This window comes from Devosia ureilytica (assembly GCF_024273195.1).
Taxonomy (GTDB): Bacteria; Pseudomonadota; Alphaproteobacteria; order Rhizobiales; family Devosiaceae; genus Devosia; species Devosia ureilytica.
The window spans coordinates 53,754-110,536 of the sequence record NZ_JAMZCU010000002.1 but is presented as its reverse complement, the minus strand read 5'-3'; the positions used below and the strand labels follow the sequence as shown (position 1 = coordinate 110,536).

Annotated in this window: 52 protein-coding genes and 1 pseudogene (2 of these 53 cut by a window edge); 34 read left to right on the top strand and 19 right to left on the bottom strand. The window is 63.1% G+C overall.

The window, feature by feature from the left end:
* The 8 genes from NIM87_RS04435 to NIM87_RS04400 all read right to left on the bottom strand — a co-directional run.
* Positions 1–236 carry the 5' end (the start) of a cupin domain-containing protein gene (locus NIM87_RS04435; RefSeq protein ID WP_254673431.1) on the bottom strand. Its footprint begins 328 nt before the window's first position, so 236 of the gene's 564 nt are visible here — the first part of the coding sequence; the start codon lies at positions 234–236; the stop codon falls past the left edge of the window.
* Positions 237–259: 23 nt separating this feature from the next.
* Positions 260–727 (bottom strand): heme-degrading domain-containing protein, encoded by a 468-nt coding sequence (locus NIM87_RS04430; protein WP_254673430.1) that lies wholly within the window; start codon positions 725–727, stop codon positions 260–262.
* Between the two features lie 24 nt (positions 728–751).
* Complete coding sequence (locus tag NIM87_RS04425; RefSeq protein ID WP_254673429.1) at positions 752–1,510, bottom strand: sugar phosphate isomerase/epimerase family protein; 759 nt, start codon at positions 1,508–1,510, stop codon at positions 752–754.
* Positions 1,511–1,580: 70 nt separating this feature from the next.
* Positions 1,581–2,060, bottom strand: coding sequence for a VOC family protein (locus tag NIM87_RS04420; protein ID WP_254673428.1), 480 nt, complete (start codon positions 2,058–2,060; stop codon positions 1,581–1,583).
* An 87-nt stretch (positions 2,061–2,147) separates the two neighbouring features.
* Positions 2,148–3,386: an ABC transporter substrate-binding protein gene (locus NIM87_RS04415; protein ID WP_254673427.1), complete on the bottom strand. Its 1,239-nt coding sequence runs from the start codon at positions 3,384–3,386 to the stop codon at positions 2,148–2,150.
* Positions 3,387–3,415: 29 nt separating this feature from the next.
* Positions 3,416–4,516, bottom strand: a complete 1,101-nt coding sequence (locus tag NIM87_RS04410) for an ABC transporter ATP-binding protein (protein ID WP_254673426.1) — start codon at positions 4,514–4,516, stop codon at positions 3,416–3,418.
* A gap of 5 nt (positions 4,517–4,521) precedes the next feature.
* The gene (locus NIM87_RS04405; protein ID WP_254673425.1) at positions 4,522–5,457 is read right to left on the bottom strand and encodes a carbohydrate ABC transporter permease; all 936 of its coding nucleotides are present in this window, start codon (positions 5,455–5,457) and stop codon (positions 4,522–4,524) included.
* Positions 5,454–6,344 (bottom strand): carbohydrate ABC transporter permease, encoded by an 891-nt coding sequence (locus NIM87_RS04400; protein WP_254673424.1) that lies wholly within the window; start codon positions 6,342–6,344, stop codon positions 5,454–5,456. Before NIM87_RS04400 ends, NIM87_RS04405 begins: the two co-directional genes overlap by 4 nt.
* A gap of 178 nt (positions 6,345–6,522) precedes the next feature.
* On the opposite strand from NIM87_RS04400, the gene NIM87_RS04395 reads away from it, so the two are divergent.
* The 7 genes from NIM87_RS04395 (at position 6,523) to panC (ending at position 12,712) form a co-directional block, all read left to right on the top strand.
* A complete protein-coding gene (locus tag NIM87_RS04395; protein WP_254673423.1) occupies positions 6,523–7,332 on the top strand; it encodes an aldo/keto reductase in 810 nt (269 codons plus the stop codon).
* A gap of 105 nt (positions 7,333–7,437) precedes the next feature.
* A complete protein-coding gene (locus NIM87_RS04390) occupies positions 7,438–7,878 on the top strand; it encodes a VOC family protein (protein ID WP_254673422.1) in 441 nt (146 codons plus the stop codon).
* Positions 7,879–7,942: 64 nt separating this feature from the next.
* Complete coding sequence (locus tag NIM87_RS04385; protein ID WP_254673421.1) at positions 7,943–8,962, top strand: LacI family DNA-binding transcriptional regulator; 1,020 nt, start codon at positions 7,943–7,945, stop codon at positions 8,960–8,962.
* 119 nt (positions 8,963–9,081) lie between these two features.
* A complete protein-coding gene (locus tag NIM87_RS04380) occupies positions 9,082–9,645 on the top strand; it encodes a pseudouridine synthase (RefSeq protein WP_254673420.1) in 564 nt (187 codons plus the stop codon).
* A gap of 163 nt (positions 9,646–9,808) precedes the next feature.
* Positions 9,809–10,627, top strand: a complete 819-nt coding sequence (gene panB, locus NIM87_RS04375) for a 3-methyl-2-oxobutanoate hydroxymethyltransferase (protein ID WP_254673419.1) — start codon at positions 9,809–9,811, stop codon at positions 10,625–10,627.
* A gap of 4 nt (positions 10,628–10,631) precedes the next feature.
* Positions 10,632–11,843: a bifunctional phosphopantothenoylcysteine decarboxylase/phosphopantothenate--cysteine ligase CoaBC gene (gene coaBC, locus NIM87_RS04370; RefSeq protein WP_254673418.1), complete on the top strand. Its 1,212-nt coding sequence runs from the start codon at positions 10,632–10,634 to the stop codon at positions 11,841–11,843.
* The gene (gene panC, locus NIM87_RS04365; RefSeq protein WP_254673417.1) at positions 11,840–12,712 is read left to right on the top strand and encodes a pantoate--beta-alanine ligase; all 873 of its coding nucleotides are present in this window, start codon (positions 11,840–11,842) and stop codon (positions 12,710–12,712) included. Before coaBC ends, panC begins: the two co-directional genes overlap by 4 nt.
* A gap of 148 nt (positions 12,713–12,860) precedes the next feature.
* Here the strand turns inward: panC and NIM87_RS04360 are convergent, their stop codons facing one another.
* Both NIM87_RS04360 and NIM87_RS04355 read right to left on the bottom strand, forming a co-directional pair.
* Entirely contained in the window at positions 12,861–13,262 is a 402-nt protein-coding gene (locus tag NIM87_RS04360; protein WP_254673416.1) for a YciI family protein, read from the bottom strand.
* A gap of 184 nt (positions 13,263–13,446) precedes the next feature.
* Positions 13,447–14,313 carry an EamA family transporter gene (locus tag NIM87_RS04355; RefSeq protein WP_254673415.1) on the bottom strand — a complete coding sequence of 289 codons (867 nt, stop codon included), beginning with the start codon at positions 14,311–14,313 and terminating at the stop codon, positions 13,447–13,449.
* 216 nt (positions 14,314–14,529) lie between these two features.
* On the opposite strand from NIM87_RS04355, the gene NIM87_RS04350 reads away from it, so the two are divergent.
* The 7 genes and pseudogenes from NIM87_RS04350 to NIM87_RS04320 all read left to right on the top strand — a co-directional run bounded on the left by NIM87_RS04350 (position 14,530) and on the right by NIM87_RS04320 (position 21,658).
* Entirely contained in the window at positions 14,530–14,775 is a 246-nt protein-coding gene (locus NIM87_RS04350; RefSeq protein ID WP_269467940.1) for an endonuclease domain-containing protein, read from the top strand.
* Between the two features lie 260 nt (positions 14,776–15,035).
* Positions 15,036–16,097, top strand: coding sequence for an aldo/keto reductase (locus NIM87_RS04345; protein ID WP_254673414.1), 1,062 nt, complete (start codon positions 15,036–15,038; stop codon positions 16,095–16,097).
* On the top strand, positions 16,090–16,773 hold the full coding sequence (locus NIM87_RS04340; RefSeq protein ID WP_254673413.1) for a fumarylacetoacetate hydrolase family protein: 684 nt from the start codon (positions 16,090–16,092) through the stop codon (positions 16,771–16,773). The genes NIM87_RS04345 and NIM87_RS04340 overlap by 8 nt, the downstream gene beginning before the upstream one ends.
* Positions 16,773–17,864, top strand: a complete 1,092-nt coding sequence (locus tag NIM87_RS04335; protein ID WP_254673412.1) for an ATP-dependent DNA helicase — start codon at positions 16,773–16,775, stop codon at positions 17,862–17,864. Before NIM87_RS04340 ends, NIM87_RS04335 begins: the two co-directional genes overlap by 1 nt.
* A 303-nt stretch (positions 17,865–18,167) precedes the next feature.
* Positions 18,168–19,955: pseudogene (locus tag NIM87_RS04330) on the top strand (cation:proton antiporter domain-containing protein); the annotation flags it as partial.
* Positions 19,956–20,782: 827 nt separating this feature from the next.
* Complete coding sequence (locus tag NIM87_RS04325) at positions 20,783–21,211, top strand: RrF2 family transcriptional regulator (protein ID WP_254673411.1); 429 nt, start codon at positions 20,783–20,785, stop codon at positions 21,209–21,211.
* A 261-nt stretch (positions 21,212–21,472) separates the two neighbouring features.
* Positions 21,473–21,658: a hypothetical protein gene (locus tag NIM87_RS04320; RefSeq protein WP_254673410.1), complete on the top strand. Its 186-nt coding sequence runs from the start codon at positions 21,473–21,475 to the stop codon at positions 21,656–21,658.
* Between the two features lie 29 nt (positions 21,659–21,687).
* On the opposite strand, the gene purU is transcribed toward NIM87_RS04320, so the two are convergent.
* The 5 genes from purU to NIM87_RS04295 form a co-directional block, all read right to left on the bottom strand.
* Positions 21,688–22,542, bottom strand: a complete 855-nt coding sequence (gene purU / locus NIM87_RS04315; RefSeq protein ID WP_254673409.1) for a formyltetrahydrofolate deformylase — start codon at positions 22,540–22,542, stop codon at positions 21,688–21,690.
* Positions 22,543–22,995: 453 nt separating this feature from the next.
* A complete protein-coding gene (locus NIM87_RS04310) occupies positions 22,996–23,802 on the bottom strand; it encodes an ABC transporter permease subunit (RefSeq protein ID WP_254673408.1) in 807 nt (268 codons plus the stop codon).
* Position 23,803: 1 nt separating this feature from the next.
* Entirely contained in the window at positions 23,804–24,784 is a 981-nt protein-coding gene (locus tag NIM87_RS04305) for an ABC transporter permease subunit (protein ID WP_254673407.1), read from the bottom strand.
* Positions 24,785–24,926: 142 nt separating this feature from the next.
* Positions 24,927–26,078, bottom strand: coding sequence for an ABC transporter ATP-binding protein (locus tag NIM87_RS04300; protein ID WP_254673406.1), 1,152 nt, complete (start codon positions 26,076–26,078; stop codon positions 24,927–24,929).
* A gap of 195 nt (positions 26,079–26,273) precedes the next feature.
* Positions 26,274–27,356 carry a polyamine ABC transporter substrate-binding protein gene (locus NIM87_RS04295; protein ID WP_254673405.1) on the bottom strand — a complete coding sequence of 361 codons (1,083 nt, stop codon included), beginning with the start codon at positions 27,354–27,356 and terminating at the stop codon, positions 26,274–26,276.
* Between the two features lie 252 nt (positions 27,357–27,608).
* Between NIM87_RS04295 and NIM87_RS04290 the strand changes: the two genes are divergently transcribed.
* The 3 genes from NIM87_RS04290 to NIM87_RS04280 are packed head-to-tail and all read left to right on the top strand — an operon-like array spanning position 27,609 to position 29,616.
* Positions 27,609–27,791: a hypothetical protein gene (locus tag NIM87_RS04290; RefSeq protein WP_254673404.1), complete on the top strand. Its 183-nt coding sequence runs from the start codon at positions 27,609–27,611 to the stop codon at positions 27,789–27,791.
* A gap of 8 nt (positions 27,792–27,799) precedes the next feature.
* A complete protein-coding gene (locus tag NIM87_RS04285) occupies positions 27,800–28,735 on the top strand; it encodes a pseudouridine-5'-phosphate glycosidase (RefSeq protein WP_254673403.1) in 936 nt (311 codons plus the stop codon).
* Positions 28,732–29,616, top strand: a complete 885-nt coding sequence (locus NIM87_RS04280; protein ID WP_254673402.1) for a carbohydrate kinase family protein — start codon at positions 28,732–28,734, stop codon at positions 29,614–29,616. The genes NIM87_RS04285 and NIM87_RS04280 overlap by 4 nt, the downstream gene beginning before the upstream one ends.
* A 1-nt stretch (position 29,617) precedes the next feature.
* Here the strand turns inward: NIM87_RS04280 and NIM87_RS04275 are convergent, their stop codons facing one another.
* Together NIM87_RS04275 and NIM87_RS04270 are read right to left on the bottom strand one after the other, a co-directional pair.
* Positions 29,618–30,262 (bottom strand): DUF2726 domain-containing protein, encoded by a 645-nt coding sequence (locus NIM87_RS04275; RefSeq protein ID WP_254673401.1) that lies wholly within the window; start codon positions 30,260–30,262, stop codon positions 29,618–29,620.
* Between the two features lie 370 nt (positions 30,263–30,632).
* A complete protein-coding gene (locus tag NIM87_RS04270; protein ID WP_254673400.1) occupies positions 30,633–31,442 on the bottom strand; it encodes a siderophore-interacting protein in 810 nt (269 codons plus the stop codon).
* A 111-nt stretch (positions 31,443–31,553) separates the two neighbouring features.
* Here NIM87_RS04270 and NIM87_RS04265 point away from each other — a divergent pair, with 111 nt between their 5' ends.
* The gene (locus NIM87_RS04265; RefSeq protein WP_254673399.1) at positions 31,554–32,525 is read left to right on the top strand and encodes a zinc-binding dehydrogenase; all 972 of its coding nucleotides are present in this window, start codon (positions 31,554–31,556) and stop codon (positions 32,523–32,525) included.
* Positions 32,526–32,598: 73 nt separating this feature from the next.
* Positions 32,599–33,120, top strand: coding sequence for an HPP family protein (locus NIM87_RS04260; RefSeq protein ID WP_254673398.1), 522 nt, complete (start codon positions 32,599–32,601; stop codon positions 33,118–33,120).
* Between the two features lie 22 nt (positions 33,121–33,142).
* On the opposite strand, the gene NIM87_RS04255 is transcribed toward NIM87_RS04260, so the two are convergent.
* Entirely contained in the window at positions 33,143–34,456 is a 1,314-nt protein-coding gene (locus NIM87_RS04255; protein ID WP_254673397.1) for an NAD(P)H-dependent oxidoreductase, read from the bottom strand.
* 869 nt (positions 34,457–35,325) lie between these two features.
* Here NIM87_RS04255 and NIM87_RS04250 point away from each other — a divergent pair.
* From NIM87_RS04250 to NIM87_RS04230, 5 genes are all read left to right on the top strand, one after another.
* The gene (locus NIM87_RS04250; protein WP_254673396.1) at positions 35,326–35,616 is read left to right on the top strand and encodes an STAS domain-containing protein; all 291 of its coding nucleotides are present in this window, start codon (positions 35,326–35,328) and stop codon (positions 35,614–35,616) included.
* Entirely contained in the window at positions 35,613–35,978 is a 366-nt protein-coding gene (locus NIM87_RS04245) for a response regulator (RefSeq protein ID WP_254673395.1), read from the top strand. The genes NIM87_RS04250 and NIM87_RS04245 overlap by 4 nt, the downstream gene beginning before the upstream one ends.
* A 37-nt stretch (positions 35,979–36,015) precedes the next feature.
* Positions 36,016–38,349, top strand: coding sequence for a chemotaxis protein CheA (locus NIM87_RS04240; protein ID WP_254673394.1), 2,334 nt, complete (start codon positions 36,016–36,018; stop codon positions 38,347–38,349).
* A gap of 173 nt (positions 38,350–38,522) precedes the next feature.
* The gene (locus NIM87_RS04235; protein WP_254673393.1) at positions 38,523–39,011 is read left to right on the top strand and encodes a chemotaxis protein CheW; all 489 of its coding nucleotides are present in this window, start codon (positions 38,523–38,525) and stop codon (positions 39,009–39,011) included.
* A 167-nt stretch (positions 39,012–39,178) separates the two neighbouring features.
* Positions 39,179–40,096 carry an ABC transporter substrate-binding protein gene (locus tag NIM87_RS04230; protein WP_254673392.1) on the top strand — a complete coding sequence of 306 codons (918 nt, stop codon included), beginning with the start codon at positions 39,179–39,181 and terminating at the stop codon, positions 40,094–40,096.
* 191 nt (positions 40,097–40,287) lie between these two features.
* Here the strand turns inward: NIM87_RS04230 and NIM87_RS04225 are convergent, their stop codons facing one another.
* Positions 40,288–40,641 (bottom strand): hypothetical protein, encoded by a 354-nt coding sequence (locus NIM87_RS04225; protein WP_254673391.1) that lies wholly within the window; start codon positions 40,639–40,641, stop codon positions 40,288–40,290.
* A gap of 166 nt (positions 40,642–40,807) precedes the next feature.
* On the opposite strand from NIM87_RS04225, the gene NIM87_RS04220 reads away from it, so the two are divergent.
* From NIM87_RS04220 to NIM87_RS04175, 10 genes are all read left to right on the top strand, one after another.
* Positions 40,808–41,398: a chemotaxis protein CheD gene (locus NIM87_RS04220; protein WP_254673390.1), complete on the top strand. Its 591-nt coding sequence runs from the start codon at positions 40,808–40,810 to the stop codon at positions 41,396–41,398.
* A gap of 151 nt (positions 41,399–41,549) precedes the next feature.
* Entirely contained in the window at positions 41,550–43,040 is a 1,491-nt protein-coding gene (locus NIM87_RS18560) for a methyl-accepting chemotaxis protein (protein WP_269467941.1), read from the top strand.
* Between the two features lie 126 nt (positions 43,041–43,166).
* The gene (locus tag NIM87_RS04210) at positions 43,167–44,006 is read left to right on the top strand and encodes a CheR family methyltransferase (protein ID WP_254673389.1); all 840 of its coding nucleotides are present in this window, start codon (positions 43,167–43,169) and stop codon (positions 44,004–44,006) included.
* A complete protein-coding gene (locus NIM87_RS04205; RefSeq protein ID WP_254673388.1) occupies positions 44,006–45,064 on the top strand; it encodes a protein-glutamate methylesterase/protein-glutamine glutaminase in 1,059 nt (352 codons plus the stop codon). The genes NIM87_RS04210 and NIM87_RS04205 overlap by 1 nt, the downstream gene beginning before the upstream one ends.
* A gap of 113 nt (positions 45,065–45,177) precedes the next feature.
* Positions 45,178–45,567, top strand: coding sequence for a response regulator (locus NIM87_RS04200; protein WP_254673387.1), 390 nt, complete (start codon positions 45,178–45,180; stop codon positions 45,565–45,567).
* A 260-nt stretch (positions 45,568–45,827) separates the two neighbouring features.
* Positions 45,828–48,350: a methyl-accepting chemotaxis protein gene (locus NIM87_RS04195; protein ID WP_254673386.1), complete on the top strand. Its 2,523-nt coding sequence runs from the start codon at positions 45,828–45,830 to the stop codon at positions 48,348–48,350.
* 367 nt (positions 48,351–48,717) lie between these two features.
* Positions 48,718–50,781 carry a methyl-accepting chemotaxis protein gene (locus tag NIM87_RS04190; protein ID WP_254673385.1) on the top strand — a complete coding sequence of 688 codons (2,064 nt, stop codon included), beginning with the start codon at positions 48,718–48,720 and terminating at the stop codon, positions 50,779–50,781.
* A gap of 152 nt (positions 50,782–50,933) precedes the next feature.
* Positions 50,934–53,006, top strand: a complete 2,073-nt coding sequence (locus NIM87_RS04185) for a methyl-accepting chemotaxis protein (protein ID WP_254673384.1) — start codon at positions 50,934–50,936, stop codon at positions 53,004–53,006.
* Between the two features lie 308 nt (positions 53,007–53,314).
* Entirely contained in the window at positions 53,315–55,720 is a 2,406-nt protein-coding gene (locus NIM87_RS04180) for a methyl-accepting chemotaxis protein (protein ID WP_254673383.1), read from the top strand.
* Between the two features lie 305 nt (positions 55,721–56,025).
* Positions 56,026–56,783 carry the start of a globin-coupled sensor protein gene (locus tag NIM87_RS04175; RefSeq protein WP_254673382.1) on the top strand. 838 nt of this gene lie beyond the right edge of the window, so the window shows 758 of its 1,596 coding nt (coding positions 1–758); the start codon lies at positions 56,026–56,028; its stop codon lies off the right edge, out of view.

The following is a 56,783-nucleotide window of genomic DNA, read 5'->3' as shown; positions in this document are numbered from 1 at the left end:
TCTATCCAGCCGGTGGCAACGCCCAGGCATTCATGGGTGGTGGAGTGGAAGTGGGGATAGGTGTAGACGCCAGGATAGCGCCAGTTGTTGAGCCAGCCATTGGCCCTGAAGCGTTCCAATACAGCCATTTCGCCGCCGCCTGTGATGCCATTGCGATGCACCAGCAGGGGATAGCGGCTGTTGGGCAGCATGCCATTGGGTTTGGACCAGAACAGTTCGGGTGCATTGCTGGACATTGTCGTTCCTCCTCTGTGCCGGCTCACAGGACCAGCAGTTTTTCCAAGGCCGATACAACCAGATTGTGGTCCTCGACGTCAGGGAGGCCGCTCACCGCCGCAGCGCCAACCAATCCGACGCCGTCCACAATTATGGGCACGCCACCGCCGCTGGCCGCGTAATCGGCCTCGGGCAGGCGAAACCGCCTGGCAAAATCCCAGCCATGCTGCTCGCATTGCAATCGCATGTAGAGCGAGCTTTGGTGGAAGCGCAGGGCCACGGCGCGCTTGCGCCGAACCCAATCGGGGTTATCTGGCGTGGCGCCGGGCATCAAAGCGAAGAAGACCGGCGTTTCGCCATGGGTGACTTCGATGGCGACGGGCAGTTTTCGCGCGGCGGCTTCGGCCTGCATGTGGGCGCCGAGCACCCAGGCCGCGGCATAGTCGAAACGCGGCAGATGCAGCCGCGCCTGCTGTGCCTCAAGCTCGGCCATGGTGGGCGTCATCGTCATCGGGACATTCCTTGGCGGCGCGGACTAGAGGCCCAGCGCCTTGAGATGATTGATGGACCGGCTGGCAAAAGCCTGCCAGTCGCTCGGATTGTCGTGCTCGGTGACAATGTGATCAGCGGCGGTCTTGCGGAACAGGGGCACCAGCGCCTGCCAGTCGATGATGCCATCGCCCGTGGCGGTCCAGCCATCGTCCTGTCTTGTGCCGATTGGCGCCGTGTCCTTGGTCTGAATGGCGACGATCCGGTCGGCGAAACGGTCCAGTTCGGCCGCCGGATCGGCGCCTGCGCGAACGATCCAGCCGCAGTCGATTTCGAATTTTACCGCGGGCCCACCGGCGGCAAAAATATGGTCGATGGGGCGGCTGCCATCGTCCAGAGCGATGAATTCGAAGTCGTGATTGTGCCAGGCGACTTGAAGGCCGTGCGGCGCGGCGGCTTCGGCTCCGCGGGCCAGCTTTTCTCCCAGTGCCCGCCAATAGGCGATGGTGGGTTCGCGTTCTTCGGCGGTCACATAGGGCGGGATAAGATAGGTCGCCCCAAGCGTCTGGGCGATCTCGATATAGCGTTGCGGTTCTCCCGCGAGACCTGCCAGCGGCATGTGGAAACCAAGGCACTTGAGGCCCGCATCATCGAGTTGGCGACGGAACAGGGCCGGGTCGGCCTCATAGGCAGGCAACCAGGGCTCGATCGCGTCATAGCCCATGGCCTTGAGCACCGGCAGCTGGGCGGCCAGGGGCGGAAAGTTGCGCGATGAATAGAGCTGATAGGCAATGGGGTAGGTCATGGGAGCCTGTTATGTCGTTTGCAAGCTGGTCGTCCCGACCGGCGTCGGGACGAGGTGTGCGGCACCAGCCTCAGGGCTGGGCTTCCTTGTCATTGTCGAACTCGAGTAGTTCGACCATCACGCCGAGGTCCTTGACGGTGTCGTAATAGGCGTAGCGACCATGGCTGCCATCGAACTCACCGCGCTGCAGCAAGGGATGCCCCTTGGAAGCAAGATAGGCATCGCGCTTGGTGAGGTTGCGGGTGCGGAAGGCGATATGGTGGCATCCCGGGCCCTTCTCCTCGAGCAGGTCGCGCCAGGCGCTCTTTTCCGGGCCGGGCTCCAAAAACTCGACGTCGATATTGCCGAATTTGAACATCATGATCCGGCAGCCAACATCGGCGGGCTTGCCGTGATAAATGGCTTTGGCTTCCGCGGGCTCCGCAGCGCGGCCTTCACTGGGCATCGGCTTGCCGGTGAGGTCGGAGAACCATTGTGCCGATTTCACTACATCGTCGGTGACGAAGCAGATCTGCATAACTTCGTCTTCATCAAGCAGGCGCTTGTCCATTCTGGTCGTCCATTTTGCTGGGTTGGGAGGCGGGCGACCCGATGCAAGCACCGGGCCGCCCTCCGCTGGGAGAGAGATTTTCGGCGATCAGCCGAGGATGGTTTCGTAATTGTCCTGAAGCTGGGCGATGGCGTCATCGACCGACATGGACGGGTCGCTCCAGAAGTTGAACACGACATCCCAGATGGAATTCTGCCAATCGGCATCGCTCATCGAGTGCGGGTTCTGAACCTGGTGTGCAGGGTCGGCCAGGATGTGGAGCACTTCGGCAGAGCAGGCATCGAGCGCCGATTCCGGGGCATCGAGGCGCACCGGGGTCGAACCCTTGGCCAAGGCAAATTCGGCCTGAACTTCGGGATCAACGACCACCGAGGCAAAGTCGAGCTCGGCCTGGTCCATTTCGGGCGACTGACCGCCCAGCAGGCCCCAGCTATCGACGGTGGCCACGACGGCCTTGGCGCCGGGGATCTGGATGCAACCGAAATCGGTGCCCGCGGACTTGCCTGCGGCAGTCCATTCGCCCTTCATCCAGTCACCATGGATCTGCATGAGCGCCTTGCCCGTGATCACCATATTCGTGGTCACATTCCATTCGCGGTTGGCCGAACCTTCGTCCGCCGCTTCCTGGAACTTGCGCAGGGTTTCGAGCAGGGTGCGCATTTCGGCGCTGTCGAGAACGGCAGGGTCCGGCTCCGCGCCATAGACGCCGTTGTAGAAATCAACGCCACCGGTGGCAGCGGCCAGGGCGTGGAACAGATAGCCGACCTGCCACTGCTGGCCGCCGATTGCCAATGGCACATAACCGGCGTCACTGACCTTCTGGAAATCGGCAAACATGGCATCAAGCGAGGTCCAGGATGCCGGGTCAACGCCGGCTGCCTTGGCGACTTCCATATTGTAATAGGCCATGCCGTCGATGTGCAGCGCCGTCGGGATCTTGACGATCTCGCCATCGACGGTGATCGACTTGGCAACTGCGAGCGGCAGGTGCTCGGTGATGCCCTGTTCCTCGAAGAACTCGGTGACGGGGCGGCCGAAGCCGAGGCCGGCCAGGTCGCGGAACACGCCCGGATTGGATTCCATGAACACATTCGGCGGGCTGCCGCCGGTGACCAGGTTCATCAGGTTCACATTGGAGCCGGTGTCATGGGGAATGGCAATGTCGGTCCAGGTATGGCCCTTGGCCTCAATGCCCTTCTTGATGACATTGAGTGCCGCCACTTCCGGGCCCGAGGACCAGGAGTGATAGACCACGATTTCCTCGGCATAGGCCGTGGAGCTGAGCAACAACGCTACAGCCAGTCCAGCCAGAGTTTTCTTCAGCATCGCTTGTTTCCTCCCTTACGATGGTTCGTTCACATCCGCCGCCCGGTCTGGGCGTCGAAGAGATTGGCTTTGCCGCTCAGGAAATCGACCGAAACACTGGTGCCGGGCTTGAGCCGGCTTGCAGCGTCGGGTGCGACCCGCAGGGCAAGCAATTGATTGTCGAGCTTGAGATAGACGGTGGCATCCGAGCCGGTGCGCTCGGTGTATTGCACCGGCAAGGTGAAGGTTGCGGCGGCCTTGGCCTCGCGCACGTCGGGAGCGCCGAAATGTTCGGGCCGCAGACCGACGATGACCTTTGTGCCGTTTCTCGGCGTTTCAGCGAAGTCGTAACCTTCAAGATCAAGGACAACGCCCGATGCCAGTTGGGCGGTGATCCTGTCGTTTGAAACGTTCAGGGTTGCTTCGCGCAGGTTCATTGCAGGAGAACCAATGAAGCCGGCCACAAACAGATTGGCAGGGCGTTCGTAGATCTCGTCGGGCGTTCCGAACTGCTGGATCACCCCGCCATCCATCACTGCGATCCGGGTGGCCATGGTCATGGCCTCGATCTGATCGTGGGTCACATAGACGATGGTGGATTTCAGCTCGTCATGGAGCTTCTTGATCTCGAGCCGCATTTCGGTGCGCAGTTTGGCGTCGAGATTGGACAGCGGTTCGTCGAACAGAAAGACGCCGACATTCTTGACCAGGGCGCGGCCGATGGCGACGCGCTGGCGCTGTCCGCCGGAAAGCTGCCCCGGCTTGCGGTTCAGCAGCGGCTCGATCTGCAACAGCCTTGCGGCCCAGGCGATGCGCTTTTCGATCTCGTCGCGCGGCAGCTTGCTGGCCGACAGTCCGAACTTGAGGTTTCCGTGAACCGTCTTGGTCGGATAGAGCGCATAGGACTGGAAGACCATGGCCAGGCCCCGGTCCTTGGGGTCGAGGTCGGTGACGTCGCGATCGCCGATCATGATACGGCCGTCGCTGACTTCGAGCAGGCCCGCCAGAAGGTTGAGCAGGGTCGTCTTGCCGCAACCCGAGGGCCCGAGCAGCACCAGGAAGTCGCCATCATCCACGGACAGGTTGAGGTCGTTGAGCACGGTCATCGACCCATAGCTCTTGACGATATGTTCGAAGCTGACTGTCGGCATTTGGCTTATCCCTTGATGGCGCCGGCGGTGACGCCCTGCACGAAAAGTTTGCCCACCACAAAGTAGACGACGAGCGGCGGAATGGCGGTCAGCAGGGCTGCGGCCATGTTGTGGGCGTAGTTGGTGGTGCCAGTGGAAATGGTGACCAGATTGGCGAGATTGACGGTCATGGGCTGGCCGTTGAGGCCACCAAAGGTCACCCCGATCAGGTAGTCGTTCCAGATCGAGGTGATCTGCAGGATGAGGATCACGATCAGGATATTGCCGCTCATGGGCAGGATGATCTCGAAGAAGATCTTCCAGAACGAGCCGGAGTCCATCACCGCAGCGCTCATGATCTCCTGCGGAATGTCCTTGTAATAATTGCGGAAAATCAGCGTCAGCACAGGCATTGCCAGCACGGCATGGACGATGGCGACGCCCCAGATGGTGCCGTAGACCTTCATGGACGAGGTCATCACGATCAGCGGGTACATGATGATCTGGAACGGCACGAAGGCGCAGATGAACAACAGGAACAGGAAGGCGCCGGCCCAGCGCACATTCCACAGCGCCAGCGCATAGCCGGTCACCATCGAGAGGGCGATGGACAGGATCAGCGAGGGGAACAGGATCATCACCGAGTTCCAGAACCCGACCTTGAGGCCATGGCAATTGATGCCCGAGCAGGCCTTGTTCCATGCATGGTCCCAGGCATCCAGGGTCCAGATCTGCGGCAGCGCAAAGATGGCGCCCTCACGGATCTGATCCATGGATTTGAACGAGGTCACCACCACCACGTAGAGCGGGATGCAGAAGAACAGCGCGCACATCGAGAGAAAGACGATGATGGCAATGGACTGCGGGCTGATGCCCTTCTTCTTGCGAACAAAATAGGGTGCGCGCGCCACGGGCACTTCGGTGGCGCCGGCGGCGCGCTCGGATGCGGACATCTGGCTCATCGCGGCGCTCCCTTGCGTTGCTGCCAGGCGGTCAGGGCCACCAATGGCAGGAAGACGATCAGGGTGATGATCAGCATCATCACGGCGGCAGCCGAGGCATAACCCAGGTTCGACTTGGCGGAGAGCGCGTTGATGGTGAAATAGGCCGGCACCCAGGTGCTCTGCCCCGGCCCGCCATTGGTCATGGCCACGACGACGTCATAGGCCTTGATGACGCCCAGCGAGAGCAGGATGGCGCAGGTGATGAAAGTGAATTTCATCATCGGGATGACGATTTCGAGGTAAAGCCGCCACAGCGGCACCCCGTCGAGCTTGGCCGCACTCCAGATTTCGGAATTGATGCCTTTAAGGCCAGCCAGCATCAGGGCCATGTAAAAGCCTGCGCTCTGCCAGACCGAGGCCAGGATGATGGCGTACATGGCCGTATCGGGCTGTGCGAGCCAGTTGAAATCGACCTCCCAACCGAGACCGCGCAAGAACGCCTGGGCTCCCAGGGTTGGATTGAGGATCCAGCGCCAGGCCGCGCCGGTCACGATCAATGACACCGCCAAAGGATAGAGAAAGACCGTTCGGAACAGGCTTTCGCCGCGCTTTTCCTTGTCGATCATGGCCGCGAGAATGAAGCCGAAGACAATGGCCAGGGCGCTGCCGAGACCCAGGATGATCAGATTGCGCAGCGAGATTTCCCAGCCGGCATCCTTGAACAGGCGATCATACTGGCGACCCCATTCGGACCAGTCGATGTCATATTCAGGCAAACGGCGGCTGCGTGTAAAGCTGAGGTACAGCGTCCACAGGATCGAGCCGACAAACGCCACCAGCGTCACGGCGACCGCAGGTATCAGGGCAGCCTGCGGCGATATGCGACTCCATCGCATGGTTTTCATTCTCTCCTCCCCACCGCGCTTGGCGCTTGGTGGCGCTCCCGCGGTTCCGGCCATGCGGTTTGGTTCCGCTTGCCTTTGTATTAGCGTTAATCTAAGTTCATCGCAGCCGGATCGTCAACACCCTTTTTTGGTGATCCAGAAAACCGGGGCAAATGCCCGACTACCGGAGGGAGGTTCTATGACTGTACGCACAATTCCAAAGCTCGGCTTCGGCACTTATGGCCGAACCGGGCCTGAAGGGATCAGCGCACTTCTGGCTGCGCTGGAAATTGGATATCGTCATCTCGACACCGCCCAGGACTATGGCAACGAGAGCGAGGTCGGCGCGGCGGTGGCGCGGTCCGGGCTGGCGCGGGACGATGTGTTTGTGACCACCAAGATCGCGCCGCGCCACTATGCCAAGGGAAACCTCCTGCCGTCGCTGCACGAGAGCCTGGATCGGTTGGGGCTGGAGCAGGTTGATCTGACCTTGCTGCACTGGCCCTCGCCGAACGGGGAGATTGAACTCGGCGATTATGTCGAGCAAATCGCAGAAGCCAAGCAATCCGGGCTTTCACGACTGATTGGGGTGTCCAATTTCACCATCGACCTGCTGCAGCAGACGATGGCGATTGTGGGGGAGGACGCGATTGCCACCAATCAGTTCGAGCTCAATCCGCATATGCAGAACAAGCGGTTGGCCGACTTCTGCCAGGCGAATGGCATTCTCGTCACCTGCTATCTGCCCATCGCCCATGGCACCTTGGGCGATGATCCGGTGCTTCAGCGCATAGCCGCGGCCCATGGCGCCACCATCGCCCAGGTCGCCCTCGCGTTCGAGCTGGCCAAGGGCTATGCCGCCATCCCAACCTCGAGCAAGGTTGAGCGCATCCGCGAAAACTTTGCCAGCCAATCCATCGTTCTGAGCCCGACCGACATCCGCGATATCGAAAGCGTGGATCAGGGCCGCCGCCGGATCGATCCTGCCTGGGGTCCCGATTGGGACTGAAATCGCGGTTGCAAAACCGTCAAAATTCGTATTAACGATGAGATAGGTCACTAGTTCTGTCCCAAAATGGGTGGCGCTGGAACCCCGAATTCAATGGAGGACATCATGCAGGGCATAACCGGCTTTGGACACCTGGCCATCAAGGTGAAGGACCTGGACCGTTCACTGGACTTTTGGGAAAAGCGGCTCGGCTTTCCCGAAATGCTGCGGCTCAAGAATGATGATGGCAGCACCTGGTTGGTCTATCTGCGCATTACCGACGACGTGTTTCTGGAGGTTTTTCCCGGTGCAGAAAATGATCGCGCGCCAGGTTGGAACGCGAACGGCGCCAACCACCTCTGCCTGACCATCGACGACCTGGATGCGACTGTGCAGCGCATTGAGGAAGCCGGCATCACCCTGACGTCGCAGATTGCCATGGGCCTTGACGGCAATCGACAGGCGTGGATCGAAGATCCCGATGGCAATCGCATCGAACTTATGGAAATGAACCCTGATTGCCTGCAACTCAAGGCAATCGCGCGACTGCACGCCGAAGGCCGGTAAGGCCGGAGCAAAACCTGGTGACGCCGTCTTTGAGGCCGGCGTTGCCGCAAGGTGGGTATGAACCATGGGCAGAGGCATTGTCCGGCTGAAGGATATCGCCGACAAAACCGGATTTTCGACCAATACGGTGTCGCTGGCTTTGCGCGACAGCCCGCGTATTCCTGTCGAAACCCGCCAGCTCATTCGCGAAGCAGCGAATAGCCTGAACTATCTTCCCAATTTTATCGCCAAGTCGCTGGTCAGCCGCGAGACCAAAACCATCGGGCTGGTGCTGACCGACATCACCAACCCGACCCTGACCCACACCGCCCAGGCGATCGAGCTGGCGCTGGCCGAACGCGGATATGCCACTCTTTTCGCGACCTCGAACAATAACCTGGCCGAGGAAAAGAAGGTGTTGGAGCTGGTCCGTTCGCGCCAGGTGGATGGCATCCTGATCTACCCGACGAGCCACCGGCAGATCGCCCATATTCGCGCCCTGCGCCTGGCCAATTATCCGGTGGTCATGCTGGTCGGCGACCCGGATTCAGGGCTGGATGCGGTCTGTGTTGACGAAATGCGCGGCGCCTACAAGGCCACCCGGCACCTCATCGATATCGGGCACAAACAGATCGGCCTGATCGACGGCGCCAATCCCCTGGGCAATCGCGAAAAGCGCCAGGGCTATGTAAATGCGCTGACCGAAGCGGGGATCGATTTCGATCCCGCGCTGGCGGTGGACCCGCGCGGTCATTCGGTCCTGCGCGGCTTCCTGGCCATGGACGCGCTCATGGCGGGACCCAAGCGACCCACTGCAATATTTTCCGCCAACGACTCTCTTGCCCTTGGGGCGCTGCGCTGGTGCATCAAGAACGGATATTCGGTTCCGCGCGATCTGGCCATTATCGGGTTCGACAACATCGAATTTGCGGAACACGCCGTGGTGCCGCTATCGAGTGTCAATTACCCGGTCGAGATTGTCACCGAGCTGGCCGTCGAGCGCCTGATGGCGCTCATTGGCAGCGGTGAGGAGTTGCCCCCGCCACGGGTGACGCAAATTGATCCCGAGGTCGTGGTGAGGGACAGCACCTTGGTGCGAACCTGACGGTCACTCTTGCGGCGGAGTCTGACGCACTTTACTGATGTGTCACTCTATATTGACGCCGAATGCGACGGCCCATTTGCGGCGCTGGTTTGCTTTTACCCCGAACGGCTTGGCTATCGATGGCGCGCCTGATCCTCTTTAATAAGCCATTTGGTGTGCTGTCCCAGTTTACCGGCGGGGGGCCGGGAGAGACGCTGGCGGATTTCGTCAAGGTGCCGGGGGTGTATCCCGCCGGGCGGCTCGACAAGGATAGCGAGGGCCTGTTGCTGCTGACCGATGACGGGGCGCTACAGGCGCAGATTTCATCGCCACGCTACAATAAGGAAAAGACCTATCTGGTGCAGGTGGAGGGGGAGCCCACCGAGGCGGCTTTGGCACAATTGCGCCGCGGCGTGGCGCTCAAGGATGGTCCGACACGCCCGGCCAAGGCGCAACTGATTGACCCGCCGGCGCTCTGGCCGCGTGATCCGCCAGTGCGGTTTCGCAAGAGCGTGCCCGACAGCTGGATATCACTGACCATCACCGAAGGGCGCAACCGGCAAGTGCGGCGGATGACAGCAGCAGTAGGGTACCCGACCCTGCGGCTGGTGCGCTGGCAGGTGGCTGACTGGACGCTGGAGGGGGTCGCCCCGGGGGCGTGGCGCGAGGTTCGCGCGTCTCTCGGGCCGGTGCGGCGCGCTTAGCCTAGTCGCGCTTCCGAGCCACAACCGCATATACTTTTGCCGGAACCGCTCTGGGCGCTGAGCGCATAGCACCAATGAAGGGCTGGCGCCGGGGGGCACTTTGTCCTATCTCCCCCGCAAACAGCCGGGCCATGTTGGACCCGGTCGGGTTGGAGGACTGCTTTTGTCGACCCAGACCCCTCTCAAGCGCCTGACCACGCGCGATATCGCTGCCATGCGGCGCCGCGGCGAGGCCATTGCCATGCTCACCGCCTATGACGCCACCATGGCCGCCCTTGTCGACATGGCCGGGGTCGACATGATCCTGGTCGGGGATAGCCTCGGCAATGTGGTGCTCGGTCATGAGACGACGCTGCCGGTGACGCTCGACGACATGATCCGCCATGCCGCGGCGGTCAAACGGGGCTCATCGCGGGCGCTGCTGGTCTGCGACATGCCATTCGGTTCGGTGACTGAACCGGCGGTGGCGCTCAGCAATGCCGTTCGGGTAATGAAGGAAACCGGGGTGGAGGCGGTCAAGCTCGAAGGTGGCCTCGCCATGGTGCCGACGGTCGAGCGGCTTGTGGCCCATGGCATTGCCGTGGTCGCCCATATCGGGCTGACGCCACAGCATGTGCACCAGATGGGCGGCTACTATATGCATGGCAAGGACGAGGCTTCGGCCGAGCGGCTGCGCGCCGAGGCGCGGGCGCTTGAGGCTGCCGGTGCCTTTGCCCTTGTGCTTGAATGCGTGACCCCGGCGCTGGCCGCCGAGATCACCCATATGCTGACCATTCCCACCATCGGAATTGGTTCGGGGCAGGATTGCGCCGGCCAGGTTCTGGTCATCAACGATCTCATCGGGCTCAACACCAGCCCGCCGCCCAGCTTCGCCCGGCCGCGGGCTGACGTGGCCACGATCATCAAGGCGGCGGTCGGCGATTATGTCGATGAAACAAAGGCTTCGCGCGGGCCGATCCCGCTGCCTCGGCGGGCCGAGTAAGACCATGGCCAATGTCCTGATTGCGATTTCCGGGTCGATTTCAGCCTATAAGATTGCCGATGTCGTGTCCGAATTGGGCAAGGCCGGACACCAGGTTCAGTGCCTGCTTACAAAGAGTGCGACGGAGTTTGTTTCGCCGCTGGTGCTTGAGACCTTGAGCGGGCGGAAGGCGCGGGTGGAGCAGTTTGGGCCTGATGTTTCGGGGACCGAACATATTGATTTTGCACGCTGGGCGGAGGTGATGGTGTTTGCGCCGGCGAGTGCTAACCTATTGGCGCGACTGGCTTTAGGGCTGGCGGATGATCTGCCGACCACGGTGGCGCTGGCGAGCGAAGCGCCCATGCTGATTGCCCCGGCGATGAATACCGTCATGTGGGAAAAACCCATTGTACAACAACACCTTGCGACCCTGGTCGAGCGTGGCGCGCGGGTCATCGAGCCGGCCTCCGGGCTTCTGGCGTGTGGCGAAGTGGGCATGGGGAAGCTCGCGCCGGTGGCGACAATCGTGGCGGCCATCGAGGCGGCGTTGCGCCCGGACCGGGTCCAGGATCTCAAAGATGAACGCATTCTGATTACCGCAGGGCCGACGACCACGGCCATCGACGCGGTGCGCTATATTACCAATCATTCGACCGGCCGGATGGGCGCGGCCATGGCCGAGGAAGCCCTTCGACGCGGTGCTGTCGTCGACTATGTGCTGGGCATGGACAAGGGCGTGGTGCGCCCCGTTGCGCCGCGCGGCGCCGAGAGCCGGTTGCACCTGGTCGAAGTGCGGACCGCCGAGGAGATGGCCGCGGCGGCGCTCGCGCGCTTGCCCGGAGCAAGTGGCGTCGTCGCCACGGCAGCGGTGATGGACTATGCGGTGGCCGCGCCATCGGCCAGCAAATTGAAGCGCGCCTCCGACGCCATTGCGCTCGATCTCGTGCCCTCGACCGATGTGTTGGGAAGCCTGCGGCAAGCGGCAAGGGACCAGTGGTTCCTCGGCTTTGCCGCCGAGACCGACAATGTTGAGGAACACGGTGCCGGCAAGCTCAAGGCCAAGGGGCTCGATTTTCTCTTTGCCAATGAAGTCAGCAAACTGGGCGCCGAAGGCCAGACCGGCTTTGCCGTGGGCACCAATGCGGGCGTGCTGCTGTCGGCCAAGGGCGCGCGCCATCCGCTGGCACTCGGTTCAAAGGCCGAGATCGCCCGGCAAATCTGGGACCTCATCGCATGACACTGATCCTCAGGGACAAGGCCAGCCTCCGGGAATGGCGCGCCAAGGTGACGCAAGGCACCAGGGTGGGTTTCGTGCCCACAATGGGGGCGCTGCATGAGGGGCATATGAGCCTGATGGCGCAGGCGCGGGCCCAGGCTGATATCGTCATCGCCTCGATCTTCGTTAATCCGCTGCAATTCGGGCCGAACGAGGATCTGAGCCGCTATCCGCGCCCCATCGAGGCCGATATCGAAAAGCTGGAGGCGGCGGGGGTCGATGCGCTGTTCCTGCCGTCGGTGGAGGATATGTATCCCACCGGCGCCTCGACGCTGGTGGAGGAGACCATGGTATCGGGGCCGCTCTGCGGGGCGGAACGGCCGGGGCATTTCCGTGGCGTGACCACGGTGGTGCTGAAACTCTTCAACCTGGTGCAGCCGCATGTGGCCCTGTTCGGGCAAAAGGATGCGCAGCAATGCGCCGTGATCGAGCGGATGGTGCGCGATCTGGATGTGCCGGTTGAAATCAGGCGCGGCGCCATCGTGCGTGAAAACGACGGCTTGGCGCTCAGTTCGCGCAATGTCTATCTCTCGCCCGAGGATCGGGCGGCCGCGCCGCTGTTGCGCCAGAGCCTGCTTGCCGTCGAGGCTGCCTATCAGGCCGGTGAGCACGATGCCGAGGCGCTGGCCCGCATCGGGTTGAGCGTCCTGGCGCAATCCGAACGGATCAGGCCGCAATATTGGGAGGTGCGTGACCCCGAAAGCCTCGGGGTCATTGCGACCGTGGGCGCGCGAGGCGCTCTTTGTGCAGTGGCCGCGCATCTGGGGACGACGCGGCTGATTGATAATCTGGTGATCGGCCGAGGGATTGCGGCGAGGGTGCCGGTTTAGTCTTCTCCCCTGAGGGGAGAAGGTGGCCCGACAGGGCCGGATGAGGGGTTCAGCTTGGCGGAGAGCCAGCCGATGGGCCTTCACCCCTCACCCCAGCCCTCTCCCCTGAAGGGGCGAGGGGGTCCGGTCAGTGGTCGGGCCTTGCGGCCTACTCGGCAGCGACGTTCAGCATTTCGGTGCTGGCAAGCTTGTTTTCGCTGAACAGGCGCAGGGGGCGGATTTCGTAGGAGCCGGTGCCGGGATTGGCCTTGGCCAGGTCCTTGGCAAAGCCCAGCGCTTCGTCCATGTCGGCGCAATCGGCGACATAAAAGCCCAGAAATTGTTCCTTGGTTTCGGCAAAGGGGCCGTCAAAGACCACGGGCTCGCCATTGGTCTTTTTAAGCGTCTTGGCCTCGTCGGTGTTCCAGAGCCGCACCACCGGGCCGAGCTTGCCGCGCCCGGCCATGCCGGATTGAACGTCGAACAGACGCGCCATGCAGGCGTCGTCCTCTTCCTGTGTCCAGGTGGAGACGACGTTTTCCTCGTTGTAGCAAAGAATAGCGTAAAGCATTGGGGACCCTCATCACGCAATGTGGTGGGAATTATGCCCATTGAGAGCGGCAATTCCAAGACGCTTGAGCGGGTTTGGTGGGCGGCTTGAGAGCTCGGGCGCATGAATACCCCTCACCTCGACCCTCTCCCCGGAGGGGCGAGGGGGCGCAAGAGCCGCCTGGTCGGTGGGGGGCGGGGCAAGATCAGGCGACGGGAGGCGGCGTCTGGCGGGCGATGGTCAGGGTGGCGCCAATGGAGGCGAGCATGATGGCGCCCATGCCCAGGAGCTGGATGGAGCCAATGGTTTCGTGGAGGATGACAAGGCCGGAAAGGGCGGCAAGCGCGGGCTGGCCGCTCATCAGAATGCCGAAGAGACGCGAGGGAATGTGCGGCAGCGCCGCCATGTCGAGCGCATAGGGAATGGCGCTTGAGAGCAGCGCCACCGCCAGGCCCAGCGGCAGGAGCGCCGGATCGAGCAGGGTTGTCCCCGCGGTGGCGACGCCGAAGGGCAGGGCAATGAGTGCCGCAGTGCCGACACCGAGCGCCGCGATATGGGGACCGCCGCCGGTCCCGGCGCGCTGGCCAAAGACGATATAGCCGGCCCAGCAGGCGCCGGCGCAGAGGGCGAGGACCACACCCATGGGCGCAATATCACCCGATGTCTGGGTCCAGGGCAGCAAGAGGGCAAAGCCGCCCACGGCCAGGATGATCCAGAAGACATCGAGCGGTTTCCGCGCCCCGAACAGGGCCACCGCCAGGGGGCCGGTGAATTCGAGCGCCACGGCAATGCCGAGGGGAATGTGTTCTAGGGCGGCGTAGAAAAAGAGGTTCATCGCCCCCATCGCAGCGCCATAGAGCAGCACGGCGCGCCATTGCGCCCGGCCGAGACGATGCCGCCATGGGCGGAAGACGACGATCAGCACCAGGGCGGCAAGCGTCAGCCGCAGGGCCGTCGCGCCCCCGGCGCCGACCAGCGGAAACAGCATTTTGGCAAAGCTGGCCCCGGTCTGGGTAAAGACCATGCCGAGGGTGACGAGGAGGACGGGAACGAGGATGGTGCTTGAACGCACGGAGGGCGCTTTCTGGCAGGTGCGACTTCGGCTCTAGCAGGGTTTGTGCTTGTGGCCCACCCCCACCCTTGATCCCTCCCCACAAGGGGGAGGGAGACGATGAACATTGCTCTCTCAGTCCAGCGCATCCCTCCCCATCAAGGGGAGGGAGGCGATGAACATTGATGTCTCAGTCTAGCGCATGCCCCCTTGATAGGGAGGGAATGAGGGTGGGGTATGGGTGTCGAACGCGCACGGCAATTGCGAAAGACCATGAGTGCGCGGGACGCTAAGCCCTGGTCCGCGTTGCGACAGTTGCGAGCGCAAGGACAGCACGTCAGACGTCAGGTGCCAATTGGTCCCTTCTATGCCGACTTCGTCAGCCACCGGGCGAAGCTGGTGATCGAGGTGGACGGCCAGACTCATCTTGTTGGCGGAGCCGAATATCGGGACGCTCTGCGGACTGAAAGACTGAAAGACTGAAAGACTGAAAGACTGAACGCGGACGGATACCGCGTTGTCCGGGTCCTGCGTGCTGGAATAAAGATCGCTGCCGCAGCGGTGCACCCCCACCCAGCTTCACTATGGCCTAACGGCCAAGCTGCGCTACCTCCCCCTGAAGGAGGGGGAGGAGCAGAGTTGGGGTGCTTTCGCGGGATCGGATGGTGGAGGGGCGCACTCTCCATTGACCCGACTCCATCCCCCCTTTAGTCCTTGGAGCGCTGGAACAAAGGAGGAATATCATGGAGTATCGTTATCTGGGCCGGTCGGGGCTGAAAGTCTCGGTGCTGACCATGGGGACCATGACCTTTGGGGGCAGCGAGAAGATCGGCAATACCAGCGCGGCCGATGCCGAGCGGCAGGTCGATATGTGCCTTGATGCCGGGATCAATCTCTATGATACGGCCAATGTCTATAATGCCGGGGTTTCCGAAGAAATCCTGGGCGACATCCTGGGTGGCAATGGCCGTCGGGCCAAGGCGCTGGTGGCGACCAAGGTGCGTTTCAAAATGGGGGACGGGCCCAATGAAACGGGGCTGTCGCGCCATCACATCATTGCCCAGGCCGAAGCGAGCCTCAAACGGCTCAAGACCGATGTGATCGACCTCTACCAGGTGCATGAATGGGACGGCAGGACGCCCATCGAGGAGACGATGGAGGCGCTTGATACGCTCGTCCGCACGGGCAAGGTGCGCTATATCGGCTGCTCGAATTATTCGGGCTGGCACATCATGAAAGCGCTGATGGCGGCCGACAAGCGGCAGGGCCAGCGCTTTGTATCCCAGCAGATCCATTATTCGCTGCACAGCCGCGACGCCGAATATGAGCTGGTGCCGATTTCGCAGGACCAGGGGCTGGGCATTCTCATCTGGTCGCCACTGGCCGGGGGTCTGCTATCGGGCAAATATCGCCGCGACAGCGGGCCGGAAAGCGGGCGCCATGTCGGCGGGTTCCGCGAGCCGCCGGTCTATGATCAGGACAAGCTCTATGATGTGATCGACACGATTGTGGCGATTGGCGAAGCGCGGGGCGTGTCGGGGGCGCAGGTGGCGCTGAGCTGGTTGCTGGGCCGCCCGGGGGTGACCTCGGTGATCATCGGCGGGCGCAATGCGGCTCAGTTCGAGGATAATATCGCGGCGGCCAGTTTCGTGCTCAGCGATGAGGAGCGGGCCCAGCTCGACGCTGTCAGCCGGCCACCGCTGCTCTACCCCTATTGGCACCAGTCGTTTTCGGCGCAGGACCGCCTGAGCGCCGCCGATCTTGACCTGATTGGTCCTTATGCCAAGGAGTTTTCGCGTGGTTGACCTGGTTATTCCAGCGCCGCAGCCGGTGCTGGTTCCGGTGCAGGGCGGCGGCTTTTTCCCGGTGCGGCGCATCTATTGCGTCGGGCGCAATTACGCCGAGCACATCAAGGAAATGGGCAATGATGTGCGCGATCCGCCGTTCTTTTTTGCCAAGCCCGCCGATGCGGTGGTGGTGGATGGCGCGGCCATCGCCTATCCGCCGCAGACGGCCGATTTTCACCATGAGATCGAACTGGTGGTGGCCATTGGCAAGGATGGCAGGGACATTGGTGAGCACGAAGCGCTGGACCATGTCTATGGCTATGCGGCCGGCCTCGACATGACGCGGCGGGACCTGCAGGCCCAGGCCAAGAAGGCGGGGCGCCCCTGGACCATGGCCAAGGGATTTGACCAATCGGCGCCCATTGGCGCCATTGCCCCGGCCAGCGTGATCGGACATCCGGCGCGGGGGACGATTTCGCTTCTGGTCAATGGCGGGGAGCGGCAACGGGGCGATCTTTCCGAGCAGATCTGGAGCGTGCCGGAGACCCTGGCTTTTCTCAGCCGGCTGGTGACGCTGAAAGCGGGCGACCTGATCATGACCGGCACGCCAGCCGGGGTCAGCGCCGTGCGGCGGCGGGATGTGCTGGAAGGCAGTATCGAGGGCGTGGGCAGCGTGGCAACGGTGATCGCCTGATGCCGCCGGTCTGGTCGAGCCAGCAGGACGCGGCGCTGGTCGCGGTTTCGGCATGGCTCAAGGACAGGAACGGGCCGCAGGTGTTTCGGCTGTTCGGCTGGGCCGGCACCGGCAAATCCACGCTGGCCGTGCATCTGGCGCAGGACATCAGAAGCGTCAAATATGCGGCCTTTACGGGCAAGGCGGCGCTGGTGATGCGCAAGCGCGGCTGCAAGGGCGCCCAGACCATCCATAGCCTCATCTATACGCTGGTGAGCGAGAAGGAGGGCGAGCCGCGCTTTGTGCTCGACCCGGAAAGCCCCGCGGCGGACGCGGACCTGATCGTGATCGACGAGGTGTCGATGGTGGACGAGGTGCTGGGGGCGGACCTGCTTTCGTTCGGGGTCAAGGTGCTGGTGCTGGGCGATCCGTTCCAGCTGCCGCCGGTGCAGGGGGCGGGGTTTTTCATCAATGAAGAGCCCGACATCATGCTGACCGAAATTCATCGCCAGGCGGCGGATAATCCGATCATCCAGCTCTCGATGGCGGTGCGCGAGGGCGGCTATCTCGAACATGGCCGCTATGGCGAAAGCGTGGTGGTGGGGCGCGACCAGGTGGATCGCGATGCGGTGCTGGAGGCCGACCAGGTGCTGGTGGGGCGCAACAAGACGCGGCTGACCTATAACGACCGCCTGCGCGAATTGAAGGGCCTGCCCTTCCACGAGCCGGTGGTGGGCGACCGCATGGTGTGCCTCAGAAACAATCCGCGCAAGCGGTTGCTCAATGGGCAGATCTGGATCGTGACCGATGCGACGCGGCGCTCGAACGGCAAGTGGAGCCTGCTGCTGGCCGATGACGAGGGCAAGGGCGAGGCGCGGGTGCTCACCCACAAGGCGTTTTTCTCGGGCGAGGAAGACGCCATGAGCTGGCCAGAGCGGCGCCAGTTCGATGAGTTCACTTTTGGCTATTGCCTGACCGTCCACAAGGCGCAGGGCAGCCAGTGGGACAATGTATATCTGTTCGACGAGAGCTTTGTGTTTCGCGAGGAGCGGGCGCGCTGGCTCTATACGGGGATCACGCGGGCGGCGGAAAAGATCACGATTGTGAGCTGAAGGGGGCGAGCCAACCCGAGCTGGGAGTGGCCCTCCGATCAAGTCCGAGGGCGGGCTGGCGGTGGGGACGGGCTTTGCCATCATGCGTGGGCCTCGCGGCCTTCTCGCCCAAAATCTGGACACCGGAGCGTTTGCCTGCCGAACGGCCCGAAGGGACAAAGTTCGGCCAACTTGATCGGACTTATGGGGATTGCGACGGGCCTGGGCCGAATGGCTGAGCGGGCCGGCGCAATAAGCGCTTGCGCAGATGGGACCAAATCCCCATTATTTCAATAGACTTACCCAAAATGGCCGGAGGCGCGAATGCACCATGACACCCCCCTGATCTCTACGATCGTCGCGGGTCTGGTGCTGGCCTATATTTTCGGCATGGTCGCCAATCGGCTGCGGATGCCGCCGCTGGTGGGCTATCTCTTCGCCGGCGTGATCGTCGGGCCCTATACGCCGGGCTTTATTGCCGACCAGGCGCTGGGCGCGGAACTGGCCGAACTGGGGGTGATCCTCCTGATGTTCGGTGTGGGCCTGCATTTTTCGCTGAAAGATTTGATGAGCGTGCGGGCGCTGGCGATCCCGGGCGCCATTGTGCAGATGGGGTTTGCGACCCTGTTGGGCGCCGGGCTTGGGCTGTTGCTGGGCTGGGACCTGTTCGGCGCGATCCTATTCGGGCTGGCGCTGTCGGTGGCCTCCACCGTGGTGCTGCTCAAGGCGCTGCAGGACCGACGGCTGCTCGAAAGCGAGCGCGGGCGGATCGCGGTTGGCTGGCTGATCGTGGAAGACCTCGCCATGGTGCTGGCGCTGGTGCTGGTGCCGGCCATTGCCAGCCTCAATGGCATGAGCGATGGCCTGCACGACCCCTTCGTGTCCTTCGTGACCCGGCTGCTGGGCATTGATGTGGGGCTATGGGGTATTCTGGGGCTGACGCTGCTCAAGATCGCCGCCTTCGTGGGCTTCATGCTGGTGGTGGGGCGCCGGATCATTCCCTGGGCGCTGCATGCGACCGCCCATACCGGCAGCCGCGAATTGTTCCGCCTGGCGGTGCTGGCGATCGCGCTGGGCGTGGCGCTGGGATCGGCAGTGCTGTTTGGCGTGTCGCTGGCGCTGGGCGCGTTCTTTGCCGGCATGATCCTGTCGGAAAGCGAATTGTCGCATCGGGCGGCGCAGGAAACCCTGCCGTTGCGCGACGCCTTTGCGGTGCTGTTCTTTGTCTCGGTGGGCATGCTGTTCAACCCCGCGATCATCGTCACCCAGCCGCTGCTGGTGCTGGCGGTGGTGTTCATCATCGTGATCGGCAAATCGCTGGCGGCCTTTGCCATCGTGATGCTGTCGCGACGCCCGATCAGTACGGCGCTGACCATTTCCGCCTCGCTGGCGCAGATCGGCGAATTTTCGTTCATTCTGGCCAGCATGGGCGTGGCGCTGGCGATCATGCCGCCCGAGGGGCAGGACCTGATCCTGGCCGGTGCGCTGATTTCCATTGTGCTCAACCCGGTGGTGTTCTTCGTGCTCGACCTCGCCAGGCCGCGGCTTGAAGCGCGGGTGGCGCAGCGCAAGGGGACTGAGCCGGAGCGCGCGAGCGAGGTGCGGATGGAGCCGAGCATGGCGGCCCAGGGCCCGGCGGTGACCGATGCGCCGAGCGTGGCCGCGGTGGATCGCGGCGCGCCGGGGGCCGATGACGACACGGGCGAACCCTCGCATCAGACCGGCCACACGGTTCTGGTCGGCTATGGCCAGGTGGGGCGGATCGTGGCCGCCGGGATCAAGGCCGATGGTGGCGGGCTGGTGGTGATCGAGGATAGCGATCATGACGTGGCTGCGGCGCGAGCCGAGGGCTTTGAAGTGGTGTTTGGCAATGCCGCCAGCGAGGACGTGCTCAAGCTCGCCAATCTGGGTGCGGCCAGGGCGCTGCTGGTGGCGATCTCCAATGGTTTTGAAGCCGGATCGGTGTGCGAGAGCGGGCGCAAGCTCAATCCGGGCATTGCCATTATCAGCCGGGCCTATTCGGAAGAGGAGGAGAGCTTCCTGCGCAATCTGGGGGCGACCACGGTCATCCGCGGCGAGCAGGAAATCGGCAAGGGCATCCTCACCTATCTGCGCAGCGACGCGGGCAAGGACCGGACGGGGGTGGTCATGCCCACCGAACCCAAACTGCCCATGGCCGAGAATATCCTGGCCAGTGCAGCCATGGGTGCGGCGCTAACCGAGGCGGCATTGACCGAGGCGCCCGCGGCAGACGCGGCTGCGTTGCGTGAGGCGGCAGAGCCTCAAGGCGATGCGGTGGAGGCCGTTCCGGCCGCAGAAGTGGTAGCGTCGAGTGAGGCGCCTGCCGAAGACGTGGCCACGCCCGCGGCCGAGACCGAAGGGGACGCGCCGGCCGGGGATCAAGAGAGCGCTGCCGCGGAGATCCCGGTGCTCGAAGCTGTGGTGCCGGACGTGGCCATGGACGAGAGCCCCGAGCCTGAGGCGGCTGCGGACGATGTGATCGTGCTGCCACCCGCCAGCGTCGAGGTGATTGCCGAAACCCCAAAAGTGGGGGAAGCGCCGGCAGAAATCGACGAGATCGTCACGCTGCCCAAGGCCGATGCCGATACCGGTGATTCCGGGGCCGCCGAGGTGACGGCAGAAATCGGAGCGGACGACGGTGTGACTGAAGACCACGCGCCGGAAGAAGACTTGCCGGAAGAAGACGATGGTGAAAAGCCGTCGGAAGCGACGCAGCAGACGACGAACGGGGATGCCGGGGAGCCGGGGGCGGGCGAGGGGATCGCGCCACCGGTCGAGCCGGAGCCGAAGACCTAGGGCGCAACTCGCAAGGCTGGCGACGGCTTTGCGGGCAGAGCGCGCTCAAACAAGACGGAGAGCCATTCAGCGTTTCAACGAAGCGGTGAGCGGCTCAGGGGCGATAACGCCAGGGGGAATGGATGATTTCGCAAAAGGCAAAATATGCCTTGCGGGCGCTGGTGGCGCTGGCGCGCGCCGGCCGGGGGCAGAGCCGCATGATCGGGGAGATTTCCAAGGATCAGGCGATCCCCAAGAAGTTTCTCGAACAGATCCTGCTCGAGTTGAAGCGGGCTGGCATGGTCAATTCCAAGCGGGGCCGCATGGGCGGCTATGAGCTGCTCAAGGCGCCCGAGGAAATTACCTATGGCGAAGTGCTGCGGCTGATCGACGGACCGATAGCGCCGCTGCCGTGTCTGTCAAAGATTGCCTACAAGAAATGTGTCGATTGCCAGGACGAGGCGGCCTGCGAAATCCGCCATGTGTTTGAGCGCGTGACGCTGGCGACGCGGGCAGTGCTGGACCAGACCAGCCTGGCGGATTCGCTCAACCTTGAAGAATTGCCAGTTTAGGATTGGTATGGAGCAGGTGTCGGCGGCTTTGTGCCCTTCTCCCCTGAGGGGAGAAGGTGGCCCGAAGGGCCGGATGAGGGGTTCAGCATCAGGGGCTTGCCGAGGGGCTTTCACCCCTCACCCTAACCCTCTCCCCTGAGGGGCGAGGGGACGATGGAGCCGAAGGACCCAGCGGTGTGAGAAGGCTAACCGAACAAAGCAACATCACCCTAGGCGAATGCCTGGGGAAGTTTTCTTGTCTTGGGTTAGGGAGAATGGAAATTGGCAGAATTGCTGCGTTTCGCGTCGGCCGCCATCATTGGCGGTGTGGTCTACAGCGCCGCGCTGGGCAACGTCCCGGTGGCACTTGGCCTGTTGGCATTCTTCATCATGCTTACGGCGGCGTGGAGTGAAAGCCGATTCGAACGGCTCATGACGGCAATCAATGAACTGCGGATGAGGTCGTAACTGAGCGCACTGGACTACCCACTGCCGGATCACCCAAATACCACGGTTTTCTTGCCATTCAGCATGACCCGGCTTTCCAGGTGCAGTTTTACGGCGCGGGCGAGGACGCGGCTTTCGATGTCGCGGCCGGCGGCGACCAGGTCGTCAGGGCTCATGGCATGGGTGACGCGGGCGGTTTCCTGCTCGATGATCGGGCCTTCGTCGAGGTCGGGGGTGACATAGTGGGCGGTGGCGCCGATGATCTTGACGCCGCGCTCATGGGCCTGGTGATAGGGTTTTGCGCCCTTGAAGCTTGGAAGAAACGAGTGGTGAATATTGATCACCTGGCCGAACAGCCGGGTCGAGAGATTGTCCGAGAGCACCTGCATGTAGCGCGCCAGCACGACGAGATCGGCGCCGACGGCCTTGACCACGTCGAGCACCTGGGCCTCCTGGGCCGCCTTGGTGTCCTTGGTGACGGGCAGATAGTGGAAGGGAATGCCGGCATCTTCGGCGATCTTGCGGGCGTCCTCGTGGTTGGACACCACGGCGGCGACCTCGGCGTCGAGCCAGCCGACCCGGATCTGGTAGAGCAGGTGCAAAAGCGTGTGGTCGAATTTTGAGACCATGATGACGACGCGCTTCTTGCGGCTTTCATCGGCCAGCGCGGTTTTCATCTCGAAGCGCTCGATGGGTGATTTCAGCGCCTTTTCGATGCTGTCGCGGCTGACGCCTTCGGGCGCGGTGAAGGCCAGGCGCATGAAAAAGCGGCCGGTCTCGCGGTCCCAGAACTGGTTGCTCTCGGCAATATTGGCCTTGAGCGCCGCCAGTTCGGTGGTGACGGCGGCAACGATGCCGGGCCGATCGGTGCAGGATAGGGTCAGTACAAAATTGGCCGAGGACAAGGCAGGCCTCCACTAAAAACGCTGGCAGCGGTATCAATGGGTTAGAGCCGCCCGTCAAGTGCAACAGAAAAGGGCTGCCCTTGCGGACAGCCCTTCCTGAGCTTTGCAGGCCTCGAGGGCCGGGAGATGCGTGTTCGTTAGCCTAGATCACTCCCTGCCAACACACGAAAACCCAGACCTTCTTCGAGAGCCAAAACCTCATAAGACACTGGATCACCTCCTTTGCTTTGATTGAACATGGGTGAAGCTTGCGCCCGTTTTTCGGGGCTGTCCAGTGCAGCTGGGTCACAAATTTTTTCATGCGGGCCTGATCAATCCCCCGCGATGTCGCATCCGCCGATGCAGGTATCGCCCCGGGGATGGCGCAAATCAGGCGTCGTGTGCCGGTAGGCAATGGCCCTCGGGTCGGGCCCGAGGGCGGAACAGTGGGGGTGCGCGGGCGGAGCCGTTCGCTCAGATCTGGGTCCTGGGCTTGCTGCGCAGCTGGATGATGGTGGCCGCCAGAACGCCGAGCGCCACAATACCGATGATGATGGTGGCGAGCGCGTTGACGTCGGGCGAGACGCCGAGGCGCACCTTGGAAAAGATCACCATGGGCAGGGTGGAGGAGCCGGGGCCGGAAACGAAGCTGGCGATGACCAGATCGTCGAGCGAAAGGGTGAAGCCCAGGAGCCACCCCGAGACCAGCGCCGGGGCGATGATGGGCAGGGTGATATCGAAAAAGGTGCGGACGGGCGGGGCGCCCAGGTCCATGGCGGCTTCTTCGAGGCTGCGGTCGAAATCGCCAAGGCGCGATTGCACCACGACGCAGACATAGGCGGTGCAGAAGGTGGCGTGGGCGATGACGATGGTCAGCATGCCGCGACCCTGCGGCCAGCCGAGGATGGATTCCATGGCGACAAACAGCAGCAGCAGCGAAAGACCCGTGATGACATCGGGCATGACCAGGGGCGCCGAGACCATGCCGGCAAAAAGCGTGCGGCCCTTGAAGCGGCGGAAGCGCACCAGGGCCACGGCGGCCAGGGTGCCGAGCACCAGGGCAATGGTGGCGCTGAGAGCGGCGATCTGCAGGCTCAGCCAGGCGGCGCCCAGCATCTGCGGATCGTTGAACAGTTCGCCATACCATTTGAGTGAAAAGCCGGACCAGACGGTGACCAGCCGGTTCTCGTTGAACGAGAAGATGACCAGCGAAACGATGGGCGCATAGAGAAACGAAAAGCCCAGCGCCGCTGCGATTGGCAAAAACCAGCCCTTGCGCATGCTATTTCTCCACCACGGCGCCCTGCGCCTTTTGCAACAGCATGATCGGCACGACCACCACGACCAGCATGGCGCAGGCGACGGCGGCGGCGCGCGGCCAATTGGTATTGGTGAAAAACTCGTCCCAGAGCACGCGGCCGATCATCAGGGTTTCAGGGCCGCCCAGGAGCGAGGGAATGACGAATTCGCCAATGGCCGGAATGAACACCAGCATGGAGCCGGCGATCACCCCGGGCAGCGAGAGCGGCAGGGTGATGAACAGGAAGGTGTGGATGGGCCGTGCGCCCAGATCGGCGGAGGCCTCGAACAGCGAGACGTCGAGCTTCACCAGCGTCGTATAGAGCGGCAGGATCATGAAGGGCAGGTAGGTGTAGACAATGCCCACATAGACGGCAAAATCGGTCTGCATCATCACCAGCGGTTCAAAGCCGAAAAGGCCGATGAACTGGTTGATGACGCCATTGCCGCGCATGAAACCGGTGAGCGCATAAACGCGCAGCAGGAATGAGGTGAAGAAGGGCAGGATCACCAGCATCAGAAGGATATTGCGCCAGCGGTCGGACGAGCGGGCGATGGCATAGGCCATGGGGTAGCCCACGAGAAGGGTGATCACCGTGGCAATGGCGGCGATGCGAATGGAGCTGAGATAGGCCGCGACATAGAGATTGTCGGTGAACAGGCGGATGTAATTATTGAGATGCAGGGTGAGCTGCACCGTGCCCTCATCGGTGGTGAGGAGGGGCGTATAGGGCGGGCGGCCGAACTGCTTGTTGGCCAGCGAAATGCCAAAGACCACGGCCAGCGGAATGAGAAAGAAGACCAGAAGCCAGAGCACCGGGGCCAGCAGCACCAGCATGCGCCCGGAAATGCCGACGCGGGCGAGGCCGCGTTCGACGGCGTTCCAGGGTTTGAGGCGCCGGGGTGGCGGAATGGTGGGGTCGCGGGTGGTCATGATGAAATGACCCTGTGCGCGTGCTGGCATTCCCCCTCATCCGGCGCCTCGCGCCACCTTCTCCCCGAGAGGGAGAAGAATGGTCCGGCGTGCGCCTCTATTCCTCTCCCTCTCGGGGAGAGGGTGGATCGCCCGCAGGGCGAGCCGGGTGAGGGGGGGGCTGGGATCATGCTCATACCGTCAGCACCGAGCCGGCGTCGATGCCCCAGGTGACGTAGACCTGTTCTTCCCAGGTGATGGCGTCGGGATTGCCGCGCACCGTATTGGTCTGGCTGACGCGGAGGCGTTTGCCGCTTTCAAGGACGATCTGGTAGACCGAGATATCGCCCAGATAAGCGATTTCCTCGACGACGCCGGTGGCGACATTGGCGCCGTGCAGGCCTTCGGGCTTTTCACGGCTGAGGGCCATTTTTTCGGGGCGGATGGCCCACCAGAGCAATTGGTCGGGGGCGCAATCGACGCCGTGGCCGACATAGATGTCGCAGCCCAGCTCGGTCGAGCGAATGCGGACGTGGTCGGGCTCGTCCTCGGTGACGACGCCTTCGACCATATTGGCCGAGCCGATGAAATTGGCGACGAAGCGCGAATTGGGGAATTCGTAGATATCGGTCGGTTCGCCGATCATGGCGATTTCACCCTGGTTCATCACCCCGATGCGGGTGGCCAGTGTCATGGCCTCTTCCTGGTCGTGGGTGACGACGATGAAGGTGACGCCAAGCTGTTCCTGGATCTTGACCAGTTCGAACTGGGTTTCCTCGCGCAGCTTCTTGTCCAGCGCGCCGAGCGGTTCGTCGAGCAGCAGCAGTTTGGGCCGCTTGGCAAGGGCGCGGGCAAGGGCGACGCGCTGGCGCTGGCCGCCCGAGAGCTGGTGCGGCTTGCGCTTGCCATAGTCCTGCAATTTGACCAGCGCCAGAAGCTCAGCGACGCGCGCGGCAATCTCGGCGCGGGGCAGGCCGTCGCGCTTGAGGCCATAGGCAATGTTCTGTTCTACAGACATATGCGGGAACAGCGCATAGGACTGGAACATCATGTTGACGGGGCGGTTATAGGGCGGCACCTCGGTCATGTCCTGACCGTCGATTTCGATGGTGCCCGAGGTCGGGTTTTCAAAGCCGGCCAGCATGCGCAGGAGCGTCGACTTGCCCGAACCCGAGCCGCCCAGAAGGCAGAACAATTCGGAGCGGTAGATGTCGAGCGACACCTCATGCACGGCGGAAACATCGCCGAACTTCTTGGTGACGTTCCTGATGCGCACAAAGGGCTTGTTATTTGCCGTATCGCGCCAGGGACGGGTATCTATCGCAAGCTGCGGTCTTTTTGCCATGACGCTGTAAACTCTACTCCGGCGGCCACCTGCCGCGGCTTTCTCCGCTTCCGGTGCACACGTACCAAAGGTACGCGGCGCTCCGGTTCTCGAAAATCGCGGCAGCTGACTCACCTGAGCGACTTTCCAAACGCGCCACCGGAGAGTCCGATGGAAACAAGGGGCGATCGGTGCCGCCCCTTGTTCAGGGTGATGTTACTGGCCGGTCTTGATGCGGGTCCAGGTGCGGGTGAGGACTTCCTCGAATTCAGGCGAATGCGCCTTCATCACGAAAGCCTTGGAGATGGTCTCGGCCGGCGGGTAGATGCCGGGGTTGGATTTGACTTCCTCATCGACAAATTCGAGCGCCGGCAGGTTGGGGTTGGCGTAGAACACATAATTGGTGATCGCCGCCACCACTTCGGGCTCGAGGATGTAGTTGATGAAGGTGTGGGCATTGCCCGGATGGGGTGCATCGGCGGGAATGGCCAGGAAGTCGAAGAGGGTCGCAGCGCCTTCCTTGGGGATCAGATAGGTGATCTCGACGCCTTCGGCGGCGCTGTCGGAGGCGATGAAGATATCGCCCGAATAGCCCAGCGACAGGCAGACTTCGCCATTGCCCAGGTCATCGATGTACTGGGAGGAATGGTAGTAGCGCAGCGAGGGCTTGATGGAATTCATCAGTTCCTCGGCCTTGGCCAGGTCCTCTTCGTTTTCCGAATTGGGGTCGAGGCCGAGATAGTGGAGGGCAATGCCCATCACTTCGGAGGGGCTGTCGAGTACGGTCACGCCGCAGCCGGCCAGCTTTTCAACGACTTCGGGCTTGAACAGCAGGTCCCAGCTTTCAAGGTCCGCATCGGGGCCCAGGGCCTCGGTGACCTTGGCGACATTGTAACCCAGGCCGATGGTGTTGATCATATAGGGCACGGCATGGCCGTTGTCGGGGTCCTGCTCGGCGGCGGTGGCCATGACGGCGGGATCGAGATTGCCCAGATTGGTCAGCTTGGACTTGTCGAGCGGCAGGATCAGGCCGGCCTGAATCTGGCGCTCGAGGAAATTGCCCGAGGGCACGACGATGTCATAGCCCGAGTTTCCGGCCAGGAGCTTGGCGTCGACGATCTCATTGTTGTCATAGACGTCGTAATTGACCTTGATGCCGGTTTCCGCCTCGAAATTGGCGATGGTGTCTTCGGCAATATAGTCCGACCAATTGTAGATGTTGAGCACCGGCTCTTCCTGCGCGAGCGCAGGGTTGGCGACCAAGAGAGCGCCAAAGGCGATGGCGAGGGTCTTTTTCATGGACTTAGTCTCCTGTGGGGACCGTGGTGGAGGCGAGTGGCGTCCACATGGACAGCCGGTTTGACGCGACAGGTCGCGCATTTTCGCGGAAGGAGCCGCGGCTCAACCCCGGGGCCTCATCTTCGAGAACCCGGAAATATCAAAATCACTGTGCCTGGATGCGTGTCGAGGCGACACCCGGAGGCGTCGGAACAAGCCGCTGCGATCAGCCCGTGTTCGGGCGCGTATCGAGGCGCCAAAGCAGCGCCATCAATGCTGGACCTGGTCAGCGAACTGTCCTTTCCCTCTCTTGCAAAAGTCAAATTATCGACAAAGATCGGGGGCGACAAGGCGGATTTGCGCAAGAATTTGCGGGGCTTGACCGGCCCCGTGCGGCAGCGCACAACCCCGGGCAATCCGGCTGCCCAGGGGCGGCCACAGACGGTTTCGGAGTGACGCGGAAAATGAGCGCAAGGGCCTATCTATCGATCTCGGGCGAGGTAAAGGCGGCGCTGGCGGCCGGCAAGCCGGTGGTGGCGCTGGAATCGACCATCATCACCCATGGCATGCCCTATCCGCAGAACCTGGCCATGGCGCGCGAGGTCGAGGACGTGGTGCGGGCGCATGGGGCGGTGCCAGCGACCATTGCCATCATGGACGGGCGGCTGTGCGTGGGGGTTTCGGGAGAAGACCTCGAACGCCTGGCCGTGGAAGGGCATGCGGCCGCCAAGGCCAGCCGGCGCGACATGGCGAGCCTTTTGGCCCAGGGCGTCATGGCCGGCACAACGGTTGCCACCACCATGCAGATTGCGGCGCTGGCCGGCATCCGCATCTTTGCCACGGGCGGCATTGGTGGCGTGCACCGCGGCGCCGAGCAGAGCTTTGACATTTCAGCGGACCTCGAAGAGCTGGGCCGCACGCCGGTGGCGGTGATCTGCGCCGGGGCCAAGTCGATCCTCGACATTGCCAAGACGCTAGAAGTGCTCGAAACCAATGGCGTGCCGGTGCTCGGATTCGGCACTGAGGATTTTCCGGCCTTCTGGGCGCGGACCAGCGGGCACAAGGTGGATCAGCGTTTCGATACGCCCGCGGATGTGGCCCGGATGCTGGCGATCCAGTCCGATCTGCATATGGGCGGCGTGCTGATCGCCAATCCGATCCCGGAAGCCGATGCCTGGGAGGCTTCGGCCATCGAGGGTTTCATCGCCCAGGCGCTCAACGACGCTGAGGCGCAGGGGATCAAGGGCAAGGCGACGACGCCGTTCCTGTTGCAGCGCATCTTTGAATTGACCGGCGGCAAGTCGCTGGAATCCAACATTGCGCTGGTCAAGAACAATGCCAAGGTCGCGGCCCAGATCGCCGTGGCGCTCTCGGCACAGCTGGCGTCGCGCCCCGCATGAGTGCTCGGGTCCTGGTGGTCGGCGATGTGATGACCGACATCATCGTGCGGCCCGAGGGCCCGATCGTGCCCGGTTCGGACCGGCGCGCCGAAATCCGTAACCGGCCGGGCGGGTCGGGGGCCAACCAGGCGGTGTGGCTGGGCGCGGCGGGCGCCGACGTGCTGTTTGCGGCGCGGGTCGGGGCCGCCGAGCGGTCCATGTATGAGAACTATTTCCGCGGGCTGGGCGTCGTGCCGGCGCTGGCGGGCGACAAGGACCTGCCCTCCGGCGTGCTGGTGACCATTCTTGATCCGGGCGGCGAGCGCAGCTTTCTCACCGACCGGGGCGCCAATCTTAATCTCTCGCCCCAGGACCTGCCCGAAGACCTGCTCGATGGCGTCGGGCTGGTGCTGATCTCGGGCTACAGCTTTTTCGCGCCGGGGCCGCGCCACGCGGTGCAAATCCTGCTTGAAGCGGCGCGTAGCCGGGGCGTGGCCATTGCCATCGACCCGGCCTCAACGGGTTTTCTGGCCGAGGTGGGGCCGCAGGTGTTCCGCGACTGGGTGGGCAAGGCCGACTGGCTGTTTGCCAATCAAGGCGAGGCCGAACTGCTGACGGGCGAAGCCGATTTCGAGATGCAGATGCAGATGCTGGGCGAGCAGTTCACCCATGTGGTGATCAAGCGCGGCCGGTTCGGCGCGGCGCTCGGCGGGCGCGATGGCATGTCGCAAAGCCGACCGGCGCCTATTGTCGATGTGGTCGATACGACCGGGGCAGGCGATGCCTTTGCCGCAGGGTTCGTCGCCGCCATGCTGCGCGGCCAGACGCATGCAGCCTGTCTCGAGGCGGGGATTGCCGAGGGCGCGCGGGCGGTGCAGGCGGTGGGCGGGCAACCGCAGTAGGTCAGGTGCGACCCGTCTGGGGAAAAGGGATTGGGGCTGCCGCCGGTGGCTTGCTGCGCTCAATGGCGCCAGAGACCAGAGCGCAAATTTCTTCAGGCTGATGGTGCTGGAATATTTCCAGATACTCGATCCCGGCCCGTCGCAGCGCCTCCCGCTTGACCGCATCGCGGGCGGCGGCGTCGTTCTGATAGTGACCGCTGCCTTGATGCTCGATGGCGACGACCGCAAAACCGAACGTGTCGATGATCAGCATGTCGACGCGCTTGGAGTTGATCGAACTATGGGCCGAAGGGTCGGCGGACCGGATAAACTCACCCATGCTGGTCTGCGCCATAAGGCGATAACCGGGGCCACAACGCCGCAAATGCGTCTCGACAACGCGAAAGACGTCATATTCGGGGCGCGACATCAACCGGGTTTTCTCAAAGGCGGCGCCCATGACGACGCGCAATTGGTCAGACGAATCGAGCACGGGCGTGGATTTCGGGACCACGCGCGGGTAGGCGTTCAGGGGTGTGGGGCTTGATCGCTTCGGACCTGAATAGGGTCTGCGCCGACCCAAGGACCTGAACGGCCGTGGCAGACGGCCCGATCCAAATGCCGCATAAAGCGCCGCTGCGGCCAGCAGCAGAAACAGAATTTCCACCCACCCCTCCATCTCGTGCCGAGCGCGGATGATGAAGCATGGGGATTAACAGCCAGGACTGTCAATCAGTGCGATTTTGCGCACTCTGTTAAGGATATCCATGGGCGTCAGGCGGCCTGGACCGCTCCGCCATACGAGCACACTCTCATGGCCGTCTCGGCTAAAATCCTCCATTGGGGAGGATTTGGCGGCTTCGTCGCCGCCGCCTCGCCACGCGAGCATAGCTCTCGTGGCCTTCTCGCCTAAATTCGCTCCACTGGAGCGAATTTGCCCCAAGGGCACGGCTTGCCATTCGAGCATAGCTCTCATGGCCTTCTCCGCTAAAATCCTTCCACTGGAAGGATTTTGCGGCTGCGCCGCCGCCTCGAAGTCAGTGATCCTCGTGGGCATCGGGGACGCCGACATGCCAGTAGCCGGCGGCCTTGACCCATTGGGGGTTGAAGCCGCGCTGGTCGAGAAGGTGGGCCTTTACGGCGCGGGACATGTTCACTTCGCCGGCGACATAGGCATAGGCGTCGCCGGACGGGAAGGCAGTCGCGGCGATGGCGTCGAGCACGAGGCTGGTGGTGCCGGGGGCGGCGCCATTGCGGTGGACATAGATGAGCGTGAGGTCGGCGCTGGTCTCGAAAGCCTGCTCCTCAGCCGCGTTCTCGACTTCGATGACAGCAAGGACCGGAGCGCTGGCGGGCAGTTCTTCGATGCGGCGGCCGATGGCGGGCAGGGCAGTTTCGTCGCCGGCCAGCAGGTACCAGTCAAAGGCCATGGACACGATTTGCGAGCCGCGCGGGCCGCCGATGACGAGGGTGCTGCCAAGACTGGCTGAGGCGGCCCAGCCCGAGGCGGGGCCATCGCCATGCAGCACGAAATCGAGGTCGATCCAGCCTTCCTCAACGCTCCAGTAGCGCGGGGTATAGTCACGCATTTCGGGGCGGGTGCCGGGCTTGAACTCTGCGCCATTGGGTCCGATGGGCGGCAGCTCGGGCGTCACCCCTGGGGCAAAGAAAAATGCCTTGATGTGGTCGGCATGGCCGAGCGAGGCAAAGCCCTCCATGTCCCCATCAAGACGGATGCGGCGCATCAGGGGGGTGATGTCGGTAATGCCGATAACCGTGAGCAGGCGCATCCGGGTGTCGTAGCGCTGGCGCTGGATGGCGCGGGGATCATTTGCGGTTTCGGTCATGGTTAATCCTGATTAGCGTAATCAGGTATTATCGGCGCGCGGTGGCGATTGCAAGCTTGACCTATGCGTCAATCACCCTATCTCTGCGGCTCAATGACAATGGAGACTGGCATGCAGCGCGCGGTATATTCACAGTTCGGCACACCGGAAAAAGTTCTGTCCACCCAACAGGCAGAGCGGCCGCAGCCGGGTGCAGGCCAGGTGCTGGTGCGCATGGTGCTCTCGCCCATACACAATCACGACCTGATGACGATTGCGGGCCAATATGGGTTCAAGCCGACGCTGCCGGCCGGTGCGGGCACCGAGGCGGTGGGCGTGGTGGAGGCATTGGGCGAGGGTGTCAGCCATCTCCAGATCGGGCAGCGCGTCGCCGGCGGGGCGCAGGACACCTGGGCCGATTACTATCTCGCGGACGCCCGGCGGCTCGTGCCAGTGCCCGAGAGCGTGGATGACGCCACGGCGTGCCAACTGGTATCCATGCCGCTGAGCGCCAAGATGCTGCTTGATACGCTCGGGGTTACGGCCGGGCAGTGGATTGCCCTCAATGCGGCCAATGGGGCGGTGGGCCGGCTGGTGGCGCAATATGGCGCCGACCTCGGCATCAATGTGCTGGGCCTGGTGCGCCGCGCCGAGGCCGTCGCTGAAATGGCGGAGCTGGGCTTTGCCAATGTCGTTGCGACAGACGGCGAGGGTTGGCAGGACACGGTGCGCGCGGTGACCGGCGGCGCGCCGATTGTGCGCGGGATCGAATCGCTGGGCGGGGACGGCGCCACTCAACTCCTCAGCATCCTTGCCGATGGGGCCGAGCTGATCAGCTTTGGCGCCATGACCGGACGACCTCTCAAAATCCCGGCGGGCGACCTGTTGTTCCGCGGAATGACCATCAAGGGGTTCTGGGGTGCCAATCCGCCGGTCAGGCCGGAGCGGATCGGCCAATTGCTTGGGGAGCTGATTGCCGACGCTGCCGCCGGCAGGCTCAAGATGCCGATTGAGGCCAGCTATGATCTGGCGGATGTGGCGCAGGCGGTTGCGGCCAGCGATGCGCCCGGCCGCAATGGCAAGATCGCCCTGCGCGGCCGATAAATTCGGGCCGACAGGCTGTCAGATGCTCCAGGGTCTGCCTATATGGGCGGACCCTTTTTCGTCAGGCCTTGCCATGCACAAGCTGATAGCGCGCTTTATCGCCCGGCACGAACCGCGCCACGATTGGCGGGTCCACGCCAAATCGGCGGCCGCGACCGGCGCGGCGGTGACGCTGATCGGTTACTTGTCGGCGGTGACGGGGCTGCCCTTGCTGCTGGCGCCACTGGGGCCGACTGCGCTGGTGATCTTTGGCCAGCCCGACTCCCCCAATGCGCAGCCGATCAACATTTTCGCCGGCTATTTCATCGGCAGCGTGCTGGCGGTGCTGGCCATGTCGGTGGTGCCCGAGCCGTGGTGGCTGGCGACGCTGTGCGTGGGCCTGGTCATGCTCATCATGCTGGTGTTGCGGGTGACCCATCCGCCCGCAGCAGCGGTGCCACTGCTCGCCTATGGTGCGAAGGTGGATGGGTTGACGCTCTTTTTGGTGCTGCTGCTGGCCTGCACGCTGCTGGTGGTGCTGGGCATGGTCATTCACCGCCTGCCGCCGCGCCGCCGCTATCCGCTGCCGCTGGCCGAGGAAATCGAGAAGGAGTGAGGGGCGGGGGATTGTTGGTGGTTCAATACCCGAGCATTTTGTCCTGCTCCTGCCGTAGCGCAAAGAGCCGGGTGGTGACATCGGGCAGGGCATTGGCGCGGGTGAGCAGTTCGCCCTTCTTGATCGCAGCGGTGACCTTGCCGCCTTCGAGGAGGCCCACGGGCCAGGCGCCGGCAGCGCGGGCGTCGGTGACGGTCATGGCGTAGGAGCGGTAGCAGGTTTCGCCGATGGCATCGAGCGCTTCGCCGGGCTTGAGGTCGCGCTTGGCGACGGCGCAGACCTCGGCCACCGGGCGGGGTAGTGGCACCATGTCGGGCCTGCCGGTGAGCATGATGCGGGCGCAGGTGAGCGGCACTTCAAGGCTCGTCAGGTGATAGGGGCGGAAGAAGCCGTAATAGGGCCCATGGCCGATATGAAGATCATCCATGCGCTCGATGATGCGCGGATGGGTGGCCTTGACGATGACGAAAACGCCGGGCGCGACGCCCTTGCCCACGGTGAAGTCGACGACGCCCGAGGAATTGAGAATGCCGCCATCGGCCTTGGGAATGAGCACCTTGGCCATGTCGTCGCGATGGGCGGCCGGGCCGTGCATGCCGGGCACGTCGGGCAGGAGGCCCGTGGCATTGGCAATGGCGGTCATTTCGACGGCGGTTTTCGACCCGTCGACGAACTCGACCAGCATGCGCGGGTTCATGTTGCGGCGGGTTGCCTCTTCCCGATAATCGTCGGGCACGGCGTCGTGCTTGAGCGGATTGTTCTTGCCCTTGCCGGCGGCGACGATGTCGAGGCCGAGGGCGGAGACAAATTCGATCAGCTCCATGCATGAGCTGGGTTCGTCGCCGGCGCCGACCGAATAGACGACGCCGAGGCGGTCGGCCTGGGCCTTCAAATAGGGGCCGATGGTGACGTCGGCCTCGACATTCATCATCACCAGATGCTTGCCGTGTTCCATGGCCATGAGGTCATAGTCGGCCGCGACGCCCGGCTTGCCGGTGGCGTCGATGACGACGTCGATATTGGGGGTGGTGACCAGGGTTTCGGCCGAGGTGATGGCGATCTTGCCCGCTTCGATGGCGGCGGTGGCGGCGCTGGGCGTGTCGACGACCCTGCCCATGGAATCCTCGCCATAGGCAATGGTCATGGCATCGAGCGCGGTATGGGGCCGGCGCGTGGCAATGGCCGCCATTTCAATGCCGGTCATCAGGCTCATCTGGGTGACCAGATCAGTGCCCATCTCGCCCGAGCCGATGACGCCCACGCGAATGGTCTTGCCTTGTTCGGCACGTTGGGCGAGGTCGCGGGCAAGGCCGGTGAGGGCAATTCTGGTGGGCATGGCGGGTCCAGTTCGCTGATGGGCATGCGATACCGCCGCTGGCCGTTGGGGGCAAGGATTTCTCGGAAGTTCGATTTGTCGGCGCCCTGCCATTCGTGCGGCCACCGGCGCGCCCGGCCCCGATTATGGCCCAGCCCTGCGAGCCGCCATTCGAACGTAGCTCTCATGGCCTTCTTGGCTCAACCGGCTCCACAGGAGCCGCTTGTCCTGCGGATCGCCGGCGAAGTCTTCGGGCCTATGTGCCTCCAATCGCCCCACTGGGGCGCCTGGCCCCGTTCTGGCGGCCCAGCCCTGCGAGCGTAGCTCTCATGGCCTTCTTGGCTCAATCGGCTCCACCGGAGCCGCTTGTCCTGCGGATCGCCGGCGAAGTCTTCGGGCCTATGTGCCTCCAATCGCCCCACTGGGGCGCCTGGCCCCGTTCTGGCGGCCCAGCCCTGCGAGCGTAGCTCTCATGGCCTTCTTGGCTCAATCGGCTCCACCGGAGCCGCTTGTCCTGCGGATCGCCGGCGAAGTCTTCGGGCCTATGTGCCTCCAATCGCCCCACTGGGGCGCCTGGCCCCGGTCTGGCGGCCCAGCCCTGCGAGCGTAGCTCGCCTGGCCTTCGTGGCTCAATCGGCTCCACCGGAGCCGCGGGTCCAGCGGCTCGCCGGCGAAGTCTTCGGGCCTATGTGCCTCCAATCGCCCCACTGGGGCGCTTGGCCCCGTTCTGGCGGCCCAGCCATTCGAGCGTAGCTCTCATGGCCTATTTCGCTCCGGTCGCGCCACTGGCGCGCCCGGCCCCGATGGGACGCTTCATAGTTAGCACTTCTTAAACCGTTCGCGCCGAATATGCCCCTTGGAGAAGACTCCCGGGGGGCTCCCTTACGAACATGGCCAAGCAAACCAAGCAGACGGTCGCCTTGCCTGAGGTCAGCGACCTCGACGCGATCGATGGCATCCGCGACCAGTTGATCGACGCGCTCGAAGACGGGGCGGTGACGGTCGAGGCCGGCGCCGTGGAGCGGGTGTCCACCAATGCGCTCCTGCTGTTGCTGAGCGCCGCCGAGACCGCCCGGCGCCACCATTTTGATTTTACCATTGAATCGCCGAGCGCGGCCATGAGTGCCGCGATCGAGCGACTGGGCCTTTCCGCCCAGTTTTCGGGGATGATGAAACTATGACGCTGCGCGTACTCACAGTCGATGATTCGCGGACCATTCTGGCCATGCTGCACCATACGCTGAGCAATGCCGGATTTGAGGTGCTGCAGGCCGAGGACGGCAAGCAGGGCCTGGACATGCTCAAGGCACAGGACGTGGATGTCGTGATTACCGACATCAACATGCCGGTGATGGATGGCATCGAGTTCATCAAGAATGTCCGGGCCACCGGACAGCACAATTCGCTGCCCATCCTGATCCTCACCACCGAAACCAGCCAGGACAAGCGCGACCAGGGCAAGGCCGCCGGCGGCACCGGCTGGATCGTCAAGCCTTTTGACCCGGAAAAGCTGATCTCGGTCATCCACCGCGTCGTTCACTAAAACCCAAAGCAGACCCAGAAGGGTTGGAAGCCTAAGCATGAGCGATCTCGACGACTTCAAGGCCACCTATTTCGACGAATGCTCCGAGCTTCTGACCGAGCTGGAGGAGCAGTTTGCCGTCATCGAGGAGGGCGAGCGTGGCGCCGACCGGCTCAATGCGGTGTTCCGTGCCATCCACTCGATCAAGGGTGGCGCCGGGGCCTTCGGCTTTTCAGCGCTGGTGGGCTTTGCCCATGCCTATGAAACCCTGCTCGACTATGTGCGTGATGGCCGGGTCGAACTGACCGACGACGTGGTGGTCCTGTGCATCCGGGCCAATGACATCGTCGCTGATCACGTCAATGCGGCCCAGTCGGGCGAGGCCCTGCCTGTCGATTACGGCGCCGAAGAGAAGGCGCGTTTTGACGCCCTGGCCCGCGGTGAGACCGGTGGCGATGACGACGCCGATGCCGACGGCGAAATGATGGATGATTTCGACATCGACTTCACCCCGGTCATGGTCAATCTGGGCGGCTCGATGGCAGAGGGCGAAGCGCCGGTGGAAGACGTGTTCGAAAGCGCCCCGATGGCGGCTGCCGAGGGCCAGTGGGAAATCCGCTTCACCCCGCATCGCGCCCTCTACGCCCGGGCCAATGACCCGCTGCTGCTGTTCCGCGAGCTGGCGGCGCTGGGCACGATGAGTGTGCGCGCCGTTCTGGGCGATGTGCCCCCGCTTTCCGATTTCGAGCCCTTTGCCGTCTATTGCTCCTGGGAAATCACCCTGGTGTCGCCGGGCCTTAGCGAAGTCTCGATCCGCGAAGTGTTCGAGTTCGTCGATGGCGACTGCGATATCATTATTGCCCAGGCCGGCATGGTGCCCAGCCTTGCCGACATTGGTTTTGACATTTCCGAAGCGCCGGCCCCGGCTGTTGCGGACGCCGAGCCGGACCTTTCGAGCCTTCTGGCGCTGACCGAAGAGGAAGTGGCCAATCCGCAGGAGCCGGTGGCGCCGCTGGCCGACTTTATCCCCGAGCCGCCGGCCGGCCCGGTTGGTGCCCAGGACAGTTTTGAAGAAGCTCCGGTGCTGAGCTTTGCAGCGCTGGCCGAAGAGATCATGCCGGCGGCCCCGCCCCCGGCGCCCAAGCCGCCCGTCGCCAAGGCTGCGCCGGCTGCGGGTGGTGGCGAGAGCGAGGAAGGCGGCGGACGCAGCGTTGGCGTGCAGTCGATCCGCGTCGATCTCGACAAGGTGGACCGCGTCGTCAACATGGTGGGCGAACTGGTGATCACCCAGTCCATGCTGACCCAGCAGATGGATGAGACGCTGCGCGCCCGCTACACCGAACTGGTGCGTGGCCTGGAAGTGCTGGCGCAAACCACGCGCGGGCTGCAGGATTCGGTGATGGCCATTCGCGCCCAGCCGGTCAAATCGGTGTTTTCGCGTATGCCGCGCCTGGTGCGCGAGCTGGCGACCAAGACATCGAAAAAGATCAAGCTCGAGACCATTGGCGAGAACACCGAAATCGACAAGACGGTGATCGAGCAATTGAGCGATCCGCTGACCCATATGATCCGCAATTCGGCCGACCATGGTATCGAGATCCCGGAAAAGCGGCTGGCCAGCGGCAAGTCCGAGACGGGCACCATTCGCCTTTCGGCCGAGCAGGCTGGCGGCAATATCCTGATCATCGTCGAGGACGATGGCGGCGGCATCAACCGCGAGCGTGTGCTGCAGGTGGCCCGCGACAAGGGCGTCGTGGCGCCCGACGTCAATCCGACCGATGAGCAGATCGACCAGCTGATCTTTGCGCCCGGCTTTTCGACGGCCAGCGAAGTCAGCGACATCTCCGGGCGCGGCGTCGGCATGGACGTAGTGCTCTCCAACATCAAGAAAATCGGCGGCTCGGTGCATGTGCGCAGCTGGACCGGCAAGGGCACGCGCATGACCTTGCGCCTGCCACTGACCCTGGCGGTGCTCGACGTGATGCTGGTCAAGGTTGGCGACAGCCCCTATGTGGTGCCGCTCTCCTCGATCGTTGAAACCATGCAGTGCTCGCGCGCCAGCTTCGAGCGCGTGCCCTCCGGTGGCCGGGTGCTGCAGGTGCGGGGCGAATATGTGCAGGTCATCGACCTGGGCCAGCGCTTTGGCCTTGCCACCCAGGTGCAGGAGACCGACCAGTTCGTGGTGTTATGCGAAACCGAGGGCAGCCAGAAGGTTGCGCTGGTGGTGGACGACATCATCGGCCAGCAGCAGGTGGTCATCAAGTCGCTGGAAGAGAACTTCGAGCGTGTCGAAGGCATCGCCGGCGGTACCATCCTGGGCGATGGCAATGTGGCGCTGATCGTGGACGTGCAGGGGTTGCGCACCACGCATCTGCACCAGAACGCGGCCTAGGGCTGGTCGCGCTTTCGGTCCACGGATCAAGTCCGAGGACCAAATAGGGGGCCAGTTCTGTTGAACCCGCCCCTAAGGCAAAAAGCGCGGTTCGCTGTTAAGGAATTGGCGTCAGTTGACGCGCTAGTATGAGGAAAGGCTGCCCAGAAAGGGCAGCAGAAGAGGCGAGTAAGATGGAAGCGCTGAGCCTTCGCGACGACGTTAGCGACAAGTCGGCCCTTGCGGCACAGAATACATTGCAGCTGATCGCCTTTTCGATCGGCGAACAGACCTATGGCGTGGAAATCACCACGGTGCGCGAAATCCGCGCCTGGAACGGTGCCACCCCGCTGCCCAATACCCGCGAATTCGTGCGCGGGGTGATCAACCTGCGCGGCACCATCGTCCCGATCTTTGACCTGCGCGCCCGTTTCGGCGACGGTCAGACCTCGCCCACCAAGAACCATGTCGTGGTGGTGATGAGCGTCGGTGACAAATGGGTCGGCATCCTGGTGGACGCGGTTTCGGACATTCTCACGGTCAACCGCGACGACATCCACAATGTGCCCGAGGGCAATTCCATCGACACCGAACTGCTCAATGGCATCGTCACCCATGACAGCCGCATGGTGGGCCTGATCGACCTGCATGCAGTGGTGTCGGGCGCCAAGATGGACGGCTAGGGCCGAGCTCGTCAGAGTTAGGTTTGGGAGGGCGCCGCGAGGCGCCCTTTGCTTTTACGGGGCGGCTTTTCCGATTGCGACACTGATCCCCGGCAGCGGCATCTTGACATTGTCGGGTCACTCGGATTTATCAAACATGACTTCAATTGTCATGTAATGGAATAGCCATGATTTCCCGCCGTGTCTTCACGTTTCTGGGCCTGCCTATGCTGCTAGCCATATCGGCCCCCGCATTGGCCCGCGATATCACCCATGTCATGGGTGTCACCAGCGTTCCCGAAGCACCGGTTCGCATCGTGGCGCTGACGAACGAGGCGACCGAGGACCTCCTGGCGCTGGGCATTGTCCCCGTTGGTGCGGTGCGCTCCGCCAATGCCGCCCCCTGGTTCGACCATGTCGCGGAGGCCCTTGCCCAGACGACGTTGGTTGGCGAGGAATTGGCGCCCAATCTCGAAGTGATCCTGTCGCTCCAGCCCGATCTCATTCTTGGGAACAAGAAGCGCCACGAGGCAATCTATGAGCAGCTTTCGGCCATTGCACCGAGCGTGTATGTCGAAAATGTCACCGGCCAGTGGCGTGACAATCTGGCGTTTTATGCCGAAGCCGTGGGAAAATCGGCTGAAGGCCAGGCTGCCTTGAACGCCTATGTGCAGCGCGTTGACGCGATCAAGGCTGCGCTCGGTGACAGGGTGAATGAAAAGGTCGGGCTCGTCCGTTTCATCGCCGGCCAGAACTATGCCTATAACAACGATAGCTTCTCGGGCTCGATATTGCGCGATATCGGCTTCGGCCGTCCGGCGGCGCAAGACAAGGCAGGGTTGGCCGAGCCAATCACCCTGGAGCGGATTCCCGAACTCGACGGCGACCGTCTGCTGCATTTCTCATACGAAACTGGTGATGGCGGCGCCAAGCAGGAAGCCGAGACCTGGATGGCATCGCCCCTCTGGCAGGGACTGGCCGCTGTGAAGGCTGGGCATGTGCATGCGGTTTCGGACACTGTATGGGCCACTGCCGGCGGCATCATGGCGGCCCATCTCGCCCTCGATGATATCGAACGCATCTACGCTCTGGCCTCAACCCGCTGACCGGCTCGCATAGACGGCGGCGCGCAGGGCGCCGCGCCGCCGGAGCAGTCGGCTGTATCTGAGGATGCACCCCGGCCATTGCCGGGGTGACACCCTGCGGGCGGGCGTCGACTGGCGCTATGAGGTTCGTACCTCTGTAAAATGCAAAAAAGGCGCTCGAGGCGCCTGTGTCGACAGACCGGATGAGGGAATTAGAACAGTTCGGCGTCGCCATGGGCCTGGTGGGCGGCGATGCCGGAGAGGGCGGGGACGCGCAATTCGTCGAGCGTCAGGCTGGCCCAGATTTCGTCATAGACGCTGTCGGGCGCCGTCGGCGGCAGGAGCGCGAACTGGCGGACGGCCAGGGCCATGTTCTGGCAGCGCTGTTCAATGCGGTCCTGTCCCTGCAGGGCAGTGATGATGAGCTGCACGGCTTCATGGACCGTGGGGTCCTTGCCCAGCTGCTTTTCGGCAAGCAATTCAAGCGCTTCGGTGATGCCTTCTAGCATGGAAGCGGTCTGCCGAGCTGTCTCGTCCAATTCTCGTGCGAGTTTTTGCAGTGACATTGATGCGTATTCCTAGCCCCGTTCCACCAACCCTATAGCGCTATTTCTAAACCTCTCCTTGATGAAACAATTCCCACCAGCGAACTCGTACGTCGTGGTTAGCAATTGGCTAACGAGTTTTCCTCTACCATCGGAACAATTCGCCCGCAGAGGTAGATGAAGACGAATGGCCCTCGCAAATACCCTGCCACCCGAGTTTGATCGTGGGGTGGTGACGACCGTCCACCAGGGCGACTGTCATGTTTCCAGTGCTGCCGACGTCACGTTCTCGACAGTGTTGGGATCGTGCATATCGGCCTGCGTGCGCGACAGGGTGGCGCTTGTCGGGGGGATGAACCACTTTCTGCTGGCCCAGCAATCGGGCTCGGCCAAGGACCGTTACGGCGCTTCGGCGCGCTATGGCGCCTTCGCCATGGAACAGCTGATCAACAAGGTCCTGTCGCAGGGCACGGGCAAGAAGGCCAATCTTGAGATCAAGGTGTTCGGCGGCGGCAAGATCAATGCGGCGCTCGATGACGTCGGGGCCAAGAATATCGACTTCGTCCGGCAGTTCCTGATGGATGAAGGCTATACGGTTTCGAGCGAGGATCTGGGCGGCAATTTTGCCCGGCGCGTCTTGTTCAAACCCCATACCGGGCGGGCCTTCGTCAAGCGGCTCGACAGCGATGTGGGCGCCAATGTGGCCAAGGAAGAACTGGCGATTGCAACGCGGCGCGTGGTGGTGCCGGCGCCGGTGGACGATATCGAATTGTTCTAGGTTCGTCTCGCCGGGCGCCGGATTACGAAAGTCTTACCGTCCGGCGACGGCTTATAGATTTGGTTAACCATTCCTCGCTTAGGGTCCGACCATGCCGGACCATGCCGCCCTTCGCCTCGATTCGCGTCCCCCACGCCGGGGATTGCGTCTTATGCTGGCAGCCGCAGCGCTATGGACTTTTTATGGCGGCGCGGCGGGTGGTCTGCTGTTGGCGATGGGTCCCGGGCCGGGCTGGTTCGGGGCGGCGGGAAGCCTGGCGGCGCTGGCCATTGCCGGCAGCCTGATCGGCGGCCATGTGGCGGATCGGCGCGAGGCGCGCCGGCTGGCCGCCATTGCCCAGGCCGCCGGATTGTCCGACCGGCCGAACGAAACGCTTTCCATAGCCAGCATCGTGGCCCGGCTCGGCACAAGGCTGGAGCGGGCGCACCATTTCCGCGCGGCGCTGAGCAGCGTTGAGGCGCCCCTTCTGGTCATCGACGAACATGGGGTCATTCTGGCGGCCAGCCAGGGCATGGAGCGGCTGGCGCCCGGCGCCATCGCCGGGGAAACGCTCGACGGTCTGTTTGGCGCTGGCTATCTCGAAGGCGGCGGCGGGGCGCCCGAAGAGGCGCTGGTCATGCTCAAGGGCATGCGGATGATGGCCCATCGCCGGGCGTTGCCCTCGGGGCGCTATGTGCTCGAACTCAAGCCTGCCGGGCATTTCATCGAGGACGATGACCTTGAATCCGTGCTCGAAGCACTGCGGCAGGGACAGACCGGGTTCCGCTTCGAGGCGGATGCGGCGGTGAGCCATGCGGCGCTGGGCGGGTTCAACCAGGCGCTGGAGGCATTGGACGCCGGCGTGACGCAATTGCGCGGGGTGCTCTCGGGCGAGGCTATCAGCAGCCCGGACCTGCCCCTGGCGTCCGAGGCGCAATTGGTGCTCGACCTGTTCTCGGGGCTCGATGAGCAGCAGCGCGACGAGGCCCATATCCGCACCACGCTCGAAAGCCGGCTCGGCTCGGTCAAGACGCTCCTGGCGCAGTTCGAGGCGCGGGCGGCAGAGCTGGAGCAGGCCGCAGAAACCGGCAAGCAGGCGCTGGCGGCAGGGGTCGAAAAGATGGCGGCGCTGGAGGCGCAGTTGAGCGCAGCCCGGCGGCGCAACGAGACCGCCCAAGGGCAGGCTGCGCAGGTGGAGCAGGCAGCGGGCCGCACCAAGACGCTGGTCAGCGAGATTGCGCGCATGGCCCAGGAAATCGACACCATGACGGCGGGCATCGAGGATGTTTCGTTCCGCACCAATCTTTTGGCGCTCAATGCTGCGGTCGAGGCGGCACGGGCGGGCGAGAAGGGGGCCGGGTTTGCGGTGGTGGCCGACGAGGTGCGCCAGCTGGCGCAGGTGACCAATCGCTCGGCCAAGGACATCCGGGTGATTGCCGACAAGGGCCGGGCGCAGGCGCGCATGGGTCTTGATGAAGCCAATGACCTCGAAAAAATCACCGCGGCGCTGCGGGATAATTTACGCAATCTAAGCAATGCACCCGCCACTATCGCCCCGATTGTGGAGGGTGGCAGGCGCAATGAGGTGCTCGCCATCCCTGCGCGGGCGAAGGTCGAAATGTCCGGTCAGGAGACCGGCCTCGACCAGCGCGCCGCCAGCTAAGGCATCGGACCGACTGCGTCGGCGCGATGGTTTGGTCCTCTCGTCGTCGGGTGGCCAACAAGAGTGTCCAACTTTTGCTGACCGCGCTCAAAGTCCGGAAGAAACCGGCATATAAGGGGTGGTTGCATGGAACAGGGAGAATTTTCCCTCAGCGAACGGGAGTTCGCTCGGATCAAGGCCCGGGTCTATGCCGTGGCGGGTATATCCCTGAGCGAGGCCAAGCGGACGCTGGTGGTTTCCCGACTTTCCAAGATCGTGCGGGCGCTGAGGCTGCCCAGTTTTGACGCCTATGTCGATTATCTGGAACGCGGCGGCACGGCCGAGGACGGACAGGACTTCGTCAATGCCCTGACCACCAATCTGACGCGGTTTTACCGCGAGGATCACCATTTCGATCACCTGCGCGCGCATGTGGGGAACCTGATCGCCGAGCGGCCCCGCGGCACCAAGCTGCGCATCTGGTCGGCCGGCTGCTCGACGGGCCAGGAGCCCTATACCATCGGGATGGACCTGCTCGGGGCCTTCCCTGAGCTCAAGCGTTGGGATTTCAAGATCCTGGCGACCGACATCGACACCGCCGTGATCGCCAAGGCGGCGGGCGGGGTCTATCCAGAGAACGAATTGAGCGGGCTTTCGGCAGAGCGGGCGCGGCCCTTTGAGCGTGGCGAGGGCACGATCCGTATTCCGGCGGCAGTGCGTGAGCTGGTCTCGTTCAAGCCGCTGAACCTGATCGGGCCATGGCCGATGAAGGGGCCGTTCGACGCCATCTTCTGCCGCAACGTCGCCATCTATTTCGACAAGCCTACGCAGGGCGAGGTGTTCGGCCGGTTCGCCAAGATGATGGCGCCCGAGGGCTTCCTCTATATCGGCCACTCGGAAAACCTGGGTGCGGGCGGCGATGGCTTCCGGCTGGTGGGCAAGACGATCTACCAGTCCAGAGAAAAATTGAACAAGCGAGCGGCATGATGAGCATCAAGGTCCTGGTTGTCGACGACTCGGCGCTGATCCGCGAAGTTCTCGGACGCATGCTGACGCGCGACGGTGACATCGACGTGGTGGGCACCGCCATCGATCCGATCGACGCGCGTGAGAAGATCAAGACGCTCAACCCCGATGTCGTGACGCTCGACATTGAAATGCCCAATATGAACGGGCTGCAGTTTCTCGAGCGGCTGATGCGGCTGCGGCCGACGCCGGTGGTGATGGTTTCGACCCTGACCAAGAAGGGGGCCAGCGAAACACTGCTGGCGCTCGAACTGGGTGCGGTGGATTTCGTCGCCAAGCCCAGCGCCGAATTCTCCGGGGGCCTGGATGCCTTTGGCGCCGGACTGCGCGACAAGATCCGCGCGGCGGCCAAATCGGATGTGCGCGGCCGCTCGGCCAGCCGGGCCGAACCGGCCAAGGCCGGCAAGGTAACACTCAAGACTGCCGCGGCGCCTGATGGGGCCTTGATCGCCATTGGCGCTTCGACGGGGGGCGTCGAAGCCATCCGCGCCGTGCTCAGTGAACTGCCGGCCGATTGTCCGCCGGTGGTCATTGCCCAGCATATGCCGGCCGGCTTTACCGGTCGCTTTGCCGCAAGGCTCGATGAATTATGCGCCCTCAAGGTGGTGGAAGCGGAAGACCGCATGCCGCTCCTGCCCGGGCACGCCTATGTGGCGCGGGGCGACTATCATCTGCGGGTCGAGAAATCCTCGGGCCAGCTCAAATGCCGATTGAGCCAGGATGGACTCGAAAGCGGGCATCGCCCCAGCGTCGATGTGCTGTTTGAATCGGTGGCCAAGACCGTGGGGGCCATGGCCGTCGGCGCGATCCTGACCGGCATGGGCAGGGACGGGGCGCGGGGCCTCAAACTCATGCGCGAGGCTGGCGCCTATACCGTGGGCCAGAGCCAGGCGTCGGCGCTGGTCTATGGCATGCCGCGGGTGGCTTTCGAGGAGGGCGCCGTCATCGATCAGGCGCCGGTCGAGCAGATCGCCGCCAAGCTGGCCAATGCCCTGGTCAAGCTCAAGTCGGCGGCGTGAAGCGGCACAGGCAGAATGCCAACTCGGCGGTTGAGACATTTGTAACGCTTGGCTCATAGAGTCCCAAGTCAAGTGCGGCCCGAAGGCCGAAGGCGCGTAGAGGTAAGAAGACCATGCCAAAAGCAAGCGGTGTCAGCGTCCTGATCGTGGATGACCAGCAGTCGATGCGGGGCATCTGTAAGTACATCCTGACCCAGCTGGGCTTCAAGGATATCATCGAGGCCAAGTCCGGGCGCGACGCCCTGGGCAAGCTCGAAAAGTCCAATGTGGACCTCATCATTTCCGACTGGAACATGGAAGACATTGACGGGCTGACCCTGCTCAAGGTGATCCGCAAGCATCCGCGGACCCAGGCCATGCCCTTCATCATGGCCACCGGACGCTCGGACAAGGAGCAGGTCAAGGAAGCCATTTCCTTTGGCGTCAACAATTACATCATCAAGCCCTTCGACGCCTCGACCATGAAGAAGCGCATCGAAGCCGTGATCGGCGCGCTGACCTAGGCCAGACGTCGGGCCGAATCCAGAAACGCCCTCGCCGGTTCGGCGGGGGCGTTTTGTTTTGCGAAATAATGCTTATCGGATAGGCATTTGCCCATATTTTGTGCCATCGGCATTTATCCGTAAGAAGTGATTAAGCCCATAGATATATCGTTTCCATAAATGGGCGCGTCGCGATGCGCCCCGGCTGCCTGTGTCGGGACTGTTCGGTCCGCATCGCCACGGGAGGGGACATAGCCGGCGAATGGGGAGACGAGGTTTTCATGAAGTTCATTCCGCATCTCAAGATTGCACAAAAACTGCCATTGGCATTGGTTGGGTCGGCCCTGGTTGTCAGTGCCGGCGTCGGCATTGCCAGCTATCTGATTGGCCTGAACACCGTGGCCGAGCAGCGCGATCAGTCGATGCAAGCCTCGTTGAACACTGCCACCACCATGGTGAGCGACTATTATTCCAGCGCCGAGGTGGATCTGCGCCTGTTCGTGCAGCGGTCCGATACCGTCACGGCGATGAAGAACCTGACGCGGGCCTTCGACGAATTGCGCATGGGCCTCAAGGAACGTGCGGCCACGCAGCTGCAGACCGCCTATGTGACCAATAATCCCGATCCGGAAAACCGGGCCGCGGTGGATAGCGTTGGCGCCATGGGCGCCAGCTATGATCCGGTGCACAAGCGCTATCATCCCGGCTTCCGCACCCTGCAGATGGAGCGCGGCTATTCGGACGTGCTGATGATCAGCGCGGCGGGCGACGTGGTCTATTCGGTGGCCAAGAACACTGACTTCATCACCAATGTCATGACCGACACCACGGCCGCCGCCTCAGGCCTTGGCATTGCCTTCGCCGCTGCCAAGGACCTGGCCGACGGCGAGGCGGCATTTGTCGATTTCTCCGTCTACGCGCCCAGCGGCACTGCCCAGAGTTTCATGGCGATGCCGGTCTATGACAAGGATCAGAATGCCGGTGTGCTGGTGCTGGCTATTTCGCCCGAGGCCATGAGCACCCGCGTCGCGGGGCTGTCCGGCCTGGGCCGCAGCGGCGAAGTGGTGGTAGTCGGCCAGGATGGCCTGCTGCGCTCGGAATCTCCGCGCACTGAAGAGCCTGACGTTTTGGCAACCACGCTGACCGCCGAGGTGATTGCCGGGGCCTTCAGCGGGGCGACCGGCGAAGGCCTGAGCACGGATTATCGGGGCGCGCCCATGGTGGTACGGGCCCAGCCGGTCAGTGTTGGCGATGTGACCTGGGCCGTTGTTGCGGTGCAGCCCGAGAACGAAGCCAATGCGGCGGTCGTGCAGATGCGCGACATGACCCTGGCCATCGGCGGCATCCTGCTCGCCATTGCGGCGGTGATCGGATTCTTCTTTGCCCGCTCGATCAGCAAGCCGATTACCCGCCTCACCGGCACGATGGAAGCGCTGGCCAATGGCGACCTCTCGGTCGAGGTCAAGGGCGGCCGCCGCCCGGACGAGATCGGCGCCATGGCGCGGGCGGTGGAAGTGTTCCGGGCCAATGGGCTCAAGGTCAATGAAATGACCGAGGCGGAAGCGGCGCGGATCATCGCCAGCCAGGCCGAGCGTGCGGCCATGATGCAGGACCTGCAGCGCGCCTTCGGGCAGGTGGTCGATGCGGCCATCGCCGGCGACTTCAGCAAGCGCGTCACCGCCGAATTCCCCGACGACGAACTCAATACCCTGGCCCGCTCGGTCAATGGATTGGTGGAAACCGTGGATCGCGGCCTCAGCGAAACCGGTACGGTGCTGGCGGCTCTTGCCAATACCGACCTGACCCAGCGCATGCAGGGCGATTACCAGGGGGCCTTTGCCGGCCTCAAGGCCGATACCAATGCAGTGGCCGAAAAACTGACCGATATCGTGGGCCAGTTGCGCGACACGTCGCGCACCCTCAAGACGGCAACCGGGGAAATCCTTTCGGGCGCCAATGACCTTTCGGAACGCACCACCAAGCAGGCGGCGACCATCGAAGAAACATCGGCGGCCATGGAGCAGCTGGCCTCGACCGTTCTGGCCAATGCCGAACGCGCCAAGGAAGCCTCCACGGTGGCAACGGGCGTGACCCATACGGCCGAACAAGGTGGCCAGGTGATGGGGCAGGCCACCCAGGCGATGGAGCGGATCACCCAATCCTCGGCCAAGATTTCCAACATCATCGGGCTGATCGACGACATCGCCTTCCAGACCAACCTGCTTGCCCTCAATGCTTCGGTGGAAGCGGCGCGCGCGGGCGAGGCGGGCAAGGGCTTTGCCGTGGTGGCCGTGGAAGTGCGGCGTCTGGCACAATCGGCGGCGCAGGCCTCGAGCGACGTCAAGGCGCTGATCGAGCAGAGCGCCAACGAGGTCAAGGGCGGCTCCAAGCTGGTGGCCGACGCGGCCGGCCGGCTGGAGGAAATCCTGGTCTCGGCGCGCACCTCGAGCGAGTTGATGAACGGCATTGCCCGCGAAAGCCGCGAGCAGGCGTCGTCAATCGACGAGGTGAACACGGCGGTGCGCACCATGGACGAGATGACCCAGCACAATGCGGCGCTGGTCGAGGAGATGAACGCCTCCATCGAACAGACCGAGGCCCAGGCGAGCCAGCTCGACACCATTGTCGATATCTTTGCCATCGAGCAGCGCAAGCCCGCTCCGGCCAAGGTGGCAGCCAGTGCCGGGCCAGTGCAGGCGATTGCCCAGGGCGCGCGCGGCCTGCAGGCCAAGCTGAGCACCGCAGCCAGATCCTATCTCAGCAAGGGCAATGCGGCGGTCGACACCGACTGGAGCGAGTTCTAGGCCCATATCTGTCGCGTTTTCGGACCGCAGAACCGGCCGCTTTGCCGGCAGGGTTTCGTATCGAAGTTCAAGGGCGCCTCAGGGTGCCCTTTTGCTTGTCCCGGATACGACCCTAGCCGGTCAGGCCTCCGGCAAGCGGCTGGTTATCCAACGGCGGAGCAGGGACAGAGGAGGCTCGGCGCGGGGATGAAGGGGCCATTGCGGGCACAAAATCATGTCGGTTGCATAACAAAGTGATCATGGAAATCGATTGCGGAAAAATCCGTACAACTTTCCGTAAATAGTTTCCCTTAGGCTCACCCTCCATTGAGCCGGTTATTGGGGCGTCCTTAGCAGACATCCCGGGCCGCACGGGGGAGAATACGCCATGAAGAAGCTCGCGCGCCTCTTGGGGAATGTGCGCATGACCACCAGCATCCTGATGCTGGTCATGTTGTCCATCATCGGATCGATCGCTGCCGTGTCCGGCGCGATCTACATGAGTTTGCACAGTCAATCGATGGCGGACAGCAGGGTGCAGCAGGAGACCAACCTGGGTGTTGCTGCCACCATTCTCGAGCGGCGCATTTCCGGGTCGGTCCTGACCTGGAGCGAAGAGGGGGCTATTGCCGCCTTCCAGAGCTGGGCAATCCCGCCATTCTACGACACCGAAGTCATCGATTCGGTGACCCGCGTCACCAAGCAGGATGCGGCCATCTATGTGACCGATAGCGCCACTGGCGACATGCTGGCCAAGACCACGAGCCTGGTGCTGCCCGATGGCACGCGCGCCGTGGGTGGCGCTCTCAAGGCCGACAGCGCCGTGGTGGCGCAGATCAACGCCGGCGAGATGGTGCTGGGGCAGGTCGAGATCGACGGTGTCCCCTATTACGCTGCGCTGCAGCCGATCCAGAAGACCAGTGGCGAAGTGATGGGTGCGATCTTCGCCGGTACCCCCATGAGCAATGTCGAAGCCGCCGCCAATAGCGTGCTTGGCCTTATCGCCATGGTCGGTGGTGCCGCCACCATCGGGTTCGGGCTGATCGGTTTTGTGGCGTCGCGCATGATCACCCGGCCGATTCCCAAGCTGGCCGGAACCATGGAAATCGTGGCCCAGGGCAATTACGAAGTGGACGTGCCCTATACCGAAAAGGGCAATGAAGTGGGCGCCATGGCCCGCGCCGTGGAAGTGTTCCGTGAAAACGGGCTGCGCGTGAGCCAGATGACCGAGGCGGAAGCCGCACGGATCATTGCCGACGAGGAAAAGCGCCGCGAGATGATGAGCGAGCTGCAGGGCGCCTTTGGCGTGGTGGTCGATGCCGCCATTGCCGGCGACTTCACCCAGCGCGTTACCGCCGAATTCCCCGATGCCGAACTCAATGGCCTGGCCTCCAGCGTCAACAACCTGGTGGAAACCTTCGACCGCAGCGTTGCCGAAGTGGGCGAAGTGCTCGGCGCCATGGCCGACACCGACCTGACCCGCCGCATGACCGGGGACTATGACGGCGCCTTTGCCAAGCTCAAGTCCGACATCAATGCAGTGGGCGACAAGCTGACCGAAGTGGTGCTGCAGCTGCGCCGGACCTCGGGCTCGCTCAAGACCGCGACCGGCGAGATTCTGTCGGGCGCCAATGACCTTTCGGAACGCACCACCAAGCAGGCAGCGACCATCGAGGAAACCTCGGCGGCCATGGAACAGCTGGCCTCAACCGTGCTGGCCAATGCCGAGCGCGCCAAGAATGCCAGCGCCAGCGCCTCCAAGGTCACCCAGACCGCCGAAGAGGGCGGCAAGGTGATGGATGCGGCCAATGAGGCGATGGAGCGGATCACGGCGTCGTCCTCGAAGATCTCCAACATCATTGGCATGATCGACGATATCGCCTTCCAGACCAACCTTTTGGCGCTCAATGCCTCGGTGGAAGCGGCTCGCGCCGGGGATGCCGGCAAGGGCTTTGCCGTGGTGGCCGTGGAAGTGCGGCGCCTCGCCCAGAGTGCGGCCAGTGCCTCGTCCGACGTCAAGGCGCTGATCGAACAGTCAAGTGGCGAAGTGACGACGGGCTCCAAGCTGGTGGGCGAAGCGGCGGGCAAGCTGGCCAGCATGCTCGAGGCCATCCGCGAGAATACCCAGTCGCTCGAAGCCATTGCCCGCGACAGTGCCGAGCAGGCCACGTCCATCGAGGAAGTGACGGCGGCCGTTCGCACCATGGACGAGATGACCCAGCACAATGCGGCGCTGGTCGAGGAGACCAATGCGGCCATCGAGCAGACCGAGGCGCAGGCCAGCGAGCTCGACCGGATCGTCGATATCTTTGCCGTGGATGACAGCAGTGTCCAGAACAGCGCCCCGCCGGCGCGGACGGCCAGACCGGCGCCGCGGTTGGCCGAATCAGCGGCGCCACGCCTGCGCACCCAGGGCAATGCGGCCATCGCCGCGGATTGGGACGAATTCTAACATATTGCGAATGCACACAAATTAGGCGGCCTGCTTAAGCAGGCCGCATTCTTTTTGCGTAACTAATACTCGATTAATCTGCGCCGCTTAGGATTTCTCCCAATAGTATCGCCACTCCGCAGGGGAGCTGGCGCTGGTTTGGGGCCTGTACAGTGGTTAGTTCAATCAAGCGGTTCTTTGGCAATATCCGCATCACCACCGCGATAGCGGCCTTGGTCGTTGCCGCCATCCTGGTGTCGGTTTCGGTTGTCTCGGCTGCCATTTATCTCAATCTCAGCGGCACCCTGCGTGAGCAGGCCGAGGCCCAGCAGGCGTCCAACCTCAAGACCGCCGCGACCATCCTCTCCAACAATCTGCCCGGTGCTGATGTCGCCTGGACCGAAGACGGTGCTCTGGAAAGCATTTCGACTTTTGCCATGCCGCGCCAGTTCCTCAACCACGACATTGTCGATTCCATCGTGCGCCTGACCGGCGAAACAGCGACCATTTTCGGCTGGGACCCGCAGAGCCAGGACTTCGTCCGCATGTCGACCAATATCGTCGGCGCGGACGGGGAGCGGATCGTGGGTACGGGCCTGGGCAAGGATAGTGCGGCCTATGCTTCGGTCATGGCGGGTCAGCTCTATCTAGGCGAGGCCAATATCCAGGGCAGGGCCTATTACACCGCCTATCAGCCCATTCTCGACATGGCTGGGGCGCCCATGGGCATTCTCTATGTCGGCGTGGACAAGGTCGGGGTTGAGGGCGTGGTCAATGGCATCCTTACGCTATTGCTGATCGTGGGCGCGGGTTCTCTGCTGATCCTGGGGCTTGTGGGCTTGTTCGCTTCGCGTGGCCTGATGGCGCCGGTGCCACGGCTGGCCCAGACCATGAAGGTGATTGCCGACGGCGATTTCGAAACGGTGGTTCCCTATGTGACCCGCACTAACGAAATCGGCGACATGGCGCGGGCCGTCGAAGTGTTCCGCGAGAACGGACTCAAGGTCAGCCAGATGACCGAGGAAGAACGCGCGGCCTCGCAGCGCCGGCGCATCGAGCGCACCGACATGATGGTGGCCCTGCAGGCCGCCTTCGGCGAAGTGGTGGATGCCGCCATTGCCGGCGATTTCTCCAAGCGCGTGCATGCCCAATTCCCCGATGCCGAGCTCAACAGCCTGGCCGGCAGCGTCAACAGCCTGGTCGAAACCGTTGATCGCGGGTTGGGGGAAACCGGCACTGTGCTGGCGGCGCTGGCCGATGCGGACCTGACGCAGCGCATGCATGGGGATTACCAGGGGTCTTTCGCCAAGCTCAAGACCGACACCAATGCGGTGGCGGAAAAGCTCAGCGACGTTATCGGCAATCTGCGGGTCACCTCGCGGGCCCTGAAGACCGCGACCGGCGAAATCCTCTCGGGTGCCAATGATCTGTCCGAGCGCACCACCAAGCAGGCGGCGACCATCGAACAGACTTCGGCAGCCATGGAGCAATTGGCCAATACCGTGGCCGAAAATGCCCGCATGGCCGATGATGCCAATGTTTCGGCCAATGCCGTTTCGGCCGATGCCGCCCGCAGTGGCGAGGTGATGGACAAGGCCAATGCGGCCATGGAGCGGATCACCCAGTCCTCGGCCAAGATCTCCAACATCATCGGCCTGATCGACGACATTGCCTTCCAGACCAACCTTTTGGCGCTCAACGCCTCGGTCGAGGCCGCCCGCGCTGGCGACGCCGGCAAGGGTTTTGCCGTGGTGGCCGTGGAAGTGCGGCGCCTGGCCCAGAGCGCGGCCAGCGCGTCTGCGGACGTCAAGGCACTGATTGAAGCCAGCGCCAGCGAAGTGAAGGGTGGATCGGACCTGGTATCGAGCGCTGCAAAGCAGTTGCGCGACATGTTGGGCGCCGTCACCGAAAACGCCGGGCTGATGCAGTCGATTGCCCAGGCCAGCAAGGTACAGGCGACGGCCATCGAGGAAGTCAGCGTCGCGGTGCGCACGCTCGACGAGATGACCCAGCACAATGCGGCCCTGGTCGAACAGACCAATGCGGCTATCGAACAGACCGAAGCCCAGGCGGGCGAATTGGACCGGGTGGTCGATATCTTCACGCTGGATGACGCCGGTGCAGCCCCCGCCGCCGCGCCGCGCCGCGCTGCGCCGCCTCCGCCCACCCGTGCGGTGCAGAAAGCGGCCCGCTCCTATCTCAGCCAGGGCAATGCCGCCATTTCGTCCGACTGGGACGAGTTCTAGGACCAATCGGCATTCAATTGATGCCGCCCTGCAAAGGGCAATCTGCTTGAGGAGGGGGCGTATGGCGCCCCCTTCTATTTTGGTCACAAATGGCAACGTGCTTTACCGGACCTTAACGGGCGCACCGCTAGATTTCATCTGGACGCAGAAATCGACTTGATGATCGCCGGAGGTGTGCCGGTGGATCTCGACGGGCGTCCATTCCCGTCATTCTGCAGGTTACCGCCCAAGGGGCGGCCGTTTGCGCATGCGGCACATGCGTCGGCAGCTCCGCCCCAGAAGGGGCGCAACATAAGGTTTTCGGGCCAATGAAACTGAGCGATCTGTCTATTCAACTGAAGCTGGTGCTGGGCGCAGGGATCGTGTTCCTGCTCGCCATGGGCGGTCTGATCGCGGGCGGGCTGTACCTGATGTACCAGACGGCCGGCAGCGAGGCCGAAGAGCGGGCACGGGCTCTGCTGGGGCAGTACAGCCAGCTGGCCGTGGGTCAGATGGGTACTGTCATCGCCCATACCCAGACGACCGCTGCGGTGGTCGAAGGTCTGATTACCGGCGCGCCCGACCGCGACGAGATCGGCGATGTGGTGACGCGGGCGCTGCTGTCGCGGCCTGCCGTGGTCGGCATGACTGTGGCGTTCGAGCCGAACGCGGTGGACGGGCTGGACCAGATGTTCACCGGCCATGCCTATTCGGACGCAACCGGCCGCATGGTGCCCTATTTTACGCAAAAGGGCGGCGTGGTTTCGGTCGAAAAGCTCGTGATGACCGAGGAGGCCGGGATCGAGGGCTGGTATAGCCTGCCGATGCGCGAAGATCGCAGCGTGTTGACCCCGCCCTATCTCTATCCCATCGACGGCAAGGAAGTGCTGCTGACCACCATCAGCACGGTCGTCCACAAGGACGGCAAGCCCGTCGGCATTGTCACGTCTGACCTGACGCTGGATACCATTGCCGGGATCATCGGGCAGCTCAAGCCGTTTGATGTGGGTTCGGTGCTGCTGGTGAGCAATGACGACACCTGGATTGCCAATCCCGATCCGGCCCTGGCCGGACAGAAACTGGCGCCGGACATTTCGGGAGCACTGCTCAATACCGAGTTGATGGGCCAGGGCATGACCTATGTCGATGAGACGGGCACGAATACATTCGTGGTGACGACGCCCCTGGCTTTCAGCGGCGTGCCGGAGACCTGGACCATGATCATGACCGTGCCGGCGGCGACCATTTATGCCGGTGTCGACGCCATGCGAAACATGGCCCTGGTGGCTGCGGGCGTCCTGCTTGTCTGCGTATTGGCCCTGGTCTGGTTCGGCGCAGGCGTGCTGGCCCGGCCGATCCGCCGCATGACCGATGTCATGGGGGTTCTGGCCCGGGGGCAGTATGACGTGGCGGTGCCGCACCAAAGCCAGAAGGACGAAATCGGCGGCATGGCACGCGCCGTCGAGGTGTTCCGCGAAAATGGCATGCGGATCAGCCAGATGACCGAGGCAGAGGCGGCCCGTATTATCTCCGACCAACAGGCCCGTCAGGCCATGATGAGCGAATTGCAGCTCGCCTTTGGCGAGGTCGTGGATGCCGCCATCTCCGGCGACTTTACCAAGCGGGTCAATGCCAGCTTCCCGGACGCCGAACTGAATAGCCTCGCCGCGTCGGTCAACTCGCTGGTCGAAACCGTCAACCAGGGCGTCAGCGAAACCGGCAAGGTGCTTGAAGCCCTGGCCCGGACCGACCTGACGCTGCGCATGCATGGCGACTACAAGGGCGCTTTCGCCCAGCTCCAGCACAATACCAATACCGTGGCCGAGACGCTTTCGGACGTGGTCAATGGGTTGAAGACGACCTCGCGCTCGCTCAAGACGGCGACGGGGGAAATCCTTGAGGGCACCAACGACCTCTCCGAACGCACCACCAAGCAGGCCGCGACCATCGAGCAGACCTCGGCGGCCATGGAACAGCTGGCAACCACGGTGCTGCAGAATGCCGACCGGGCGCGCGACGCCAATGCCAACGCCCAGACCGTGAGCAACACGGCCGAGGAAGGTGGCGTGGTGATGAGCAAGGCCACCGAGGCCATGGAGCGGATCACCACCTCATCGGCCAAGATCTCCAACATCATTGGCCTGATCGACGATATCGCCTTCCAGACCAACCTTTTGGCGCTCAATGCTTCGGTGGAAGCGGCGCGGGCAGGCGATGCCGGCAAGGGTTTTGCCGTGGTGGCCGTGGAAGTGCGGCGCCTGGCCCAGAGCGCGGCCAGCGCCTCCTCGGACGTCAAGGCGCTGATCGAGACCTCGTCCGGGGAAGTGGGCGCCGGCACAAGGCTGGTGGCGGAAGCCGCTGCCAAGCTGGCCGCCATGCTGGAAGCGGCCAAGTCCAATTCGAGCCTGATGGAGGGCATTGCCCGCGACAGCCGCGAACAGGCCTCGGCCATTGAGGAAGTGACCGTGGCAGTGCGGCAGATGGATGAGATGACCCAGCACAATGCGGCCCTGGTGGAAGAAACCAATGCCGCCATCGAGCAGACCGAGGCTCAGGCCAGCGAACTCGACAAGATCGTGGCCGTGTTCAGAACCGAGGCCGGTGACGTTCGGCCCGCCCTCGAACCCGCCCGGCCAGCAGCGCCGCGGGGGCCAGTCCAGAAACTGCGCCAGGCCGCGAGCCCCTATCTCAGCCAGGGCAATGCCGCCATTTCAACAGACTGGAGCGAGTTCTAGATCGTGTCATCGTTTCGGCGAAACGCTGAGCTGCCCTAGTCAAGTCATCAAGTTGCCGGCGCTCTCAAGGGTGCCGGCTTCTTTGTTTTTGCATGGGTCTTCTGCCAACCAATCCAGCGTCGCCGAGGCGCTCAACCGGTCGGAAAAATTGAGGCTGGCCGGGCCCTAAGTAGTTCCATTGTGGCAATTATTCACACATTGTTAACCGTAATACAGTATTCGTTCATGTATTGATGCAGATCAATGTGCGGGAGCCATGATCTGGTCCAACTGAACTCTGGTTTTGCAATAAAAGTGGGGCTTCGATGAATTCCGCAATTTCTGAAAATTTGCAGTCAAGACTGGATTTCATCGGCCTGGACGAGGCGTCGAGGGGGCGTCTCGCCAAAGTCGAGCACAGCATCACCAGACACCTGGAGACGGCGCTGGACCTGTTCTATGCCAAGATCGGCACCGTACCGGCAGTCCGGCGGTTCTTCGAGGGCAAGCCGCAGATGGATCGGGCCAAGTCCAAGCAGCTTGGTCATTGGCAGGCAATTGCCACCGGGCAGCTCGACGATGACTACCTGCAGGCCAGCACCCGTGTCGGCCTGCGCCATGCCCAGATCGGCCTTGAGCCGCGGTGGCATATCGGCGGCTATGGCGTGATCATGGAAACACTGGTGCGCGGCATTGTGCACGATGCCATGGCCGCTGCGCTGGAGCCGCAAAAGGGGCGGTTCGGCGCCATGACCCCGCGCAAGCCCGAAGCGATTCTTGCTGATGCCGATGTCATGGCCGACGCCGTGGTGGCCGTGCTCAAATCCATGTTGCTCGATATCGATATCGGCGTCAGCGCCTATTTTGACAAGCTGACCGACGATGCCCGCGAGGCCGATCAGGCTGCCCGCGCGAAGATCCAGACCGCCGTCGCCGCCACAGCGGCCGTGCTCAAGGATGTTGCCCATGGCGACCTGACGACGCGGGTGACCGACGTCCTTGATCCCGAATTTGACCAGATCAAGGATGATACCAATTCGGTCGCCGAAAAACTTGCCGACATTGTGGGACAGCTGCAGCAGAC

Excerpts from the sequence above, each read along its gene's own strand:
- coaBC (WP_254673418.1), top strand. The coding sequence starts at position 10,632 with ATGGCCAATGTCCTGATTGCGATTTCCGGGTCGATTTCAGCCTATAAG.
- NIM87_RS04205 (WP_254673388.1), top strand. The coding sequence starts at position 44,006 with ATGAGCATCAAGGTCCTGGTTGTCGACGACTCGGCGCTGATCCGCGAA.
- NIM87_RS04260 (WP_254673398.1), top strand. The coding sequence starts at position 32,599 with ATGCACAAGCTGATAGCGCGCTTTATCGCCCGGCACGAACCGCGCCAC.
- NIM87_RS04385 (WP_254673421.1), top strand. The coding sequence starts at position 7,943 with ATGGGCAGAGGCATTGTCCGGCTGAAGGATATCGCCGACAAAACCGGA.
- NIM87_RS04310 (WP_254673408.1), bottom strand. The coding sequence starts at position 23,802 with ATGCGCAAGGGCTGGTTTTTGCCAATCGCAGCGGCGCTGGGCTTTTCG.
- NIM87_RS04405 (WP_254673425.1), bottom strand. The coding sequence starts at position 5,457 with ATGAGCCAGATGTCCGCATCCGAGCGCGCCGCCGGCGCCACCGAAGTG.
- NIM87_RS04295 (WP_254673405.1), bottom strand. The coding sequence starts at position 27,356 with ATGAAAAAGACCCTCGCCATCGCCTTTGGCGCTCTCTTGGTCGCCAAC.
- panC (WP_254673417.1), top strand. The coding sequence starts at position 11,840 with ATGACACTGATCCTCAGGGACAAGGCCAGCCTCCGGGAATGGCGCGCC.
- NIM87_RS04425 (WP_254673429.1), bottom strand. The coding sequence starts at position 1,510 with ATGACCTACCCCATTGCCTATCAGCTCTATTCATCGCGCAACTTTCCG.
- NIM87_RS18560 (WP_269467941.1), top strand. The coding sequence starts at position 41,550 with ATGCTGGCAGCCGCAGCGCTATGGACTTTTTATGGCGGCGCGGCGGGT.
- NIM87_RS04255 (WP_254673397.1), bottom strand. The coding sequence starts at position 34,456 with ATGCCCACCAGAATTGCCCTCACCGGCCTTGCCCGCGACCTCGCCCAA.
- NIM87_RS04265 (WP_254673399.1), top strand. The coding sequence starts at position 31,554 with ATGCAGCGCGCGGTATATTCACAGTTCGGCACACCGGAAAAAGTTCTG.
- NIM87_RS04235 (WP_254673393.1), top strand. The coding sequence starts at position 38,523 with ATGGAAGCGCTGAGCCTTCGCGACGACGTTAGCGACAAGTCGGCCCTT.
- NIM87_RS04335 (WP_254673412.1), top strand. The coding sequence starts at position 16,773 with ATGCCGCCGGTCTGGTCGAGCCAGCAGGACGCGGCGCTGGTCGCGGTT.
- NIM87_RS04245 (WP_254673395.1), top strand. The coding sequence starts at position 35,613 with ATGACGCTGCGCGTACTCACAGTCGATGATTCGCGGACCATTCTGGCC.
- NIM87_RS04390 (WP_254673422.1), top strand. The coding sequence starts at position 7,438 with ATGCAGGGCATAACCGGCTTTGGACACCTGGCCATCAAGGTGAAGGAC.
- NIM87_RS04350 (WP_269467940.1), top strand. The coding sequence starts at position 14,530 with ATGGGTGTCGAACGCGCACGGCAATTGCGAAAGACCATGAGTGCGCGG.
- NIM87_RS04300 (WP_254673406.1), bottom strand. The coding sequence starts at position 26,078 with ATGGCAAAAAGACCGCAGCTTGCGATAGATACCCGTCCCTGGCGCGAT.
- NIM87_RS04180 (WP_254673383.1), top strand. The coding sequence starts at position 53,315 with ATGAAACTGAGCGATCTGTCTATTCAACTGAAGCTGGTGCTGGGCGCA.
- NIM87_RS04240 (WP_254673394.1), top strand. The coding sequence starts at position 36,016 with ATGAGCGATCTCGACGACTTCAAGGCCACCTATTTCGACGAATGCTCC.
- NIM87_RS04210 (WP_254673389.1), top strand. The coding sequence starts at position 43,167 with ATGGAACAGGGAGAATTTTCCCTCAGCGAACGGGAGTTCGCTCGGATC.
- NIM87_RS04410 (WP_254673426.1), bottom strand. The coding sequence starts at position 4,516 with ATGCCGACAGTCAGCTTCGAACATATCGTCAAGAGCTATGGGTCGATG.
- NIM87_RS04305 (WP_254673407.1), bottom strand. The coding sequence starts at position 24,784 with ATGCCAGCACGCGCACAGGGTCATTTCATCATGACCACCCGCGACCCC.
- NIM87_RS04195 (WP_254673386.1), top strand. The coding sequence starts at position 45,828 with ATGAAGTTCATTCCGCATCTCAAGATTGCACAAAAACTGCCATTGGCA.
- NIM87_RS04225 (WP_254673391.1), bottom strand. The coding sequence starts at position 40,641 with ATGTCACTGCAAAAACTCGCACGAGAATTGGACGAGACAGCTCGGCAG.
- NIM87_RS04290 (WP_254673404.1), top strand. The coding sequence starts at position 27,609 with ATGCTGGACCTGGTCAGCGAACTGTCCTTTCCCTCTCTTGCAAAAGTC.
- NIM87_RS04280 (WP_254673402.1), top strand. The coding sequence starts at position 28,732 with ATGAGTGCTCGGGTCCTGGTGGTCGGCGATGTGATGACCGACATCATC.
- NIM87_RS04345 (WP_254673414.1), top strand. The coding sequence starts at position 15,036 with ATGGAGTATCGTTATCTGGGCCGGTCGGGGCTGAAAGTCTCGGTGCTG.
- NIM87_RS04360 (WP_254673416.1), bottom strand. The coding sequence starts at position 13,262 with ATGCTTTACGCTATTCTTTGCTACAACGAGGAAAACGTCGTCTCCACC.
- NIM87_RS04270 (WP_254673400.1), bottom strand. The coding sequence starts at position 31,442 with ATGACCGAAACCGCAAATGATCCCCGCGCCATCCAGCGCCAGCGCTAC.
- NIM87_RS04325 (WP_254673411.1), top strand. The coding sequence starts at position 20,783 with ATGATTTCGCAAAAGGCAAAATATGCCTTGCGGGCGCTGGTGGCGCTG.
- NIM87_RS04395 (WP_254673423.1), top strand. The coding sequence starts at position 6,523 with ATGACTGTACGCACAATTCCAAAGCTCGGCTTCGGCACTTATGGCCGA.
- NIM87_RS04285 (WP_254673403.1), top strand. The coding sequence starts at position 27,800 with ATGAGCGCAAGGGCCTATCTATCGATCTCGGGCGAGGTAAAGGCGGCG.
- NIM87_RS04220 (WP_254673390.1), top strand. The coding sequence starts at position 40,808 with ATGGCCCTCGCAAATACCCTGCCACCCGAGTTTGATCGTGGGGTGGTG.
- NIM87_RS04380 (WP_254673420.1), top strand. The coding sequence starts at position 9,082 with ATGGCGCGCCTGATCCTCTTTAATAAGCCATTTGGTGTGCTGTCCCAG.
- NIM87_RS04250 (WP_254673396.1), top strand. The coding sequence starts at position 35,326 with ATGGCCAAGCAAACCAAGCAGACGGTCGCCTTGCCTGAGGTCAGCGAC.
- NIM87_RS04230 (WP_254673392.1), top strand. The coding sequence starts at position 39,179 with ATGATTTCCCGCCGTGTCTTCACGTTTCTGGGCCTGCCTATGCTGCTA.
- NIM87_RS04430 (WP_254673430.1), bottom strand. The coding sequence starts at position 727 with ATGACGATGACGCCCACCATGGCCGAGCTTGAGGCACAGCAGGCGCGG.
- NIM87_RS04200 (WP_254673387.1), top strand. The coding sequence starts at position 45,178 with ATGCCAAAAGCAAGCGGTGTCAGCGTCCTGATCGTGGATGACCAGCAG.
- NIM87_RS04400 (WP_254673424.1), bottom strand. The coding sequence starts at position 6,344 with ATGAAAACCATGCGATGGAGTCGCATATCGCCGCAGGCTGCCCTGATA.
- NIM87_RS04420 (WP_254673428.1), bottom strand. The coding sequence starts at position 2,060 with ATGGACAAGCGCCTGCTTGATGAAGACGAAGTTATGCAGATCTGCTTC.
- NIM87_RS04190 (WP_254673385.1), top strand. The coding sequence starts at position 48,718 with ATGAAGAAGCTCGCGCGCCTCTTGGGGAATGTGCGCATGACCACCAGC.
- NIM87_RS04415 (WP_254673427.1), bottom strand. The coding sequence starts at position 3,386 with ATGCTGAAGAAAACTCTGGCTGGACTGGCTGTAGCGTTGTTGCTCAGC.